Source organism: Candidatus Accumulibacter propinquus (assembly GCF_056856495.1).
This window is the reverse complement of the sequence record NZ_JBSEHC010000005.1, coordinates 57,672-114,613: the sequence shown is the minus strand read 5'-3', so window position 1 is coordinate 114,613 and position 56,942 is coordinate 57,672. Positions and strand designations below refer to the sequence as shown.

Genomic DNA, 56,942 nt, shown 5'->3' with positions numbered 1-56,942 from the left:
CGGCAACATGGTCCTCGGGCGCGCCATACGCGACCAGGTACCCCCGCTCTCTCTGGCTTTCTGGCGCTGGGCGATCGCTCTGGCACTGGTATTGCCGCTCGCGCTGCCGCACCTGCGCGCGCAGTGGCCGCTGCTGCGCGCGGGCTGGCAGGCGGTGGTCGTTCTGGGCCTGCTCGGCGTCGGCGGTTACAACACGCTGGCGTACGTTGGCCTGCAATACACCCCGGCAACCAACGCCGTACTTCTCAATTCGTTCATCCCGATCGCCACCATCACCCTGTCGTGGCTCTTCCTGAGCAAACATCTGCGCGCGCTCGAATGGCTCGGCGTGTTGCTCTCGTTCGCCGGGGTCACGGCCATTGTCTGCCGCGGCGACATCGCCACACTGGCGATGCTGAGCCCGAATATCGGCGACCTGTGGATGCTGGCAGCGGTATTCACCTGGGCCCTGTACACCATCGGCTTGCAGTGGCGACCCGTTGGACTCAACCCGATGCTGCTGCTCGCCGCCTTCACGCTGGTCGGCCTTGCCGCACTCGCCCCGGCGTACGCCTGGGAGATCGCGCAGGGCAAGCGCATCGTCGTTTCGGCCGGATCGCTCGCCGGCATTGCCTACACCGGAATCTTTCCGGGGTTTCTCGGCTATGTCTTTTATAACCGCGCGGTTGCTGAAGTCGGCGCCAGCAAGGCCAGTTTGTTCATCCACCTGATGCCGGTCTTCGGAACCATTCTGTCGGCCCTGTTCCTCGACGAGATCCCGCAGATGTACCACTACGTCGGGATGACCCTGATCTTCGCCGGCATCTACCTGACCACCGCGGCGCGGCCGCAGGCAAAAGCACCATGATCGGCAAGCTGCTCGGCTGGTTGCGGCATCGGCAGGAGCCGGCGCACGTGCCCGATGCGCTATGGCAGACCGTGGTTTCGGCGCTGCCCTTCCTGGTTTCGCTCAGTGCCGAAGAACAGCTCCGCCTGCGCCGGCTGGCCGATGATTTCCTCGCCAGCAAGGAGTTCACCGCCGCGGGCGGACTCGCACTCAGCGATGCGATCTGTGTTTCGATTGCCGCACAGGGTTGCCTGCCGATCCTCAATCTTGGCCTGGATTACTACCGTGGCTGGGTCGGGGTGATCGTGTACGCCGACGAATTCATCATCCCGCGCAGCGTCGAGGACGAGTTCGGAGTAGTCCACGAGTATCAGGAACTGGCGTCAGGCGAAGCCTGGGATGGCGGACCATTGCTGATCTCCTGGCGCGACGCCCAGATGGCCGGCAGCGGCTACAACGTCGTCATCCACGAGTTCGCGCACAAGCTGGACATGCTCAATGGCGAGGCAAACGGCATTCCACCGCTACCGCCGGAGATCGCGCGCAACGACTGGCAGCAGGTTCTGCTGGCCAGTTACGACGATTTCTGCAGCCTGGTCGACGAGGCGGATGCTGCCGGCCGGGACACCGTGTTCGACCCCTACGCATCGGAGAACCCGGGCGAGTTCTTTGCGGTGATGAGCGAGGCCTTTTTCGAGACACCGGCCCTGCTGCGCGACGAGTATCCTGCGTTCTACGCGCAACTCACCGTCTTCTACCGCCAGGACCCGGCTTCCCGACCATGCCCGCAACGACGCTGAACCAGCCCGATAAACCAGCCCCTGACGCCACCGTTATGCAGGCGTGCCGCACGCAGGGGATTGGCACCGGGCTCAGGCGCGGCGTCCAACGGCCAGCCGCGCGATAAACCGCACCATGGCCGCGATGACGGCCTGCGGTTGATCGACGTGTGGCGCATGCCGGCAATCCGCCAGCCTGAGCAATTCGACGTCGGAGGCCGCTTCGGCGATGCACTCGATCTGTCGCATCGTCGCGTATTCATCGTCTTCACCCTGCATCGCCAACAGCGGACAACGGATCGCGGGCAGGCAGTCGGTAATCTGCCAGCCAGCGAATTCGGGAGCCAGCCAGGTGTCGTGCCAGGCTCGAAAAACGACATCCGGGTCCCGGTGGTAACGTGCGAGCTTCACTCGCCAATCGCTGCGCGCATAGGCTTCGCCTGCGCGGCGGATGCCATCGAGAGCCTTCTCCTCGACAAACTCGTGCGGGGCCATGACGATCACGCCGGCGACCCGATCCGGCCAGGCCGCGGCGTGGATCAAGGCGATCGAACCTCCGTCGCTGTGGCCGATCAGCACCGGTCGTTCGATCGCCAGCGCGGCGAGCAAGGCTGGCAAGCGCTGCAGCGCCTCGTCGTGCAGGTATGCCGCCGTCCGCGGCGCCGGCAGCGGAGCCGAGTGGCCGTGCCCGAGGCGCGACCAGATCAGCGTACGACAGCCCGTCGCCTGCGCAACCCGCATCGGGAAATCACGCCACAGGGCGACACTGCCGAGGCCCTCATGGAGAAATACCAGGGTCGGCCGATTCTCGCACTGGGCCGCAATCAGACAGTACTCGAGCGACTGCCCCCCAACGTCAACGAAAGCCATCGTCAAACGACGAGCAGAAAGTCGCGCACGATGCCGATCTGCTGCAGGTCGAGGAACATCGGAGCATGCCCGACACCGGCAATTTCAGCGGTTTGCGGGCGCGGCCCGCGCATGGCCATGGCCTGCATCGTTTCGCGCGTCAGCAGGTCCGACTCTGCGCCGCGCACCACCAGCGTCGGGCAGCGGATACGGTCGTAGATCGGCCACAGATCGATGTCTCCAGCACTCAGTGCCTGCCGAAAGGCTTCGCCGATCGCGGGATCGTAACGCATCGCCAGCCGCCCATCCGGAAGACGCTGCAGGCTGAACTCGGTCAGGTGGCGCCACTGTGCGTCGCTCAGGGGCCCAAAGGGTTGACTGACCAGACGCACATACTTTTCCGCGTCTTCGTAGGTATCGAACTTTGGCGCTTGCCCAACGTACTCGCCGATGCGCAGCAAGGACGCCACACTGATCAACGGACCGACGTCATTGAGCACGAGACGCGTAATCGGCGAGTCTTCCTGGCTGGCGATCCACATCCCGATCAAACCGCCCATCGAAGTACCCAGCCAATGCACCGAGGCGACATTCAGGCGGGCCAGCAACACCATCATATCGGAAGCATACTGCGGGAAGGTGTAGCCAGACGGATCGCGCAGCCAGTCACTGCGGCCCCGTCCCACGACATCCGGACAGATGACGCGATAATCCACGGCCAGCGTTCGCGCCAGTTCGTCGAAATCTCGCCCATTGCGTGTCAAACCATGTACGCAAACCAGGACGTTGGGATTCTCCGGCTCGCCCCACTCCGTATACGCCACGCGATGCAGACCCGAAGGCGAAGCGCAGCGTACACGGCGCTCGGCGAAAGCAACCGGCCCGCCGGCCAGCCAGCGCGACAGGTCAGAAACGATGCTCATCCTGGATATCCCGGTTCATGTGGTGCTTTGCGGTGCAAGGTTCGCGGCTGCACGCATGATCTGAACGAAGGGCGTTCATCCGAGCATGCCGGCCCACCGAGATGCCATCTTTGTCGGTCCCCTACGCCTGAAGCCCCTGGCAAGCACCGAGCAGCCCAGTCACCCGCTTTGACGATCAACGTGCGACTGTAGCACAAGCACAGCTCCGAAGTGGTGTGCCAGCCCTTGCCAAACAAGGCGATCGCACCAACATGCAGTGGTGATTGTCGTCGGGCACCGTGAGTGGCCAATGGCGTCAGGGAGGTGGCCACGGTTCGCGCCGTACCTTTGTGGCAGCCCGCCGGTCCGAACGAAGCACGCCCCCGCTCAGTCCAAACCCGACCAGGCACGCGCCAAGATCGCCCAGAGCATGCAACTAAAGGGTCCATGGCGGTCAGCGCAGCAAGACGCCCCTGCGTTGCTCTGGGGACAAGCTGGTAGAGTGATGTACGGTGCCGCCCGACCCGCGAGCGCGTGGGTTTTGTATCGATCCGGGAAAGACAGAATGAAACGTATTGAATCAAAGATGCTGGCACTATGCCTGATTCTGGCCTGTCCATGGGCGGCTGCCGCTCCTGCCTCAACGCCTGGCGCCATCATCCTGGCGCTGAACTGTCCGGACGGCAACAGCGACCCCCAGTGCCCAAATAATCTGGCTGCGGGTGGAAAGCGTGCTTCGCCCTCCGCCAGGGAACAGGAGCAGCAACTGGAACAACAACGCGCCAAACAGCAGGCCCAGCAGCAGGAGCAGCAGCGCGCACAACAGCAGGCACAGCAACAGGAACAACAACGTGCCAGACAACAGGCCCAGCAGCAGGAGCAGCAACACGCGCAGCAGCAGGCACAGCAACAGGAACAACAACGTGCCAGACAACAGGCCCAGCAGCAGGAGCAGCAACGCGCGCAGCAGCAGGCACAGCAACAGGAACAACTGCGTGCCAAACAACAGGCCCAGCAGCAGGAGCAGCAACGCGCGCAACAGCAGGCACAGCAACAGGAACAACAACGTACCAGACAACAGGCCCAGCAGCAGGAGCAGCAACGCGCGCAGCAGCAGGCACAGCAACAGGAACAACTGCGTGCCAACCAACAGGCCCAGCAGCAGGAGCAGCAACGCGCGCAACAGCAGGATCAGCAACAGGAACAACTGCGTGCCAAACAACAGGCCCAGCAGCAGGAGCAGCAACGCGCGCAACAGCAGGCACAGCAACAGGAACAACTGCGTGCCAAACAACAGGCCCAGCAGCAGGAGCAGCAACGCGCGCAACAGCAGGCCCAGCAACAGGAACAACTGCGTGCCAGACAACAGGCCCAGCAGCAGGAGCAGCAACGCGCGCAACAGCAGGCACAGCAACAGGAACAACAACGTGCCAGACAACAGGCCCAGCAGCAGGAACAGCAACGTTCCGTCCAAGCTGCCGCGCAAGCTCAGGCGGGAGGGTCACCTGGTGGCGCTCGCCAGCCTGGCCGGCCAGATCAATCGCCCGCAAGCGCCCAAGTACAGCCGCCGCCTGACAGTCGCCGGCCAGCCCAGCCCAGCCCAGTGGGCCAGGCACCGATTCAACCACAGACCCCCGCCGTAACCCGGCCAGCGAGTCCGCCGACACCACCGCCCACAACGGCACAGGTTCAACCCCCTCCCGATGGCCGCCGGCCACACCAGCCCGGCCCGGTGGGTCAGGCAGCAGCGATCGCGCCGACCCAAGCGCAGACACCTGCAGTAGCCCGGCCAGCCGGCCCGCCGGCGCTGTCTCCCACAACGGCACAGGTTCAACCCCCACCCGATGGCCGCCGGCCAGCCCAGCCTGGCCCGGTCGGTCAGGCACCAGCGATCGCGCCGACCCAAGCGCAGACACCCGCAGTAGCCCGGCCAGCCGGCCCGCCGGCGCCGTCTCCCGCAACGGCACAGGTTCAACCCCCTCCCGATGGCCGCCGGCCACCCCAACCCGGCCCGGTGGGCCAGGCAGCAGCGATTGCGCCGACCCAAGCACAGACACCCGCAGTAGCCCGGCCAGCCGGCCCGCCGGTGCCCTCTCCCGCAACGGCACAGGTACAACCCCCTCCCGATGGCCGCCGGCCACCCCAGCCCGGCCCGGTGGGTCAGGCAGCAGCGATTGCGCCGACCCAAGCACAGACACCCGCAGTAGCCCGGCCAGCCGGCCCGCCGGTGCCCTCTCCCGCAACGGCACAGGTACAACCCCCTCCCGATGGCCGCCGGCCACCCCAACCCGGCCCGGTGGGTCAGGCACCAGCGATTGCGCCGACCCAAGCACAGACACCCGCAGTAGCCCGGCCAGCCGGCCCGCCGGCGCTGTCTCCCACAACGGCACAGGTTCAACCCCCTCCCGATGGCCGCCGGCCAGCCCAGCCCGGCCCGGTGGGTCAGGCGCCAGCGATTGCGCCGACCCAAGCACAGACACCCGCCGTAGCCCGGCCAGCGGGTCAGACGACACCGCCGCCCGCAACAGTGCAAATCCAACCCGACGGTCGCCGATCTGTTCCCGCCGCAGGCCAGGGGATTGCCACTGCGCCGCCGGTCCAGCCACAGACCCCGGCGGCCGGAGGCGAACCGGCACCCGTCTCCGGCCCGGCGCAGACTCGACAGGCTGCCGACGGGCGCCGACCGAGCCCGGATAGGCACCGGTCGACACCGGCGCAAGCAGTCGCAGTCGATGCGACCACCAGCGTGGTGCCACGTGGGAATCGGAACAGTTTCGACATTCGCCGCCAGAACCCGGACGGTTCCCAGATCGTTCTATCGCAGACGACGCTGGCCGACGGGACAAAGAAGGTCACCGGTTTCAAGCAGACCGTGGATGCGCGCGACGGGACAACGACACGAGTTTATGCGGATGGCCGCCGCGTCACCGAGGGGCGCGACTTTGAACATCGCTCCGTCGGCAGCGGACTGAATTTTGTCAGCCGCCACAATGGCCTCCGCGAGGCGGTACTGGCCGATGGCCGGCCGGTTTTTCAGGACCGCTTCACCGATGGGGGTGGGCGCCAGGTGATCGAGAGAACGCGCTACGCGCGCTGGTCGCACGGCCGACCGGAATACGAACCACAGCCGGTAATCCGTCGCTACGATGTGGTGCACATCCACGGTGCGCCGGTGGCCCAGTACCGCCCCTCTCGTTTTGCTCCGGATGACTACCGCGGCTATTACACGCGCTTCGCGGTGCCGCTGGTGGTTGGAGCAGCCGCCTGGGTCGCCTTTGCTGCACCGGCGACGACCTACAGCGATCCGGTGGCCCTGATGGGGGATATGCAGATCTCGTCCGGCTTTGAAGAGGGTTACGCCTATTCAGGCCCCTACGATGCCTCGCCGGTGGATGCATCGCCCGAAGCGGAGGGGCTTCGCAGGCAGATGGCAACGGTGCAGCAACAGGTCAAAGCCAGTGTCCAGAGCAACCCGGCACTCAAGAATCAATTGGCGACTGTTGATGTTCAAGCCGCTTCGTCGCAGGTGCAGCAAGCGGTGGACCGTGCCGTACCGGTACAGATTTCCGAGGATATTCGACAGCAGGTGCGCAAACAGGTCCGCCTCAGTGTGGCCATGCAGCAGAACGGTCATCCCCTGGTGCTGACCGATGTGCTGGCTTCCGGCTATGCGAAAATCTATCTGTTCCAGACTGCGCAACCCCTCAATGTTGCCGAAGTGTCTACAGGCGCCGAGTGCTTCCTCAACACCGGCGACCTCATCGGTTTCTCGACGCTGCCGCGTGGGGACAGCGCTTTCGCCGAGATGAAGGTCGTCGCCAGCGGCTCGAACAGTTGTCCGGCGGGTAGCGTGGTACAGGTGCGCCTGACCGAGTTGCAGGAGATGCTCAACGGCTTCAGCGAGCGAGTGGCGGAGAATCTGAAGCGGGTCAACGCCTGTGCTGCCTCGGGTGGCTGCTAGGGGCAGTTGACGAATCCCGACGAAGCATTCTGGACACGAGGAAAATCAAGATGTTTTGCACGAATTGCGGTAAGGCCATCGAAGCCGAAGTGAAATTCTGTCCGCACTGCGGCGCCGCTCAGGTTCCTCCAGCGCAGCCATCGGCACCCACACCGTTTCCGTCGGCACCTCCGGCAGCGACGATGAGCAGGCCCGCCGCGATGTCGTCGGGCGCGCTGCCGGCGCGCAGGCCGGTGCTGTGGGTCGGTACCGTGGCGCTGCTGGTCGCGCTGGCCAGCGCCGCAGGTTATTGGGGCTGGAGCAACAAGGGCAGCGATGACGTGGTGGTACGCAGACTCGCAGATGAAGAGCAGCGACGGGTTGCGGCCGAGAAAGCCGCCGAGACGGCGGAGATCACCGCCGCACAGGCCCTGCTGGACAAGCACATCGCCGTTGAAGAAGCGCAGGCGCAAGCGCAAGCCCTGGCTGCCGGGCAGACCAAAGGCGCGACACGCAGTCGCTGAGACGAGTGCTGCAGTGTCACCAACGGATATTCAGTGAGGATCAACAAAGGCACACACCTTCTGCGCCGTTTCCAGATCCCGCGGTCCCATAGCCCTGCAGGAGGTCGGCAGCAGCAGCCGGTCGGCGGCGCTGACCATGATCGAGAGTGACCCGTGCGGCGCCTTCTCCGGCTGCCAGCGGAAGCGCTCGCTGGCGGAAAGCCGCCGGTTGACAACCGGGATTGACGCCGCTTCTCGGGAGTTCATATACTCTCGTTATTGCCGTTGGTATTCGTCTCCTTTCCAGGGGCAACACACGTCATGCGTCTGAACTTCAAGCGGCGGAATAAAGATTGCGACTCCCTTGAACAAGGCATCAACGCGCCGCCGTTCCGGGCTGGCGCGAACCCTTTGTCTGTGCGTCGGACCGCTGCTGGCGCTCGCTTGCGCGGTGACGGCATTTGCCGAGACGAGCGATGCGCAGCCAGCCTCCGGATCTCGGCCACCCGTTGATCAGTCCATAGATCTATTGCGCTGGACGGTGTCGCTTGAAGCGGTTGCATTTTCGCGGTCCAACAGCGTAAGCCAGGTCCTGGTCAGCCGCTTGCCCGGCGCGACGACAACCTTTGGTCAGACCCAGGCCATGGCAGGCAGCGAGGCGTTCAACAGCAACCAGTTCGACCAGGGCCATTCGATCGCTCCAAGGTTAACCCTGCGTTATCAAGCGGACGCGAACCATCGATTCGAACTGTCTTATCTCGCAGTGCTGAATCTCAACGCCACGCGAACGACTGGCCCGGACAATCCGGTCGACTGGTACGTAATGCGTGCGCCGGGGTTTTGGCAGACCCAGGATTTTTACTACCAGGGAATGACCTGGGCTTCGAAGACCGATTTCCAAAGCGTTGAAGTCAACGCCAGGTCGAAGGTCTCCAATGATTTCGAGTTGCTGGCAGGTTTCCGGTGGCTGCGACTGAAGGACAGCCTGGCGGGTTCGCTGAAACCGACCGATACCAACCAGCCCTCATGGAAAGTCGGAAGCTGCGCCACCGATTCTTCGCCTGCGGCAATTCTTGCCAGTGTCGACGGCATGACCCTGCCACGAACGGCGCAGGCCTGCGCTGCGAGCGGAGCCGTCGACGGCTACCCTCCGTTCTGGACCACAAGCACCACCAATGATCTTTTCGGTCTACAGGCGGGGGCTGAAGGCACGTTCCTCACCATCGGACGCCTTTCCATCGGCGGTGTCGCCAAGCTCGGCGCCTACGACAATCGGGCGAGGCAAGACACTGCGGTGAGCATGAAAAAGCAGATGTACCACGCCAGCGCACAGCTTAACCGGTTGGCCTTTGCGGGCCAGGGCGAAATCCGGGCCAGGTACATCTTCAACAGGAACATGTCAGTCAAAGTTGGCTACGAGATGCTCTGGCTCGACCGGATCGCGCTGGCACCTGGCCAGATTGACCTGACCACTTCCGTGTCGAGCCCGGGGAGCGTAACTGCAACGGGTGTTAACAACGGGTCGAGCGTCCTCTTGCAGGGATTCACCATCGGACTCGAGTACGCGTTCTGATACGTTCAGACTGGCGCAATACTCGACGCAGTCCACTCTGGCGAGCGGGTGTTACGCCCTCGCGTGGATTCGTGCAAGAGCCGCAGGGTCTGTCCCGCCCCGCTACACGTCGGCTTTCCAGGCCCGTCAGAGCCCGCATCACTTGCGGAGGTGGCGTTGGATCTCCTATCCTCCTCCCTATCCTTGCTATCCTTTCGCCAGTCTGGCGCAAACTACTTCGCAGGAGAGACCAGGCATGGGCTCCATGAGCGAACTGATGGACCGAGCACGACACCGCATCAGTGTCGACGAATATCACAAGATGGCCGACGCGGGTGTACTCAGCCACGAAGAGAGGGTGGAACTTATCGAGGGAGAGATCGTCGACATGGCCCCCATCGGTAGCCAACACGCCTACGTCGTCAACCAATTGGCACGCCTGTTCACGCTCGCCGCCGGCGAAGACGGTCTGGTCAGCACGCAAAACCCGATCCGCCTCAACAATCGCTGCGAACCGCAGCCCGATCTTGCCCTGCTCAAGCCCGGAGACTATATGACGCGCCTCCCCGGCCCAGCGGATGTCCTGTTGATCGTCGAGGTTGCCAGTTCATCTGTCGACTACGATCGCGGCGTGAAACTTGATCTGTACGCGCGCCACGGCATCCCGGAAGTCTGGCTACTCGATCTGACGGGCAATGAATTGCTTGTTTGCCGCAATCCGGAGGGTGGAAAGTATCTATCGATCGCCGGACCGCTGGCGGGAGAGTGTGTCAGTCCGGTGCTGTTGCCCAGGATCGAATGGAGGCTGGCAGAGAGGAAAACGTGGTCTGTACCCTTTTAATCCTCGTCCAACATCTGCTTCATCTGGTAAGAACATCAACGTGACAAAAAACAATATTCAATAGCCATACGCGTTTCATTTTCTGCTCACCTTATCTGTGCAAGTCGATCTTGCGCCGCTACGTGGCCTTGAGCTGCCGCGTATTCGAGCAACTGAACAGCACGGCGTTTGTCTTGCTGTACTCCACGCCAACCATGCCAGTAAACAACAGCCATAACGTAATGCGCTTCAGCAATCCCCATATTAGATACTTCAATAATAAATTCTATAACTTTCTTGAAATCCAGTGGATTGCGTTCATTATCAACATACCCACACTCGAAACGACCATCTATGAAACCTGCACTCAGTTCTTCAGAGTTTCGAAGATCGTTTGCAATCATCAGCCCGAACCAAGCGACGGCTTTTTCTACGTTGGCACTCTGACCGTAGCATCCGGACGCAAAAATATATCCGAGGCAATATGGTTGTGAGACTCCTTCAGTGTTGGCAGATAACAGTTCAATTACCTCTCCCGTTCGCTTTGGCAACCCTTTACCTTTTGCATAGATGAAGCCAAGACCGCAAATCGCTTCAATAATTTCACAGCGTCCATGCGCATCTAGCTCGCTGGCAGGGTGACTCGCAGCTTTGAAATACCACTCGATCGCTTCACTATAGTCTTGATTACAATATGAGGTTCCGGTAGAAAAACAGCGACCTAACGCCACTTCAGCACTTAAGAAATGCTGATGGGCAGATTTTTTAAGCCATTCAAATCCAGCGGCTTCATCGTTAAGAACCTCTTCTCCATTCATGCATCGAATGCCATAATTATACTGGTCTCGGGGACTGCCAAGCTCTGCAACTGCATTAATGGCTGATACCATAGACTTATTCATACCCGTTTCCAGACTGATAGGTTCATATTTAGAGTCGCCAAATAGCCAAGAAAATATTCCCATAGTTCCACTCCGTGTCAAGAACGATTCCTAACTTCCGCATGCCGATAGCGAACGCTCCGTTTCAGTAGAGGGGTAACTTTCATGTAACCCATCCATCAAGACTGTTGCCTATAAACTCGTCCGAAGATACATCTTCTGCGAGCGAAGTAAGCACGGCATGCGATTTCAACGATTGATGCACCACGGTCGCGAAGCCATACCGACGGCCCAGGTACGTCAAGCACTCTAGATAATATAAAAGGCTGCACAGGACAAGATAGATGCTGAAGTTACCGGTTTCTCGCTCAAGCTTAGCCAAAAGACCATCACAGCCTTGAATCGAGCCAACCATGAAAAGATTTAGTATGTCTTCAGCATCACAATGAGATTGCGAGCACATGGCCATATACACTGTGCGATAATCAATGGCTTTCTTTAAGCCGGCGCACACACCGAAAAAATTCGGCCAGGAATTTTGGCATGGATATGTTGCGCCTATCTCTGAAGCGAACTGCTCGACAAAATCTTCGTAACCATTCAGCGATGTTGCCTTGTCTCTAATTCTTGCCTCATGTTTTGCTTTCCATGATTCTGGAACGGTTCTCAGTTCATTCTGCCACTTTCGATTCTGTTCTCGCTCTTCACGAATGTAAGATGTAAAATATTGAACAAGCCGTTCCCCTGAATTTTCTTTACTGATGTACAATAGCGATAAGGCACTCTCCATTATGGGACGTGAGAGGATTTCGGCTTGTTGAAGCTTGTGAAGCGAAAGCAGTGAGAGAGCTCCTGTTGCAACGTCGTGCATTCTTTTTGTCAATGTAATCAGGAGTCCGTCAATTGGGTTGGGTGAGGCCGACAGACCAGATGGATCTAGACATTCGACGAACAAATAGTACGGCGCTACGACATCTGCGATTACATGCTTAATGCGGTCTGGAATAGACGCGCTAATCAGGTTATTATCCCGACAAAATATCTCGACAATTTGCGAGCGGGCTTGTGGGTCCATGCACATAGGAATTTAATGATCCTAAGCCGGCGAAGCCGGAACCAAACAGGTTGAGATTTCTGTCATAGCCCAAACGGAAAAGCGGAGGCGACCATGACACAGATGCTGACCGATCGCTATCACGAGCGGCTTGCCGGAACACTCTCCTGCTACGACCGGATCGTGATTACGGGCACGTTGCCGGGCGCGTGCTACGCGGCGGGGATGACGAGTTTTCTCAATGCCCGGCACATTCGCATTTTTGACTACCCGCGCTTTGCCGAACCGCTGCGTGATCGCATTCGTGAAGCCGCACAGGCTCTGGCGACCGCGCAGGGAGCGCGAATCGAGCACGTGGCCAAGGCGCACATCCGCAAGGAAGACCTCGTTGCCGCGGTGCTCAAGGACCGTGGGGATCATCCAGGATTGGTGCATGTGCTCTCCGCCATGGAAGCCTGTGACGCCTACGAACCCTGGCACGACAAGCAAAGTCACCAAACCTTTCTGCGCCATACCTCGGGCAAGTGCCTGCACTACTACTTCTACTGGATGGACGAAACCCTCGGACTGATCTACCTGCGCGTGCCGACGTGGAGTCCATTCCGGCTGCAGTTCTACTGCAATGGCCACAGTCGGTTGGCACACTCGCTGACAACGGCAGGTATCGACTACGCGATGGCGGACAATGCGTTCATCCGTATCACCGATTGGGAACGGGCGCAGCAACTCGCGGACGCCTTCTCGCCAGACACCCTGCATGCGCTTCTGGACCACTACGCCGAGCAGTGCTGCCCAATTCTGGATGTCTTCGGACAGTCTTATCACTGGAGCCTGATGCAGGTCGAATACTCTACCGATCTGGTGTTCCGCTCCGACGCCATCCTGAAGTCGCTCTACGAGGAACTCTCCCGGCAGGCCATCTTCTCGGTCAAGGCCGAGCAGGTCGCCAGTTTCCTGGGCAAGAAGATCACGCCGCAACTGGCACAGGAACTCGGCAGCCGCTTCACGACGCGTATCGAGGGCACCTGCATCAAGCACCATTTTGGCAAGGTATCGGTCAAGATGTACGACAAGTTCAACCGTGTGCTGCGCCTGGAAACCACGACCAACAACGTTTCCTTCTTCAAGCACCACCGCAAGGTGGAACATCGGGATGGTCACGAGTCGCGCGAGATCGCCCCCTCCGAAAGACCATCTACAGCCTGATCGACTTGCGCGAGATCCTGCTCGGCTGTAACCGCCGCTACCTCGAATACCTCTCCGCACTCGACGACTTTTCCGCCGGCGATCGTAACCTGCATCGGCTGGTCAACCCCAAGACGGTCAACGGCCATACCCTCAAGGGCTTCAATTTCTTCGATGCCACTCAGCAGGCCCTGCTGCGGGCGCTTCAGCGTCCCGAGTTCAACATCCGTGGCATCCGCCGTGCCGACCTCGTCCCCTTCTTGCGCCAGATCTCGCCGGCCAGCATCACGCGCCAGCTTTGGCGCCTGCGCCAGTTCGGTCTCATCAAGAAAGTCGTTCATGGCTATCGCTACTACCTGACCCGTCTGGGCCGCTCGACCATCGCCGCCGCTTGTCGAATCACTGAACAAACCATCGTCCCGGCTCTCGCCCACGCTACCCCGTAACTGAATCTGCTCAGGAAATGTAAAGATCTGAGTCATAAGTGACTAAGATATCTGTGTTATTGGTGTGGGCAGTCTTGCGCTGTAAGCGCCTAGCAAAAAGTCATTCGATAATCAGAGCAGAAACCGTCCAGAATTCTGTCGACGTCAGACTCAAGCCCCGCAGAGTTCCGGGCTTTGAACGCCATCCACTAGTACTCCATTTTGTGCCAGAGCTTCTCGATGCGGTTAGTAATAGGGGACAGGCCACGGTTATCCTGTTTTTTCTGCTCTAAAAACTAGGAAACCGTGGTCTGCCCGCTATTTCTCCAGACGATGACTATAAGCCGGACTGATTAGAGACGCAGTGGAACCTGTCATGATTCGCGAGACCATGTGCCGCTTACTGCCTCTACGTTGCCGAAGGAAGCCGCCAGGCGACAACTCCATGTGGAGAACAACTGAAGCAGCATCTTGGGTGCTGGCGTTTCTGTTGATTCAGCATGCCGCCACGCTTATGCCGGAAGCGATCTGCGCAATGCGCCGCAGGCCCGGGCCCGACCCATCCCGAAGCCTCTCGTTGACTTCGCGCTGCAGGGCGACGATCGGAACTTCTTCATCGCTGCGCCCTGCGCCTGCAGCGGGTATACGCTGAAGGAAATCGGCGATTACTTCTGTCTGCACAACTCCCGTGTGAGCAAGATAGTGCACCTCGGCAAAGATGCGAGGCGAGAGGAAATAAGCAGGAACTGGCCCCGTTGTACTGACCTGTAGAGTAGATGGCAGGCAATAGCCCGCCATCTACTCTACCCGTTGTTTTCAAGAGCCCCCCGGGCCGACCAGGCTCACTTTCCTTCGGCAGCACCACCCGTCTTGCTGACCATGTATTCGACGGCAGCCTTCATTTCGGCGTCGCTCAGATTCGCCTGGCCACCACGAGCCGGCATCGAGTTATGGCCGGCAATGGCCGACTTGACCAGCGGATCGACGCCATTTTTCAGGCGCGGTTTCCAGTCGTTCATGTCGCCCAGTTTCGGCGCGCCCTGCTTGCCAGACAAGTGACACTCCTGGCAACGCTCCTTGACCACCTGCTCACCCGTGCGCGTCTTGACGGGCTTGAATGCCTTGTTCGTATCCGTTGCATTGCCCCCGCTGACCATGTAAGCCACCGCACGGGTCATCTCGAGATCGCTCAGCGCGGCCTGGCCGCCGTGCGCCGGCATGTTGCGGACGCCGGTAATGGCATTTTGTGTCAACCGGTCCAGGCCTTTGGAGGCACGTTGTGCCCAGGCGGCCTGATCGCCGATCCTGGGCGCACCATCCTTGCCCGTCGCATGGCAGGCGGCACAGACCGTGTCGACCACTTCCTTGCCGGAGCGATCGGCGGCAACGCTCGGCGTCGTGAACAGTGCCATCCCCAGGAATGGAAGCAACAATACGCCGGCGGCGGTTTTCGTATTTTTCATGACTCCCTCATTTTTTCTGAAAAATCTCCGCATCTATTGTACGCATGGGGCGTCGATCTGGCAGCTGTTTTTTCCGGAAAGCGACCATCCAGACGCCATGCTACAGCCGGAGACCCCGGTTCAAGGTCCGTTGGTTCGCGCAGGTCAGTTGTTGATGAAAAACAGATCTGCAACAGCGACCAGGCCGGTTCGGGTGGCAGCGCGGCGGATGCCGTACATACAAAGGCCAGCCACGCCAGGCGTGCGGATCACTGCCCGTGCCAGTAACGCCTGTACTCCGCTCGATACGACAGCAGCGAAAGCCCGCCGTCAGCCAATCGCACACGTACCGCACCGTCCCGATCCGTGCGCCACAGCCGCCTCCCGACGTAGCGTTCGACGACATCTGCGCGCGGATGCTGGAAGCGGTTGCGGTAGCCGACCGGGATGATCACTTCATCGGCGCCAACAGCGGCGATGAATTCCGGTGTCGACGAGGTCCCACTGCCATGATGCGGAACGAGCAGTATCTCGCTGCGCAGCAGACCTGGAGAGCGGGCGAGCAGGGTCTGCTCGTCGCGCGCCTCGATGTCGGAAGTCAGCAGCACACGCCCAAGGCCGTTGTCGATCCGCAGCACGCAACTCATGTTGTTGCTGCGCGCGGCCTTGCGCTCGTAATCGGCGGCTGCGGGATGCAGGACCGCGAAGCGTACGCCGTCCCACTCCCAGGTCTGACCGGCAATACACCGTTCTCCGGGCAGTTCCTGAACCGACGACAGCGTACGAGCGATTGGCACGGCCTCCTGAACAGCGACCACGCCGCCCGAATGGTCCTTGTCGCGGTGCGTCACGATCAGGGCATCGAGCTGGTCTATTCCACTCGCGCGCAGGTAGGGAACGATGATCCGTTGACCGGCGTCCGACTCGGCGCTGTACAGCGGCCCGGTGTCGTAAAGCAGCGTATGCCGGGCCGTGCGCACGACCACCGCCAGCCCCTGGCCGACGTCGAGGACGTCCACCCAGGCGTCACCCGCCGCCGGCCGCTCGGCCGGCCAGAACAGCGCCGGCAGCAGCAGGCACAGCCCCGCCCAGCGTCCCGGAAAACCGCGCGGCAGCAGCAGCCAGAGCACCCCAAGGACGGCGAGCAGGGTCGCCGCAAGCGGCGGCGCGGACTGCTCCCAGACCGGCCAGACCGCGAGCCCTTCGAGAAAAGCCATCAGGCCGGACAACAGCCAGTGGTCGAAGTGCAGCAGCATGGGCCAGGGCAGGACGGCAAACAGCAGCGCCAACGGGGCGATGACGAAGCTGACCAGCGGAATCGCCAGCGCATTGGCGAGTGGCGAAACCAGCGAGAACTGCTGGAACATCAGCAGCAGCAGCGGCAGCGTCCCAAGGGTCACCGCCCACTGCGTTGCCCCCCAACTGGCGACGACCCGGCGCCAGCCACGCCCGACGTCAAGCCGCGCCGTGCCGACGAAGAAGAGCAGGCCGACGGCGACGAAGGATAACCAGAAACCCGGTGCGAGCACCGCCCAGGGGTCGATCAGCAACACCAGCAACAGCGCCAGCAGCAGGCTGCGACTGGCGCCGAGGTTGCGGCCCGACCACAGCGCCAGCGCCACCACGCTCAGCATGTACAAGGTGCGCTGCGTCGGCACCGCGAAGCCGGCGAGTAACGAGTAGGCGACAGCGGCCAGCCAGCCGGCCGCGATCGCCGCCTGCGGTACCGGCAGCAGAAGCAGCAATCGTTCGCTGCGCCGCCACAACCCGCCGAATAGCCCGCCAAACAGGGCGGCCACCATCGTCACGTGCAACCCCGAGATCGAGCTTTTTTATCTATTAACACGTCTTTTTCCTTGGCCCTGGCGCTCGCATGGACACACACTGACCACACACTTGACCACCGCGATCGACGGCAAATTCGCTAACGACACCGAGAACAGCCTAAAATTCGGCCCATGACACGCGCCGAACTCATCGCTGTTCTTGCCCGGCGCTTCCTCAACCTGGTGGTGAAGGACGCCGAAATCGCCGTTTCTGTCGATATTTCATGCAATTGGTGGATGCGACAGCAGTCCACAGCGCGCGAGGCCATAATGTCAGTTCGGCAAGTGATGTGATCAAGAGGAAGGTACTCGCCTGCACTAAGGTGATTTCTACGGATATTCATACCGGGCAGGCCGGTCGGATCAGGATGTCCCACTTGGGTAGAAGCGGGTTTCTTTCGAGCCTGGACTCGACCGCTTGCATGGCATCCTTGGCCACCGTGACTCCTTTTTCATAGACGGTGCGGCTCAGTTCGACGACGGGATGAACGCCTTTCCAGGTCATGCTCTTGGCCCACTCCAGCATCGTTTGGGTATCGGTCAGCTTGGCGCCGTTCCAGTGCTTTTCGAGGATTCCCCAGCAACGCTCTACCGGATTGTATTTGCTGTGGTACGGCGGATAGTAGAGGAGGCGGATGGACTTGCCGATGTGATCGGCGAACTCGACCATGCGTTTGAGAAATTGCGTGCGCCGGCCATTGCTCTCCGGCCCGTTGTCGGCCTTGATTTGGATGTGTGTGACGCGAGCACACTCCTCGGCTGCTTGACGCTCCCACCAGGCGTAGAGACTGTCGATGATGAAATCGCTGGTCTTCGCCGAGCTTCCGAAGGACAGATGGAGGGACCCACTGTCTTCATTGACGACACCAAACGGCGTGTGTTTTTCCTCGCACCCCATGTCGTGGTCGGCCGCCCGGTTGTCACCACGCGTCTTGCCACCGCGCGAGTAGTCGCCAATATTCACCGTCGCCTTGCAGTCCATGCTCAAGCGTATGACGGCTTCGTCTTGGCAATCGCGGTCCCGTTCCCGGACATTGGCGAAAATGGCGTCCGTTTCAGGGACTTTTTTTGGGGTTTGGCCTTGAGCACCGGACGCAACCGGTACCCGTTGCGGTTCAATACTTCCGACATGCCGCTTCGGGAGGGTAGCACATCGTCCGCAAATCCCTGCGCTCGCAACTGCTTGATGGCTTCCTCGGCCGTCAGGCGGGTGAAGGACAAGGTCGTGCGAAAAGTCGGGTCTTGTTGGGCATGACTTTCCGCCAGTTCCCACAGGGCTTGCGCCACCTCGGGATGCTTCTTCTCCCACAATTTCGCACCGCAGCAGAACGTGTGGTGCCCCAGACAAACTATGCCGGTACGTTTCTCATGCAGACCAAGCTGCACGGCCTGCCGACTCCAGCCGAAAACGTCCTCGGCACGCCGAGCACTGCTACTGCAATATTTCAACGCCATCTCCGCTTGAAACGCCCTGCGGTTGGCCCCCGTCATCTTGCTCGCAGCAAGCCGGATATCTTCAAGGTGGAGGGCTTCAAGAGAAACCTTCCCTTCAGCTACCGTGGTAACCTCCATCAGCAATAAGCGCCTAGCAAAAAGTCATTCGATAATGAGAGCCGAAACCGTCCAGAATTTTGTCGACGTCAGCCTCAAGCCCGGCAGAGTTCCGTGCTTTGAAGGCCATCCACTCGTACTTCATTTTGTGCCAGAGCTTCTCGACGCGGTTCAGTTCCGGACTGTAGGGTGGCAGGAAGTAAAGCGTGAGGCCCTTCTCTTTCAGCAGGGCCAACAGGGGCTGGATTTCCTTCGCCTTGTGGATGGAAGCATTGTCCAGAATCACCGTCAGGGGTCTGCCGACGCTTTCCAGGAGGAGACCGAGGAAGCCGCCAAAAAGAGCTGCGGTCGTTGTCTCCCAGAACTTGGCCGTGAACAATTCACCCGTCGAGATCAACGCGGCCATCACATTCAGACGCTTTCCCCGCGCGGCCGTGATGCGGTGCACCTCTCCTGTCTCGGTCCAGGCGCTCCGATTGGGCTGGGTCTGCACAAAGCCGGCTTCATCCATATACGATAACGTGAGTTCGCCAAGCTTTGTTTTTTCAAGCAATTCATCTATTTCTACCTGGGCTGCTCGAAATTTCGCCTCATCCCGTTTTTTTTAGACTGTGCCGGGTCCTTTTCCAGACATAGTTCTTCTCTTTCAAGGCCGCCTGAACCACTCCCACCGAAACCTGTACGCCATGTTCCTCTGACAGGCGGTCCCTCAACTGGGGGGCCGTACAGGCATCAGCCGTCGCCCAGGCGCAGAGTACCTGCTGATACGTTTCCGATAGTTTGCGAGGGGCACCACTGCGCGGCAGGTCGCGCAGCCCGATGAACCCCCTGGCCAGCCAGGCATCCCTGTGGTTGGCTACGGTTTCCTTGTGGAGCTTCTGCTGTTTCGCCACTCCGTCAAGGGACCCTCCTTCAGCCAGGAGAAGTACGGTCCGGGCTCGCCGGCGTTCGCGCCAGTCACTGCCTCGCTCCTCTACCTGCGTCAGTTGCTGGCGCTCTTGTGCTGTGAGGGTCAACGTTTTGGCTCTGCGGGACATGGCGAGGCATTCGGGAGGTTGGAGCGGACAGTATGCAGGCATACTGGCTTAACTCGAAATATTTATCAGGAAGCGCTTACCTCCAATCTCAGAGTCGACTGGAAGTATCGCATACAACGGTATGAAGAATAGCGGATATCACCTAAAATGACAAAGGAACCTTATGGTTAAAGGAGCTTCTGGCATAAGGTATCCGAGACGGGGGCCCTCATCGACGAACCATGGCAAAAGGGGTTTATTCCGTTTCTTCTGGAACGGGGCCCCGGAGCCCACGCTGACCCCTCGCCTCCAGACCTGCTCGGCGGGCTGGCCGCGACAAGTCGAAACCAGCCTTAAGCCATTGCGTTTATTAGTGTTTAAAATGCAGGAAAGGGTTCGCTTGGCGGAGCTTCGCCTGCCTTTGGCAGCCCCCTCAGCGCGCGCAACGATGCGGTTTGTCGTTGGCCTACATCGGTGGCGGCAAGGAACGACCGGAGGCAGGTTGCCCGCCAAACGGCATAGACCCGGCTAAACAATAAGAACATTTGATTGGCAGATTTAACTCCTGTTGCGGTATTTTAGCCATCGTCTTTTCACTAGGGGTCATCTCCAAAGGGAAACTAAGGTTTGTGCAATCACAATAGGCTCATGCTCGAGCAAAGTTTTTTCGCCGCTCCTTGACTGATCGAACGGTTTGACACTCAGGGCAACCAATCAAGCTACAGAGCGACAAGGCGCCGTGAGTATCATCATGGAGAGGGGGTTGCAACATCCTCAAAGCAGCGCACACGGGGTTCCATTGAACAACGTAAGCGCTGGGGGCAATCTCGGCCAGTCGAGAAAATTGGCAGAGGGATCGACGGGTTCCGAGCGCGACGAGCATGTTTGCTGGCGGAGTTCCTTGTTTCAGCGGGGCGGCAAAACAGACGTTATGTAGTGGAAGAGCCTCACCGCTGCAGTTGCTACCTCTCAGTATTCCCAGCCCCCCGCGCAGGCTGTGCGTTTGCGACGAAGCAGACTTAGGCTTTTTGTCACAGAGCCCACCTTCACAACCCAGCGTTCACTCATGTGCTCGCCCGATGTGATGTTAGCTCTAGCTTTCACGGGGTCGAGCCAAGCGGAACCAGCTTCTGGAGGTTAAGAGTGAGGTCTTCTAACGACGGTTTAAAACGTTCTAGATGCTGGTTCAGTGCTTATTCGTGACAGGACGATGACTCGTATGACGTCCGCTCGCCACCGGTTTGCTGCCATGTTACTCGGGCCTTTCCTCTCCAGTTGTACAACGGTGATCTTGCACGGGGAAGGCCAAGTCTTTACGGAACGTTATTTTGGTGTTGTCCAAGTGGTCGTAAGCGAACAACGGACCGCAAGCATTGCCCTTTCGGGTTTCGGAATTACGCTACTTCCAGGAGCTTTGAGCCTAGGCTCGACGGAATGGAAAGCTGTCTCCATTGGCACGGATGATACCGAACAGTGTCTTCTCGTGACTTTCTAGTCATCTACTAAGCCGGCGAAGCCGGAACCAAACAGGTTGAGATTTCTGTCATAGCCCAAACGGAAAAGCGGAGGCGACCATGACACAGATGCTGACCGATCGCTATCACGAGCGGCTTGCCGGAACACTCTCCTGCTACGACCGGATCGTGATTACGGGCACGTTGCCGGGCGCGTGCTACGCGGCGGGGATGACGAGTTTTCTCAATGCCCGGCACATTCGCATTTTTGACTACCCGCGCTTTGCCGAACCGCTGCGTGATCGCATTCGTGAAGCCGCACAGGCTCTGGCGACCGCGCAGGGAGCGCGAATCGAGCACGTGGCCAAGGCGCACATCCGCAAGGAAGACCTCGTTGCCGCGGTGCTCAAGGACCGTGGGGATCATCCAGGATTGGTGCATGTGCTCTCCGCCATGGAAGCCTGTGACGCCTACGAACCCTGGCACGACAAGCAAAGTCACCAAACCTTTCTGCGCCATACCTCGGGCAAGTGCCTGCACTACTACTTCTACTGGATGGACGAAACCCTCGGACTGATCTACCTGCGCGTGCCGACGTGGAGTCCATTCCGGCTGCAGTTCTACTGCAATGGCCACAGTCGGTTGGCACACTCGCTGACAACGGCAGGTATCGACTACGCGATGGCGGACAATGCGTTCATCCGTATCACCGATTGGGAACGGGCGCAGCAACTCGCGGACGCCTTCTCGCCAGACACCCTGCATGCGCTTCTGGACCACTACGCCGAGCAGTGCTGCCCAATTCTGGATGTCTTCGGACAGTCTTATCACTGGAGCCTGATGCAGGTCGAATACTCTACCGATCTGGTGTTCCGCTCCGACGCCATCCTGAAGTCGCTCTACGAGGAACTCTCCCGGCAGGCCATCTTCTCGGTCAAGGCCGAGCAGGTCGCCAGTTTCCTGGGCAAGAAGATCACGCCGCAACTGGCACAGGAACTCGGCAGCCGCTTCACGACGCGTATCGAGGGCACCTGCATCAAGCACCATTTTGGCAAGGTATCGGTCAAGATGTACGACAAGTTCAACCGTGTGCTGCGCCTGGAAACCACGACCAACAACGTTTCCTTCTTCAAGCACCACCGCAAGGTGGAACATCGGGATGGTCACGAGTCGCGCGAGATCGCCCCCCTCCGAAAGACCATCTACAGCCTGATCGACTTGCGCGAGATCCTGCTCGGCTGTAACCGCCGCTACCTCGAATACCTCTCCGCACTCGACGACTTTTCCGCCGGCGATCGTAACCTGCATCGGCTGGTCAACCCCAAGACGGTCAACGGCCATACCCTCAAGGGCTTCAATTTCTTCGATGCCACTCAGCAGGCCCTGCTGCGGGCGCTTCAGCGTCCCGAGTTCAACATCCGTGGCATCCGCCGTGCCGACCTCGTCCCCTTCTTGCGCCAGATCTCGCCGGCCAGCATCACGCGCCAGCTTTGGCGCCTGCGCCAGTTCGGTCTCATCAAGAAAGTCGTTCATGGCTATCGCTACTACCTGACCCGTCTGGGCCGCTCGACCATCGCCGCCGCTTGTCGAATCACTGAACAAACCATCGTCCCGGCTCTCGCCCACGCTACCCCGTAACTGAATCTGCTCAGGAAATGTAAAGATCTGAGTCATAAGTGACTAAAGGGATAACACATGGCGCCCCCACCCTCTCACGGAAGAGTCTGCTACACCAGTGGCGTCTCATTGATGCTAGTAGTGATCGCCTCAGCTGGCTGCACGACGGTACCGATGGCGCCACTCGTGTACGGGTCCAAGACGATTGGAGGTATCGACCTCTCGACCGGCAACGGCGCCAACCCGAGCGTGAGCATCTCGGTGGGGTACAAGCGCGACGACTTGGCCTTCGTTCCGGCCGCTGCAGTCAACCCAAACACAAACGACTTGCAGGTTATAAAAGGGGTAGACGCTGACAAATGCACTCCGCGGAAACAGTGCGCGGGTGCTGACCTCGACGCGCTGTCAGTGTTCGGCAGTTTCGAAGGCCGTGGAATCGTCGGCGCAGGCGCGCCAGCCACATCCCTCAACGTTATGGCTGACAATTACTTCTCCACCGGTATTGCCGCTCAGAAGCTCGCACGGAGCGTTGGCAAGGCCGTGAAATTCCGCCAAATGGCGGCTTGTGTCACAGCCGTAAAGGAAGCTGCTGCGTTGATCAACGACGCGGCCCGCCAGCAAGCAGTGGTCACAACAGGCGTAAAGGCTTGCACCGACGTTGAGCAAGACTAGCTTGTGTCACAGCCGTAAAGGAAGCTGCTGCGTTGATCGACGACGCGGCCTGCCGGCAAGCAGTGGTCACAACAGGCGTAAAGGCTTGCACCGACGTTGAGCAAGACAAGCCTGACAAAGCTGAGCGCGCGCAGAGACGGTCACCATTCAGCACCCCATCGACCATGGCACCCGAAAAGAAAAGCATCAACTTTTTGTGTCGATCCGCTGTCCCAGAAAGTCGCAACGACCACATAGGAAAGAGCTTTTTCAGCCCCCAATCACTGCCTACAGCAGCGCACGGTAAGGGCTGTTACGCCACATTTTGCTAGCTGAGGAACCTGGACAACTCACAACCGACACCATCACCGCCGGAGCACTGCAAATGAAAATCGTTAGCTTCTCACTAGAGCAGGGAAATAAGTACTTTGCCAAAATAGACGACAAGCGGTTCTTCGTCGGAAGCCGAGTTTCTTTTGAAGGAAACAAAGGTCTCATGAACGTCAGCGGAACATCAGCACAGAAATACGACCGAGCAGCATTCCGACCTTTCTTCGGATTTTGGGCAGACTTCATTCACCCGACAGCGACAGCGGAAGGCGCTCTCTACCACACTCTTAATACTTATGATAGAGCACACTTCACGTTCTCTTTTCTCCAGTATGCCGCACACGTTCCCAACGGAGACTTTGTTGTTTACCTACGAACCCTTTTGAACTTGCCCCTCGCTCGAGAATACTTTCCGGACTTGACTTTGGTCAGCAATCGGGTGTGTCGTATCACGGACGAAGGAACCGTTGCCCTAGAATCTGATACATCGACAACACTCCTACTTGACTATCTAAACCCCTCTTCTAAAGAGGTCGAGGACACTGAGGTAATTCAAGCTGCAAAGTTCATTCATTGGTCGCAAAGCGATCCAACTCATAGGAAGGCGCAAGTTGAGGTTGGTATAACTCACTTCCAGAGAAAAATGAGCCAATACGCAAGTCAGTACGAACTCGACGGCGTCGATGACGACATCTGTCTAGTTATTGCTGATATCCGTCATCAAGGCCGGGCTAAGAGCTCAGCCATCCTTACAGCACTCAACAGTCCTAAGCCACTGGAAGCGCTCCTACGTATTGGAGAGCCAAAGTACCACCAACGCTTAATAGTATTGCGCCAAGAAATCAAGAGACTAACCTTAGAAGGCACGCTGGGCGCGCACGAGTACAGTACTGCAATGACAGACTTTATCGCAAAGTAACGACCCCCCGGCAGAGCCGGGGGCTTTCCGTCGCTGGCCCCTCAAAGGGGCCTACTCGCGACGGACAAAAGCGGTTCCTTCGTCTTCTGCAACCTGCCATACGGGAGCTTGACGGCACCATGACGTCACTGCCAGCACTGAGCTTTCCAAAAAAGGCCGACTCCCGGAAATGTCAAACTGCTACGGTCACCCCGGCAGAGCCCGGGTTTTCTCAGGATAAATTACACGCAATGGCCTTAGGAGAAAGATTCTAACTAACTGGCAACCACAGCCACCAAAAGGGGGGTCCGACCACAGATATAAGTATCTTGCGGCGCCAGTGGCAGTGCATAAACAAGGCAAAACAGTTCGGCATTGCTTAAATATCGTCTTCACATCGCCACATCATCGCCAGCAATGCTCTTTCTTTTGACCGACAATCATATTGTTGCAAGTGAAAAAAGCTTAGCTTAAGGAATAGGACTGGATCGCGCGAGCACAGGAGGTTACGATCCGGACCATTTATTGAACGAGCCCAGCCCCTGAAAAGAGTTGACCATTAACGCGCGAAGAAGGAGAGGAAGATGCCAATCGAAGGCCATGGTTGGGAGTTTCACATCGTTAGGAAGTCAGAGCAAAAAAGGTCTAGTGACGGCAAACGGCGAACAGTTGGCGAATATCAGATATTCCATGACGGGGTGAAGCAGACGGCTGCACGTCTTTCAGGCACCGTAGCGGAAACCCGTGGGCCTGGAGCCAACAAACCTGCTGGAAACAATCGTCGTGTCAAGGAAGGGCGATACCCTCTATTCACTCAAGGCGGCACGAAATACGTCACGATCGGCTACAAGGAATCAGCGAGCAAGTCTGCGAAGCCCAAGCCGGGCGTTGAGCTGAAGGAAACCGACGAGCGTTCGGAAATTCTTATCCACCCCGGCCAAGGTTTTCTCGCAAGCGTCGGCTGCATCAATCCTTGCACTTCGCTCCCAGACGCTGATGAAATGATCGACTTCGAACCGAGCCGTAAGCGCGTCATAGCCATCATTAACGACCTGAAGGCTTATGCCGGCGACGCTTTCCCAACAATGAACGGAAAAAGGATTCCGGACGCTTTTGTCGTGATCGATGGCGAGCCTCAGTTTCAAGGCTGAACGTTGCAGGCGCCTGGACAGTGAGACTAGCCGTCGCATTTAAGGATGCTTTTGTCATGCATCGGCCACCCCACAGTGACTGAGCGCCAGCTCAAGGAAAATTCTCTGGTTTTCCTCCAAAGGGAGCCCTTCTTGCTAGCAAAGAGGCACGTGGTTACTACGCCGATCACTCGAGTTCGATACTCTTCGCTCGCCAAGCGCACATCATAGGGGCAATAGCGTATCGTTCGCCGTTAAGCCTGTCGTAGAGATGCGTTGCGCGGTGGAGGCTCTTGACCGCAAACGATTCCAGCGGCTCAAAGCAGCGTGGCGTCGCTCCGCATCGAACGGCCAGACCGTAGAATGCCACCGATGACACGCTCCGAACTTATCACAGCGCTTGTCCAGCGCTTCCCAAACCTGGTGGTAAAGGATGCCGAAATCGCCGTGAAGGAAATCCTCGGCGCCATCGAGCGCTCGCTGTCGCAAGGTGATCGCGTCGAAATCCGTGGCTTCGGCAGCTTCGGGCTGAACCACCGTCCAGCACGCACAGGGCGAAATCCGAAAAGTGGAGAAGTCGTCCCGGTTCCAGCGAAGTATGCGCCACATTTCAAAGCCGGTAAGGAGATGCGCGAACGGGTCGACGGGTCGATGGAGTGAAGGCGGGAGGCGCGATCGGCCTTTGACCGCTTTGATGGAACCAGGCTCAATGATGACAACCGGCCAACAATGGACGGTGAGGAAGCTATCTCCATAGTGGACGTTCGATCAATAGTATTTATCAGCCTACCAGCGCATCCAGAGAGACGAACAGCAGGGCCGCAAATGCCTGCCGGCGGGTAGAAAAGCGACATCTGCCGCTCAGCATCCCCAGGGACGTGGCTATGGTGATATGCTTGCTGACGTCAAACATAGATCCCCACGATGTTTAACGTCAGGACGTTAGCTTACAGTTTATGCTCGAGAGATGAGATGAACAACCATACACTATCCATTGCTTTAGCATTTCTCGTGGTTGTGGTGCTGTCGTGGGTTGTACTTAACCTCGCGAGGCCCTGCGATGGCAATTATTCTTTTGAGCTTAGGAACGGATTGACGTTTTCATGCACTAAACCGCCCGAAAAAGGCACGGCAAGAGGACAGGAAACGCCTGTGGCAGGTAAGCCGCCACCGCCCGCTGACACCAGCCCGAACCCACCCCCTGCGACCGCATCACCATCCACACCACCGCCAACGGTAGCTGCTCCCTCAACACCCTTAACTAAACAGCCTGAAAAAGGCACGGCAAGAGAACAGGAAACGCCTGTGGCAGCGAAGCCGCCACAGCCCGCCGAGTCCAAACGGAAGCCACCCCCTGCGACCCCATTACCACCGCCAAAGGCAGCTGCTTCCTCAACACCCTTAGACTCCTTGGTTAAGTGCAAAGCGATAAGAGCAACAGACACGACGATAGGGTATCTGACCAACCCCGATCAGGCACATGACCAATGCAAAGAGACCGTAAAGGGCTTGCCGAAAGACTATCGAAAGGACCCAAAGCGATACCTTTATTACTACGATGATAACTCTGTTACTTTCGATACCGGACAAAAAATTGAAGGACGTGATTTGTGGTGCAACTGCCGCATATAAATACCGAAGGGATAAAAAGTTCCGTCGAGAGGGACGCCCAGCAAGCTGGGTTCCCTCCGCTGCGCTCCGGCGCCGCTCACGTCAAACGTTGAACGTCCGCTATCCCAATCGGGCTACTTCCGCTTTAGGTCGCTTGCCGTCATCCAGTGAAAACCGAAGCGGCCATTCACCGGTTCGAAGCTTCGACAGCGTGCTAACGACGGCTTTGCGGAACCATTCCCCCCGGAGCCGCAAGAGCCTAAACCGTGCGACAGTTCACCCGCGTTGTTTCACGACCGGCAACAGGAATTTCAAACATCCAAACGCAAAAAGCCCGCCATAAAGGCGGGCATTTTTGCTCAAATTACTTTACCAACACTACGCAGCAAGCCGTTCCCCCTCCACGACCGCAGCATTGTCCACCGAACCTTCAACATCACCGACCGCCGAAGGCATCGGCCTGGACTCCGTGTCGAACGCCTCCACCTTGAGAAGCCCCTTCGTCGAGATTTCCTTTCCCGCAGCCGACATATCCAAGCACCAGTAGTCCTTGCCGTTGGACCGCGTCTTGGCGAAGCCCAGTTGCCGGAGGCGCTTGCCAAGGGCGATGCTGTTGATCGTCTTGATGCCGAACACAGCCGACCACGTCGTGTATAACTTATAGACACCGGCAGGCGTCATCCCCTTCCCGTCGCATCGTTCCAAAGCTTCCTCGGCGAACAGCTTGATGACATCTGAGTCTTCGCGATACTGATTCGACGCCTCTACAGACGATTTCGGCACCATAAACCGACCACGCTCGCGCAGCGTCCGCAGCCCGGAAACGGCGATCGTAAAGATGCCTGCGAGTTCTGCCTTGAGCTTGGCAGGAAGGTTCATATCCATCTCCTCCGCCGTGAAGTTGCGGTTGAACTTCAGCATCACCAACCGCCGGAAGAACGCATGCGTCACATCGCGAAGTTTCGGCAAGTGGTTCGTCGCCAGCATAATTCGGGCAAACGGCGTGAAGGTGAATGGATGCTCGTACTTCCGCTCGCCCTCGACCGTGTCACCACTGACGATCTGCTTCAGGATGCCGTCATCCATCACCGTGTTCTCGTTGATTTCAGAACTGGTCAGCAGCAGCTTTCCATCGAGTTCTGCCAAAGCCCGACGATTCCCCAAGCGCTGAAGCGGCGCGCTATACACATTCTCGTGACCGAGCAGCTCAGGCATCAACTTCAACAGAACCGACTTGCCGTTGCCGCCATCGCCAACACAGACGACGAACTTCTCGAAACTCGTGTCCGGAATCAGGCACAGCCCCATCCATTCGCGGACGAACTGGCTCTTTTCCTCCCGGTCGAAGTCGTCGCGAAAGACATCATTCAGGAACTTCTCGAACGTCGGCGCTTCCGCGTTCTCATCCCACACTGCTTGACGACCCGACCGCAAATGAAACTCCGGGCTGTGCGGAACGAGCGTGAACGTCGTCAGGTCCAGCACCCCGTTCAAGAAACAGATGTGGTTCGCCTTCGGCTTAAAATCGGCTTCCTTGACAACGCAAGACAGCTTCAGCATCCCGAACAGTTCGTTCACCTTAGCAAGTAAAGCGCTTTCCCCGAAGTACCGAACGACGGACCTTTTGACATCGGAGCGGTCATCCAGCATCTGCCAGTACCCTGACGAATAAGCGAGGAACGAACTGTGAAGGTACACCAGACCGTTCGGATAGTACGCCTGAAGGAACGTCTTAACTTCAGCCGGTGTCAGCTCGTCAACTTTCCAGGTCGATGCCGAAGGAACAGCATCGGCAGTGGTCAGGACTTCGTTGTTTTGCGGGTTGATATTTTCATTCATTGCGTGACTCCTTTTAGTGGGTAGAAAAAAACTTGGTGATTTCGATACAGGGAAAGCCTTCGCGCAGGACTGACGCCAGCGCCAGCACTCGGCTTGTCGGGGGAACAGCGTGTTCAACGAACTTGGCTCGTTTGGCGTTCTTCACTTCATCGACCGTCGTCGGATAGCCGTGCTCGGTCAGCCAGCCAGCCAACCCGGCATAGGTCATCAACCGGGTCAGCCCGCAAAGCTGCTGGGTGTAAGCACGTAGGAACAACCGGCGAAAGACATCGGCGACGCCCTTGTTCGTGGCGCGTATGCCAAAGCCTGGCACGCCACTTTCCTGAAGCCGGTCACGGACCAATAAGAACTGGTAGTGGTCTTCCCAGTCTTCAAAGTCGCTCAAGGTCTTCAGGCAGCGCTGCTGTCGCCACCCATCGAAGATCGCTCGGGCACGCTCGTACTCTTCCAGGTGCTTCCACGGCACGCTATCGAGGGCGATGTGCTCACCGCCAGCGACGGCAACCACCCGCGGATTGACCAAGCGGCGCTTGGAATCGAACTCGAGATTCAGCAACGACTCACGTGTCAAGCGAACGACATCGACATCCTTGACCCACTGCTCGCGGAACGGGGTGAAGGGCCGTGTCATCGTCTTGTCGCCGACTTGCCGATTGATGAACAAATCGAGCATGTAGTCGTTGTGCTTTTCCGTCTCAACACCGGGGGAAACGCCGGCTTTCGCCAAGATGATTGGCGCATCGCCGAACGGCATCGCCGTCACCTGCCCGCGGGTCTTGATCGCAATCAACTGGCGAACCTTATGCTTACGCTCCAGCACCTTGCCGCCTGGAGCCACCCGCTCGCACAGCGCCTGAAAGCGTGTCGCCATCGGTCCGTCGAGATTCAACTCCGACTCGTCCGCATCCGTGATGAAACCATCGGTCGTTGCGCTGATGACCTGCCGGTGGCACGGGATTGCGGCAATCTGCTCGCTCAACACCGCGCGAATGAAGCCGGTCGTGTGCGCCGCTATGACCGCGTTCGTCAACATCGAATGCGGCAACTCGACGCTTTTCAAAGCCTGCGCTTCGAAGACGGACTTCTTCTTCAATCCCTGCGCCGTCTTGCCGTACAGACTGTTGCCCAACAACTTGACATACAGTTCGTCGAGACCGCCCTTCGCAAGACGTTGCCGAAGTTCGCGAACCCGCATCACGAACGGCTCGAACAAGCGGTCATCGCCATCCAGCCAGGGAATGACGATCCCGAACTTGATCTCGATTTCACAGCCGAGATTCAACGCCACCTCGATTTCGGGAGCAGTACAGTGCGTCAAGCCCGTCAGTGGATAGATCAGGCCGTTGTCCCTGTTCCGCACCGGCAACGACGGGAACCGCGTGCCTTCCGGGAACGCAAAGCGAACGTAGGCGAAGCCGAGAATGTGGCCCACGAAATCAGCCGCGTCGTACGTGACGCGGAAGTTCTCGTAATCGATATGGCGGAGATCAACCATACCGGTCGTATAGGCACCAGCCAGATCAAAGTCGTTATAAACACCGAAAATGGTGGGACCGAACGCATAGCACTCATTCCGGCCGCCGCTATAGCAGCTGGCGACGAACGACTCGAAGATCGCTCGCATCGGCGTCGGGGATTTCTCCGTCTTCGTTACCACCCCGCCCTTCTTGCCGTTCCAGTAGGTGCTCGACGCCTCCGTGACACCGAACGCCGCATTGAAATCGACGCCACCGTCTTTAAGCAGTTTCGTGAACATCGTGACCGCCAGGCTGCTCGCCGTCGCGGGCAGCGACCGCCTGCCTGTCTCCTGGTCGGCGAAGTTCAGCAGACGCAGGTAAAAGCGCACCGCTATTTCGGCATCCCGCAGACCGTACTCCTCGAACGCTCGCTTATCGCCTTCGAGCAGCAGGTCCATCCGGTCCTTCATGTAACCGGCAGGCAGTTCAAGCTTGGGCAACTCCAGCAGATCACCGACCTGCGCCAGCGAAGTTCCCATCGCGACGTGCCCACCAACATCGATAAAGCGGACCTTCAGTGCGCGAAACATCCCGCCACCATCAGTAGCCAGTAGTGTCTGATTGCGCAGCAGTCTCGCTGCGTCTTCCGCATCAGGTTCAACTTCAACGCACGTCTTGACCGACGCTACTCTGCCGCCAACATTCTCGACGTGGTCCTTGAACGTTGCCAGGTCGCCGAACGCCTGTAGGTCAATCCGCAAGAAGAATCCGCACAGCACAATGCGGTTCGGCCATTCGAGGATTGCTCCCTCCTCCATCGCATCGATGATCAGCCGCACGATCACTTTCTTGAACGATGGGCGCTCGGCCTTCGAACTGCCACGCGGATAAACGACGCGTTGAAACGTTCCACATTCGCCCACCAGGTAGAACTGGAGGCTCAGCACGGTGTTGTCGTGGTCAGCATCGCCTGGCACGAACTCGGAATCGAAGCCGATGTAGACGGTTGGCCCCTTCCCGGCGTGTGGCTTGCTGGGATCACTTTCCAGGTCCGCGATTTGGTGCTTGAGAATGACGTCCTGCCGCCGAAGATGGTGTTCAAACTCGGCTTCCGGGTCGTAGTCGTCGCCGTAGAAGGCGTCATTGCCGGCGCAATGCCCGGTGGTGTAACTGTCCTGTATGTATACCCTTTCCGACGACCTACACCCGCCATCGATCGGTATCACATTTCCTGCGAAATTCTTGTTCATGAGATTTACTCCTTAAAGAGTGGTGAAACGCAGGGCAGGGCTGTCGATAGACCGCACAGCCCTGCCTGCGAGCGCTGGATCAACTACGCAACAGCGGGGACCTCGTCATTGAGGAATGACCAGTCGGGCTGACGGATGCCTCTCGGGTCCTTAACGAAGAGGATCAAGATGTCCCGAACACGATGGCCCTTGGCAACGTCAGCGACCGGTATCCAGGCGACCATGCGCTGCTGGGCATCACTACAAGCGACTCCGCGCTCGTTTACGTAGCGAACCGACTTAATGACGGAATTGGCGATAGCGTCGCCGTTGGGCAATAAGATGAAGCTAGTCATGACAAAACTCCTTTACAAAGTAGGTTGAAGGTGGGGCGAAGAAAGCCACACCCTTTGAAGAAACAAATATTTTTGCGACCGATTTCCACGGCGATCAGCTGGAAGTCCTTGGCAGGGCCAACTGATACATAACTCGTTGCGTTGCTATCTGGGGGCTTGACTTTGACTTGACCCAGCACTAAATCCAACACCAACTTGACGTGATGAACGCGCGCAAACGATGGAATGCGGGTGGGGGTGGGGGTGGGAGTGGGGGTGGGCGTATTCATCACGGACCGGATGATGAATTAGCGGGAGATGCTCGACTTGACACTGCTAATGGGGGAGATTTGCTCGAAGACATTTCAAGCGGCAGCGGTATCGTCCCCTCGAGCAGAACGGAAGGAAGCGCCCGGCTGAAGACGAGGAACAGGACCGTAGCGCCTGGACTGTCCAGCCCACCCTCGCCAACCGCCAGCAGCCAGCGAGTAGCCGGTCGCGATAGAATCACGCCGCTATGGGGACGACCGAGAGAGGGTCAGATGGACGGCTGGGAAGAGACTGGGTGGAGGGAATTCACCGAGCAGGAGATTGAGTGGTGCCGACTGTGGTTTGATTTCTTGGACCTGAGCAAGCGCTCGAGCTGGTCGGACAGCGTCGCGAACGATTTCGGGGATCTCTCTTGCGGCTTCGACCGGTGGTGGCCGGAGCATCAACACCTGTTCCAGAAGATCAAGCTGTTGGTCATTGAGGAAATTAAGAACGACGCCCACTTCCATTCCTACTTGGAAGCCTATCCATCACCGGGCGACGCGGGGATGCTGGTGTTGGGCGTTTCCCTGTACGCAACAAAGAAGGAACTGCGCGCAGCGTTCGACGAGATTCTTGCCAAGTACCACCCTGGAGCAGCCGGGCGGCCAGAGTTCGACGGATGTGGCGATTGCTACTCCTTTTACGCACGACCCGATGAAGTGATGCTTCGCAAGATTCTCGAAGTCTATCGGGTTTATTCAGCAGACCAGCAGAAGCCGAAGAAAGATCAGATGCCTCTCTGGAAAATCGAGGAAACCATCGGCCTGATCGTCAAGGAAGGTCAGTCAGCAGAATACATCTGGAAAACAGAGGATGTTGACGCCCACATCATCGAGAGTCGGCGACGATCGCAACACACAACGATTCGCAAGTACCTCAACTACGCAGAGGAAATCTTGGCAAATGTTGCTGTCGGAAAATTCCCCGTCTATACAGTAGGCAAGGCCAAAGTCAGTACTCGTCAGGAAGCAGCAGGCACGTAGAAGAACGATCGGCTTCCGTAATTACCCACAGTTTGTCGCCCCGCTCATTCAGTTTATAGCTGGACATCACTCGATATCCGTTTCGGAGACTCAACTGATTTTCCCGCTTGTCTTCCTCGGGAACGCAGCCCCAGTCGCCTTTCGCATGGCGAAGCAAGAAACTCAACGGATTTCTTTTGTTCTCCTCGATTGCCCGAAGCGCTCCGGGCGTTGCGACTATCTCGCCTAACTCAAACAGCATCTTGACTCTCCGAAATTGATGGCCAACAAGGCTCATCATCCGGTGGATATCTGCCGTTTGAGCAACTGATATTTTTTTCCCAAAGCCTGTTGCCTGAATCGAAGTTCGGTTGGATGGTGCCCGTGTGGTTAAGAACGGAGTCCGACATGAAATTGCTAACAACCGAGCAGAAGCAAGAACTGGTGATCATCGTCATCGAGGATTTCGGTCCTGGAATGGACATTGACGACTTCACCGACGCCCTGCTCGGCTTGCTGGAAGATGTGTCCGGATTCGAAACCGCAGACCCGCGCACGATCAAGAAACTCACTCAACAACTCTGGAGCCAATACCATGACTAAGAACGCAGCCGCACCGGCAACCACCGCACCCGCAACGACCAAGAAATCAACGGCGAAAGTGGAGGCATCCTCGGTGGCAACACCCGAAGTGCCTGCCGAAACCAACGCAGCCACGGTGATGACACCGGTGGAAGCATCAGCCGAAGTGTCAGAAGCGCCTGTGGCAATGACTGCGACAGAAGCGACTCCGGCTGAAAAGTCGGCAGAGCAAGCGACGGCGGCGGTAGACACGACACCGGCAGCGACTGACGAAGCGCCTGCTGCGACACCACCCGTCGAAGCGTCCGCACCGGCAGCGGCACCAGCCGCCAGGGAGCCGAAGAAGATTGACCTCACGAAGCAGCCGATCAAGGAAGCGATTGCCAAGGGCAAGGCGCTGATCAAGGAAGGCAAGTCCAAAGCCGACGCGGCGATGGTGATCTTCGAAGCGCTGAAGGTCGAAGAGAAGGATGTCGTCATCGCTGCCTTCGTTCAAGGTGCGACGCTCACCGAGAAGGGTGCCGTCACCTACTGGTACAACTGTCGCCGGAAGGCCAAGAAGGTGGCCAAGCTGGCCTGATTGCCAGATCCCAGCAGTATTCAGCGCAGCCGGAAGGTCAGGAACCAGCTCGGCTGCGGTCTGAAAACCTGGTGGTTCAACACTCCCATTTAATTGTGTGGTGATTCCAAGGAGTCGGCCCTGCAAAATTCGCCTACCAGCCCAGGAACGCGAGGCCCGGCGGGTGACGCACCGCCCGAGGAGGTTCGTTCCCTGAAATCACCGCCCACAGCGCCAGCCACAGCGAGCGCAAAAAAACCGCCTTCAGTCCCAGGCGAACCATCGCCCGCAACAACCAGCGCAGGTTATAGCCGGTGGCACACAGCACCGTGTGCAGAGCATCCCCGAGTTGGCCTGGCAACCAACAGCGATCCATTCGGTGGTCCGACTTCAGATGGCCAATGGTCGGCTCGACGGCTGATCGGCGCCTGAGACAGCGGCGCTGCTGCCGGGTCAGCGATCGGTACTTGCCGCGGTGAATGATTTCAACGCTCGGATTGTCGCGATCCACCCCGCGGTATCCCAGATCGACGAAGACCTGCCTGGGTGATTTGCCGGTGTCTTCGAGCAGGATGTGGGTCTGCTCCAGTTGCGCCGCGAGAATGTGCCCGTCGTAAGGATTGCCGGGGAAGCTGCGGGCGCCGACCACCAGACCGCTCTTGTGGGTGACGACGATACTGGCCTTGACGCCGAACTCGTAGCGCTTGCGGGCTTTGCCTTTGCTGATGCACTCGACTTCGGGGGCATACAGGGCGTAGAGCTTGTTCTTGTCGTGGGTTTGTTGCGTGCAGAGGCGTTCGGCGCGTTCGAGCCGTGTGTTCAGACGGGCGATGGCCGTGGCGCAGTCGCTACTGACGGTCGTTAGCTTGCGCCGGACTTCGCGCAGGACGATGCCGAGGATGGTGCGCTGCCGTTAGACGGTACGCCGCAGGCGAAGGAACTGTCTGGCGTGCGCATAGCCGCTGGCCTTGCGGCGCAGTTCCTGGCCTTCCTTGACGAAGGTCTGTTTCAGGGTGAGGCCGACCTGTTTGGCGGCTTGCACGACCTTGCCCCGGGCGATCTCCAGCAAGCGGCTGTCGACCGGATGGGCGATGGCCTTTTCCTGCACGGTGGTATCGACGATGACCCGCTCGAACTCGGCTGGGCGCACGGCCTTGGTCTGGGCGGCGGTGTCGATGGTCGCCTTGAGCAGTTCTTCGACACCAGCTTCGCCGATGGCGGTACGAAAGCGACCGATCTGGGTGGCATCGCACGGCAGCTTCGGGGTGTAGTAGTCCAGTCCACTGAAGTATTGCCAGACGACATTCTCGGACCAGCGGGCGACGGGTTCTTCGTCACTGAGGTTGAAGGCGTGCTTGAGGTAGAGCAGTGCGGCCATGAGCCGAATCGGCAGGCGTGGACGGCCGGCTGAATTGGTACCACCGCCGGCCACTTGCCGTGCCGACCCAAACAGGTCGTCGTCTTCGATCACCTTTCCTTCGCGGCTCCGGCGGGCGAAGGTGGGGGCCAGGGTCGCTTCAAGTTGTGACCACGGGATTCGCTCTGCCAGTGCCGCCAAGGGGTGCCGAAGGTCGATCATCTGATCCAGCCGGGAGCGGAAAAAGTCATCGGTAGCCATCTGCAATTCGCTCGATTTCTCTCAGGTTTCACTGGCCTGTATTCTAAATTCTCGGGGATCCCAGGGGTGAAATTCGCGTCAAAACCTAGTGCCTATGCGGGTTGGGGGCATTTCGCAAGGCCGACCAAGGAGGATGGCCATGAATGAGTCAAAGGGCAAGCGCCGCACACAACTACTCGGCGAGCTTCTTTCTCGCTTGACGCGAGACTATCCCGATGACTTATGGGACGCTACGACGCGCGAACTGCTCGAAGAAGCAAACAACCACCTCGGTTGGGAGAAGATTGTGTGGAACATCGACGAAGATGAATCACCAGGCGGGTGATAGCCCATTTAACGATGGACATTCGCGGGCCGCCGCCAGAACGGCTTGTTGGTGGCGTAGGGGTCGGGTGAAGCGCAAAGCGGTCAAAGAAACAGGAAGTAGGGCATCGTCCAGCGACCGAAGAATGCGACGCTGACCACAGGTTTCGGATATAGGAAGCCAACGGTGGCCTAGCCTGACGAGGCCACGCGTTCTTCCAGCCCTATTTTTCGATTGAGATATTCAATGATGTCAGGTGGACAGCCTTCTACCAGAGCCGGAACATCAGCTGCTGTTTTGATCTCTAGGAATTCGCGCGAGGGAGAGCGGTAGACCGGCGCGGACTTGCCCTGCTGAACGAGATTCAAGACGTTGTTCAATGTCCCTTTGCCTTCTCCATCCCAGATCATGAAGCCATAGTCAGCATCGCGGCTCATCTGGGCATCCTTCATTGCGTAGTAGGAAAAATCCTTCTTCTTGCCGCTTGAGTTGACGCATTTCAGCTGCAATCCGCCAACGTTATGTCTACACTCCGCATCCATACAGTGCACGAGTACATTCTCATAGCCGTTCTCGGCGAAGAACGTCTGTACGGCTTTATCAATCCCGTTCGCGTCGCCGATAAGCACGGTATGTTTGTCGGCAATAACGTTTCGTAGGCGAGTCCTAATCTCGGAATTCAAACGCCGCAATTTTCTGGACCCGCCGAAAAACACGGTTATCTTGTTGCCCCATTCTGTAACGTTGGACCATGAATTAAGCGCCTGTGTGGTCTAAGGAATATCCCTAGCGCCGATAGCGACTCCCAATACCTGTGTTTGCCGCTATCGCGACCCGAATTGACGAATAGTTTGATCCTTAGATACTGCTTTGTCCATCGACTCTTGGGCCGCCGAAGATAGATGCCACCCTAGTGGAACCAGCTGATCTCTACTCACATGATCAATATTCAACACTGGTTTGATGAAGCTTCGCTCGCCTTCGTCAACACGACCAGCCACAGCGCCCAAGCTAGCACGCACTGCCAACGTTAGGCCGTACAGCCTCGCTTCAGCGAGGTAGCTGTTTGAACTGATTACGCCCATTGCGGTCACAACCGGTCCAAGAAGATTCGAAAATAACATGAGCTGCCCTTGGCAACTGGGAAGCTCAGGCTGATATGGTAAGTCGTCGGCACGCAATTTGCCGAGGTATTGCGCGTCCGGCTGCTTCGTGGGCATACATTGGTTCTTGCCATATTGGCCCTGGTCCGGCAACGGAATCTCGACGCCGTTACGAATCATCAGCACTTGGGGGACCAAGTGTTTTGCCAGCCACACGCGTTTTGAGGAGTCTTCTATCCAGCAAACCGAAGATTTGTCGATAAAGCAACGATTAAATGTAATGAGAATATCGGCGGTGGTGTGGCCGCCGCTATTGTCGAAATAACCACCATCTGCCAAATGACCAATAAGACCTTTGTTCTCAGAAGGCGAATTAGCAGGGACATCTTCTTGGCCCGCCTTTTTAGGTGCGCTGAAAGAGTGTTCTCTCGCTAATGGTTTAACCGCACCGATTGCATTGATGAAAGGAAATCGGGATGCGTTGTGTACCGCAGTTACTAGACTAATATCACGTCCCAGTAGCCGAATCTGGTCATTAGCGTTGGGAAAGTTCTTTGAATCAATGACGACATCGCTGGCAATGGCACGTTCACCAGTTTCGACCCAAGTGCTGTTGAGAAAGAGGTAGGGGTTATGCGGAGAGTCAAGGTGACTCCTGGATGCCACGAGCCCTTGCTTAAGTTGTGGGACCGCTTCAAGCATTGCGTTCTCAAACCAAGCACCGCGCGAAAGGAAACCGCATCCTGGGGCATCGCAGCACGAGGTAGGGATGACCGTCGCCATGAGGTCTTCATAGAGCCAGGCTCCAACAAGAGGGGATAGAAGATCTTGCCGTCCAAAGCTCGCAACACAGTTCAGCGCACCTTGCTCGTGACGCCGACAGGCGCGATAAACGGCAATGCCCATGGCACCACCCGAGACACCGGACATGGAGAACGTACGCTCCGGAAACGACGCATCACGTTCTTCGATTTTCGTGAGGACACTTGCTGTCCAATACGCGGCCCGGATGCCGCCCCCTGCGGAAGCTATGAAATACACGGGAACGGGCACCTTATTCGGCTCCCGGGAATGATTCTCATAAAGGGTATCGAGCCATTGCTTCAAAGCCACAGCGAGGGTCTGCCGGTTTGGCTCCTTGATCGAGACAGTCGCGGAACGTGGATCGGCGGGGAGATTAGCGGCCGAATTGTCGGCAAACCCTATTGCGAATCCACCGCATCCAACGATTAGAAGGACAAATGCGACTAGCCCTCGCCAAGGTGAAAGGCTTTGACCTTTGCGCACCGATGTAAGTATGTACGCGTAGGCTGCAAACACGGCCAGCGAAATACCAATGGTAAACGCATACATTCGCATTTCAGCCTCTTCAGGCAAAATTGGAAGTGCCAGTTCTAAGAATCCTCCAACTACGTGATTATCGGTGAGTCCAATGAAACCAAGTGCTCCAACAATGATAATTAACACGCCCACCCAAGCGGTGGACGTCCGTTGTTCGAAGAGTGAAAGCCACCCGAATAGCCCCAACCAAACCACAGTGGCAAGCAGCATCGTGGGCAAAGCCATCGGCGGCGCCAAGTTGTATGAGCGGTCAAGAAAAGAGAGCGGGAAGCGGCAGGCGAACATCAGGATAGCTGCCACGATAGGAAGCCAGAAGGGTGATATGCGCCCGAACAGAGAGTATCTGGCTTGCTCCGGCCTAGTGCTCCACAAAGGCCAGCATCGCATGGGTTTCACCCAACAGTTATAATATCCTTCTCCTTTGCCGCTTGATTCTCCCACTGCAATGCGCTTGTTGACGAAGCGATAGCCGAAATACACTGCGGCAATGCAAAAAGAAGCTAGTACAATCGCGGTTCTGTTTGCATTAACACGCGTAGCATCTCCAATCGTAGCGGCACAGAGGAGTACGATGATGATCAGTGGCACCAAGCCGAGAAAACGCGCCCATTCACGCGCGAATTGGTCCGCAAGTGGAACGTGTGCTCGAATCGGATTTGGCGAATGCTCGTGGGAGGCTTGGCCTGCCGAACGACTCCATAGCCAACAGCTAAAACTGAGCATCCAGACCAACGGTGTCCGGTTGCTTCATAGGTATGCCAACAACAATGGCCTCAACTGGGCCTCATAGAGCGCCTGGGAGGCTGGTTTGTGAAAACAGTGCTTGAAGAAGCGCAGGACTTGGCGGCTCACCTTCGAGGTGTAGCGGAATACCGGGGTGCTCCAGTCGGGGCGATCGGTCCCGTCGGTCGCGGAGGTCTGGCGCCGGTCCTGCTTGCGCAACGCTTTCTCGTCCGCGATTCCGTGCTGGCCCATTCTGCGGTGCAACAGCAGGGCCACCAAGAGGCTGGTGACAATGGCCAGGCGGACCTGATTCTCGATGGCCGCCAGGCTGGCGCCCCAGGCCTTGGCCAGGCTGAAGTCGTTCTTCCAGGTGTCAAAACACTTCTCCTCCTCCCAGCGACGCGAGTAGAGGAAGGCGATGACGCCGGGTTCGAGCTTGAACTCGTTGGTCAGAAACTCCACGAGATGGCCACGCGGGCTGCGGAAGGTGATCAGGCGCCAGTTTTGGCGGGAACTGCGCAAGGTGATGCGCAGATCCTTGAGCACCCCTTCGTTAGTCGGCACGTCCGCCACCGGCAAGGGCTCGGTGGACTCGATGCACAGGCTGCTTTTCATGCGCGTGATCAGGGTCATGCCCAAGCGCTTTTTCCGGCTATCCCAAAACGCCGCGTCGATGAACGCGCGGTCGACCAGCCACAGCGCACCCTTGTGACGGGTCATGGGCTGCGCGGATTGATCGTAGTCGCGCAACAGCGCCGTCTCGTGGCGACTGCGGGTATCGACGTGCACGTCGGTGGGACAACCCAGGCGCACGTCGTAGAAGCTCAACAGCGCGTGTCCCTTGGGATTGTCCTCGCCGCCCTGCCGGGGCGTACACCGCCCGTAGTGTGCGCTTTCGCTCTGATACGTCCCATCCATCGCATACACCGGGCGCCCTTGCAGGGCAGGGAATTGCGCCAGACGATCCGGCAGCACCGCCCGTGCCTCGCCGAGCAACGGCGCCATCGCTGCCTGCAAGACTGCGCGGCGGTGGCGCGAGGACAGCGCGTCCGACCAGGTGGAACGTGCCAGCGGGGCGCGCAGCGCCGTTCCCGGCTCCCAATGCAGCAGCGACTGCACCTGCTCGCGCAGCGTGCGCATGCCTTGCAGGTGACGCAGTACTCCAAGGCCGATAAAATCCGCCATGCTCAACACCCGCGATACCGTGTCGGTACCGCGTATCTGCGCCAAGGCACGAGCCACCGGCGCCAACAATTCTCCCAAGACGGTTTGATTCATGAGGCTGTCCATGACTGCAGTTAATCGTTCGGTATCCACACGAGGCTCCAATAAGCTGTTGTTTATACAGCATAAATTGCGAGTATTTTGCTAAACCTGTGTCAAGTGTTTTTTGCGATATTTTTGAAAATATTTTTCCGTCCCATGATCTGTTCCATAGGGAGCGTAGATTGCGCACCGGCCTTTTCCTATTAAACGATCCCATTATCTGCGTATAGCGGGGCTGACGCTGTCTCATGGGCAAGCTTGCCTGCTTCAGCTAGAATCACAGCCGGACACCGTTGCATCCAGACACTAATTGCCGAAACGATGAGGCCAATGAGGCCAGAAAAACCGGCCAAAACATTGGTGAAGTCAGTTCTGGCTACTGCAACGTGGCCAATCAAGCCTGAAACCTGGCTGGCCGTGGCACCCAACAGATCGCGACCTTGGTTCATGACAACAGCTGCGCCGGAGAAAACGACTAAGGCAGCCAATACGTATCGGCTGCGCCCGAGAATGTCGGCGATGGCCATACGCAATTTAGCTCTTTCAGCGCGAGCTACCGAAATGCTTCTCGGGATACGCAGCCCGGAAAGCCACCACAACGCGAGGCCTAAGCGCTTCCAGATAAATTTTTCGAGTTAAGCCAGTATGCCTGCATACTGTCCGCTCCAACCTCCGGAATGCCTCGCCATGTCCCGCAGAGCCAAAAAGTTCACCCTCACAGCACAAGAGCGCCAGCAACTGACGCAGGTAGAGGAGCGAGGCAGTGACTGGCGCGAACGCCGGCGAGCCCGGACCGTACTTCTCCTGGCTGAAGGAGGGTCCCTTGACGGAGTGGCGAAACAGCAGAAGCTCCACAAGGAAACCGTAGCCAACCACAGGGATGCCTGGCTGGCCAGGGGGTTCATCGGGCTGCGCGACCTGCCGCGCAGTGGTGCCCCTCGCAAACTATCGGAAACGTATCAGCAGGTACTCTGCGCCTGGGCGACGGCTGAGGCCTGTACGGCCCCCCAGTTGAGGGACCGCCTGTCAGAGGAACATGGCGTACAGGTTTCGGTGGGAGTGGTTCAGGCGGCCTTGAAAGAGAAGAACTATGTCTGGAAAAGGACCCGGCACAGTCTAAAAAAAACGGGATGAGGCGAAATTTCGAGCAGCCCAGGTAGAAATAGATGAATTGCTTGAAAAAACAAAGCTTGGCGAACTCACTTTATCGTATATGGATGAAGCCGGCTTTGTGCAGACCCAGCCCAATCGGAGCGCCTGGACCGAGACAGGAGAGGTGCACCTCATCACGGCCGCGCGGGGAAAGCGTCTGAATGTGATGGCCGCGTTGATCTCGACGGGTGAATTGTTCACGGCCAAGTTCTGGGAGACAACGACCGCAGCTCTTTTTGGCGGCTTCCTCGGTCTCCTCCTGGAAAGCGTCGGCAGACCCCTGACGGTGATTCTGGACAATGCTTCCATCCACAAAGCGAAGGAAATCCAGCCCCTGTTGGCCCTGCTGAAAGAGAAGGGCCTCACGCTTTACTTCCTGCCACCCTACAGTCCGGAACTGAACCGCATCGAGAAGCTCTGGCACAAAATGAAGTACGAGTGGATGGCCTTCAAAGCACGGAACTCTGCCGGGCTTGAGGCTGACGTCGACAAAATTCTGGACGGTTTCGGCTCTCATTATCGAATGACTTTTTGCTAGGCGCTTAATACAAACAAAGCGAGAAACCCGACTAATCCAACTCCAAGAACACCAACCTTCGCTTGGTGTGCGAGGCAGCCGACTCGGTCGTGAAGTTCTGACACTCCGAGGAAACACTTGCCATTGTCCCATATTCCCTGGACAGCAATTAAGCCACACCCGACGACCAAGGCCACAATCAGCGGGGGCCAGCGAAGTTGCAGACAATAGAGCTTTAGTTCTTGACTCGCCGATGGCGAGATGTCTTGGAACCATTTCACAAGACAAAACCAAATAACAAAAGAAAGCAGAACGCAGAGGAGGGGTTCCGCAAACCCTGCGCTGACTTTGGCTAAGCCAGCGACGTTCTCGACGAGATCAACGATCAACAGGGTTGCCAGCAGCCCGGTGTAAAAGTTGGCCCAGAGCCGGCTGAATTGCCCACTGGAATCAGAGGCCAGTGCCGCGAATAGCTGTCTCCCCAACTCCAGGAGAAACATACCGTAAATCGGCATGAATAGGGCCGTGTCAACCCATAGATACAGCGACGCAAGCGAGCGGATGTTGTGCCCAACCCAAGCGTCGTTCATGTATTTGATGGCGTCCGCTTTGATCCAGCCTAGGTAGTCCTCAATTCCGTAGTAGGGCATCACGCCTAAAGCTTGCTGGATAACGAATAGCAGTAGCCCAACGGCTAACAAGCATAAAGAAAGCCTTGAAAGCATGGTCCTAGTTCCTTTGAGTGGTGTCCGCCGTGTGCGAACAAGCTAGCTAGGTTATCTTTGAAGCGATAACGCTCATGATGGCTGCTATAGCAACCCATGCCTTGCTAGCTACGTCCTGCCCATATTTGAAAGCTTCGAACCTTCCCTTAACCTTGTATTTCTTGAACAAGTAGAAGTACTCTACCGAAAACCACACAGGGGGCGCCGCAACCCACCATGCCCAAGCGATGTGCACATAAAAAATATAATCCTTGTTGGTATCGTCGCGTAGATGCCAAGCAACAATGCAGATTGTCAACAGCACCGAGACAGTGGCGACTCCTTGCGCAGCCCTAAGCCAACAAATAGGGATCAGCCCCGGTCCATATAGTTCTTCACATCCTGATTGGTCGCTCATATACCTCCCTAAACGGACGACTAAAAAAATAGACGCGTTGCGATGCACCGGTGTTTGCGATCGATCGCTTTTTGTCTGGTCCCCTTACGCTAAAAATAGCAGCGTCCTCGCAAATAGTCGGAGAGGAACTCGGCGGTTCTTGATCACAGTACATTAGAGGCAGCGGCCGGCCTTACACCGACCACGGCAGGGCTGCTCCTACTTGACGTTGAGCGCTCTACGGCACGTACTGGCTTCCACAGTAATTCCTGAGAAGCAATTTGTCTAGTGGGTGTGAAAGCACCACAGATTGAATGTGTTTATCGGGTGCTCGCTCCTGATATAGTTTTTCCACCGCCTCCTTTAGGCCGAGACCTCCCCGTTAGACCAACGCTCCAGCACTAAAGCAACTGGAAGGATCGATTGTGCCTTTCCCGAAAGCGGATGGGGCGGCAGGGCTATCGATTACAGCTTCAGCTTGTTCCGGCGTGCGCTTGTCCGCTGCGAAGTGGTCACGACAGCAGCAGTCGCTAATGCCGCCAGCGTGATCTTCGCTCACAACCATCCGAGCGGCGCCAGCGAACCGAGCCGTTCCGACGAACTCCTGACTACCGAACTGAAGGCAGCGCTGGCGCTGATCGATGTCAGGGTACTGGATCATTTCGTAATCGCCGGGTCCGAGTCGCTCTCGTTCGCGGAGCGCGGCCTCTTGTAAGTGGGAAAGCCGTCTATTTGGCTACGCAGTGCGAGCGATGAAGTCTTTGCCCTACTTTGCCAGACTGATTTATTGGAATTTTATTGGTGACTTTCCTTCGCTCTCGCATAAATACCTTCATCTCGCGTCGAGACCAGCAAGAACACAAGCCAACATGACGACTCAACCAGCCATACCCTGACTGACTGGTGGTGAAGGGAACAGATTGCGTGGAGCCGCAAGAACGAGCCCGCCGGGTGAGCCGGTTAAAGTTTCAGTGATGCTGCGTGGATAGCATCGTTGATCAGCCAGCTTGGGAATAAAGCTTCTTTTCTTTCATCCACGAACAGCACTATCCCGTCAGCAATGACAGCGCAGCGAACCCGAATTGAGTTGCGTGAGTTGGGTCAAAACTCAAACGGGGGAGGTACTTGCCTTTTCTGAAATGGAACCGCAAGAAAGCAACTGCTTGTGGGATTGCGAGGAAGCGCAGCTGACGAAGCAATCACGCAAAGCACGTGCGCAGCACGCAGGCGGCAACAACTGCCATATGTAGATGAAATGCTGTAATCACCTGCTTGGAATTGCGTCTTCAAATCGCGATTGCCTCCCTCCACTGTGGGCAGTCGCGAACGACGCAATCACCTGCGGTGATTGATCGCAATGTGCTATCACGAGCTGCTCCGCTCTACCTGATAGCACATTCGATTGCTTCTTCCTTTGACCTGCCACCAGCAACAAGGAAGCAAGTCGCCAATGCCATTTCCTTGCTTGGCCACAAGAACAGAATGTCAACAAGCACGACCGGGCAACCGGGCTTCCTCGTTCGACTTGCCTTCCAGCAGCGAGGAAGCAAGTCACCGATGCCATTCCATCCATTCACATTACCAGCCTCCAACTGATACGGTTCGACATCTGGACGCTCGCAATCACCTGCGGTGATTGATCTCATGCGCAATCAAGCGGCGCTTCGCACCGCTCGATTGCCCATTCGATGTTTTCTTTCCTCGATTTGCCAGCAGCACCGAGAAATCACGCCGCCAACGCGATGGCACCAAAGCGGGCAAGCACGACATGGATTCCCCCGTTCTCCTTTCCAGCAACGCCGACAAGCGAAGCCGCGGATTTCATCTCAGTAACCATCCCCCGGCAGAGCCGGGGGCTTTCATTGTGTGAGCCGCTCAAAGCGGCTAAACAGGGTCGCTAACGCGACCCTGACTTTCTTGCGCCACCTAAGCCGGCGAAGCCGGAACCAAACAGGTTGAGATTTCTGTCATAGCCCAAACGGAAAAGCGGAGGCGACCATGACACAGATGCTGACCGATCGCTATCACGAGCGGCTTGCCGGAACACTCTCCTGCTACGACCGGATCGTGATTACAGGCACGTTGCCCGGCGCGTGCTACGCGGCGGGAATGACGAGTTTTCTCAACGCCCGGCACATTCGCATTTTTGACTACCCGCGCTTTGCCGAACCGCTGCGTGATCGCATTCGTGAAGCCGCACAGGCACTGGCGACTGCGCAAGGAGCGCGGATCGAGCACGTGGCCAAGGCCCACCTCCGCAAGGAAGACCTCGTGGCGGCAGTGCTCAAGGCGCGTGGTGATCATCCGGGACTGGTGCATGTGCTTTCCGCCATGGAAGCCTGCGACGCCTACGAACCGTGGCATGACAAGCCAAGTCATCAGACCTTTCTGCGCCACACCTCGGGCAAATGCCTGCACTACTATTTCTACTGGATGGACGAGGCTCTCGGACTCATCTACCTGCGCGTGCCAACGTGGAGCCCCTTCCGGCTGCAGTTCTATTGCAATGGCCACAGTCGGCTGGCGCGTTCTCTGAACGTGGCCGGCATCGATTACGCGATGGCGGACAATGCGTTTATCCGCATCGACGACTGGGAACGGGCGCAACAACTCGCGGACGCCTTCTCGCCCGACACCCTGCATGCGCTTCTGGACCGCTACGCCGAGCAATGCTGCCCGATCCTGGATGTCTTCGGACAGTCCTATCACTGGAGCCTGATGCAGGTCGAATACTCGACCGATCTGGTGTTCCGCTCCGACGCCATCCTGAAGTCGCTCTACGAGGAACTCTCCCGGCAGGCCATCTTCTCGGTCAAGGCCGAGCAGGTCGCCAGTTTCCTGGGCAAGAAGATCACGCCGCAACTGGCGCAGGAACTCGGTAGCCGCTTCACGACGCGCATCGAGGGCACCTGCATCAAGCACCATTTTGGCAAGGTATCGGTCAAGATGTACGACAAGTTCAACCGTGTGCTGCGCCTGGAAACCACGACCAACAACGTTTCCTTCTTCAAGCACCACCGCAAGGTGGAACATCGGGATGGTCACGAGTCGCGCGAGATCGCCCCCCTCCGAAAGACCATCTACAGCCTGATCGACTTGCGCGAGATCCTGCTCGGCTGTAACCGCCGCTACCTCGAATACCTCTCCGCACTCGACGACTTTTCCGCCGGCGATCGTAACCTGCATCGGCTGGTCAACCCCAAGACGGTCAACGGCCATACCCTCAAGGGCTTCAATTTCTTCGATGCCACTCAGCAGGCCCTGCTGCGGGCGCTTCAGCGTCCCGAGTTCAACATCCGTGGCATCCGCCGTGCCGACCTCGTCCCCTTCTTGCGCCAGATCTCGCCGGCCAGCATCACGCGCCAGCTTTGGCGCCTGCGCCAGTTCGGTCTCATCAAGAAAGTCGTTCATGGCTATCGCTACTACCTGACCCGTCTGGGCCGCTCGACCATCGCCGCCGCTTGTCGAATCACTGAACAAACCATCGTCCCGGCTCTCGCCCACGCTACCCCGTAACTGAATCTGCTCAGGAAATGTAAAGATCTGAGTCATAAGTGACTAAAGGTGGCAAATCAACGCCATAGGCTCAGCTGATCCAGGCGCTTATCCTCGTGCTCTTGGTCCTGTATGTACCGCTGGATCACTGCTTCGTCTCGCCCTACGGTTGAGACGAAGTACCCGCGCGCCCAGAAGCTTTGGCCAACAAAGTTCCTTTTGTGCTCACCATACACACGGGCCAAGTGAATCGCACTCTTGCCCTTGATGTACCCAACCACCTGCGATACCGCGTACTTCGGAGGGATCGAGATCAGCATGTGAACGTGATCGGGCATCAGATGCCCTTCTTCGATCCGGCTCTCTTTCTGCTCAGCCAGCTTGCGGAACAACTCCCCAAGGTATCTTCGCAACTGCTCATAGAGTGTCTTGCGTCGACACTTCGGGATAAACACCACGTGATATTTGCACTCCCACTTCGAGTGACTTAGGCTATCAAACTCGTCCATCGGGATTCTCCACAGTCATGTGCTTGGCGGCTCACGACCTCAAGTTTCCCTGATGGACTCCCTGAAATGTCAAACTTCTACGGCCACCCCGGCAGAGCCGGGGGATTTCCAACGGTGTCCGGCTGTGATTCTAGCCGAAGCAGGCAAGCTTGCCCATGAGACAGCGTCAGCCCCGCTATACGCAGATAATGGGATCGTTTAATAGGAAAAGGCAGGTGCGCAATCTACGCTCCCTATGGAACAGATCATGGGACGGAAAAATATTTTCAAAAATATCGCAAAAAACACTTGACACAGTTTTAGCAAAATGCTCGCAATTTATGCTGTATAAACAACAGCTTATTGGAGCCTCGTGTGGATACCGAACGATTAACTGCAGTCATGGACAGCCTCATGAATCAAACCGTCTTGGGAGAATTGTTGGCGCCGGTGGCTCGTGCCTTGGCGCAGATACGCGGTACCGACACGGTATCGCGGGTGTTGAGCATGGCGGATTTTATCGGCCTTGGAGTACTGCGCCACCTGCAAGGCATGCGCACGCTGCGCGAGCAGGTGCAGTCGCTGCTGCATTGGGAGCCGGGAACGGCGCTGCGCGCCCCACTGGCACGTTCCACCTGGTCGGACGCGCTGTCCTCGCGCCACCGCCGCGCAGTCTTGCAGGCAGCGATGGCGCCGTTGCTCGGCGAGGCACGGGCGGTGCTGCCGGATCGTCTGGCGCAATTCCCTGCCCTGCAAGGGCGCCCGGTGTATGCGATGGATGGGACGTATCAGAGCGAAAGCGCACACTACGGGCGGTGTACGCCCCGGCAGGGCGGCGAGGACAATCCCAAGGGACACGCGCTGTTGAGCTTCTACGACGTGCGCCTGGGTTGTCCCACCGACGTGCACGTCGATACCCGCAGTCGCCACGAGACGGCGCTGTTGCGCGACTACGATCAATCCGCGCAGCCCATGACCCGTCACAAGGGTGCGCTGTGGCTGGTCGACCGCGCGTTCATCGACGCGGCGTTTTGGGATAGCCGGAAAAAGCGCTTGGGCATGACCCTGATCACGCGCATGAAAAGCAGCCTGTGCATCGAGTCCACCGAGCCCTTGCCGGTGGCGGACGTGCCGACTAACGAAGGGGTGCTCAAGGATCTGCGCATCACCTTGCGCAGTTCCCGCCAAAACTGGCGCCTGATCACCTTCCGCAGCCCGCGTGGCCATCTCGTGGAGTTTCTGACCAACGAGTTCAAGCTCGAACCCGGCGTCATCGCCTTCCTCTACTCGCGTCGCTGGGAGGAGGAGAAGTGTTTTGACACCTGGAAGAACGACTTCAGCCTGGCCAAGGCCTGGGGCGCCAGCCTGGCGGCCATCGAGAATCAGGTCCGCCTGGCCATTGTCACCAGCCTCTTGGTGGCCCTGCTGTTGCACCGCAGAATGGGCCAGCACGGAATCGCGGACGAGAAAGCGTTGCGCAAGCAGGACCGGCGCCAGACCTCCGCGACCGACGGGACCGATCGCCCCGACTGGAGCACCCCGGTATTCCGCTACACCTCGAAGGTGAGCCGCCAAGTCCTGCGCTTCTTCAAGCACTGTTTTCACAAACCAGCCTCCCAGGCGCTCTATGAGGCCCAGTTGAGGCCATTGTTGTTGGCATACCTATGAAGCAACCGGACACCGTTGCGTTCGGTATCCACACGAGGCTCCAATAAGCTGTTGTTTATACAGCATAAATTGCGAGCATTTTGCTAAAACTGTGTCAAGTGTTTTTTGCGATATTTTTGAAAATATTTTTCCGTCCCATGATCTGTTCCATAGGGAGCGTAGATTGCGCACCTGCCTTTTCCTATTAAACGATCCCATTATCTGCGTATAGCGGGGCTGACGCTGTCTCATGGGCAAGCTTGCCTGCTTCGGCTAGAATCACAGCCGGACACCGTTGATAGCGGCCTTCCTTCTCTCGACCGGTTCCCCATGATTGAAACGCTGTTCACCCAGGCTCTGGGTCTTGTCGCTCCTTGGCAAGTGGATCAAGTGATCTTTACACCCGAAGCGGGGCGGATTGACTTCCAGGTGACGTTCAGCGCAGCAGTTCATGCCTGTCCGGCCTGTCGAACGGCGGCGCAGCCACTGCACGACCGCTTGGCGCGCTCGTGGCGCCATCTGGATTTTTTCCAGTATGAAGCTCATCTGCATGCCGCCGTGCCGCGCGTGGCCTGTGCCGTCTGCGACAAGGTGACACAGATTCCCGTGCCTTGGGCACGGGAAGGGAGTCGCTTCACCCTGCTGTTCGAAGCCTTGACGCTGATGCTGGCACCGACCATGTCGGCATTGGCGGCCGGCCGGCTGCTGCGTGTCCGCAGTCGCAGACTGTGGCGCGTGATCGAGCATCATGTGAACAAAGCGCGCGCCAAGGAAAGCCATGCCGAGGTTCGCGCCATTGGTGTTGATGAAACCGCCAGTAAGCGCGGCCAGACGTACATCACTGTTTTCCATGATCTAGACAAGCCGCGCCTGCTGTTTGCCACGCCTGGCCGGGATAAGGCCACGCTGGGGATGTTCGCCACCGACCTCACCGAGCATGGCGGCCAACCGAGCGCGATTACGCATGTCAGTATGGACATGAGTGGATCCTTTCAGGCCGGCGCCGCCGAACACTTTCCCGAAGCCGAGGCCTGCTTCGACAGATTTCACGTGGTCGCCCTGGGCAGCACGGCCCTGGACGAGGTGCGCCGTGCGGAGGTCAAAAGCGAACCTGAACTCAAAGGCACCCGCTGGAGCCTGCACAAGAAACCCGCCGACTGGACCATCAAGCAAACCCAGACCATGCACTGGTTGCAGCGCTCCAACCTCAAAACCGCACGTGCCTGGCGCATCAAGGAAGCGTTGCGCGCGATCTATGCCACGGCCAAGACACCTGACGAGGCCAAGCCCCTGTTGAAGCGCTGGCTCAGTTGGGCCTGTCGTTGCCGACTGGAACCCTTCAAGCGCCTCGGCAGGACCATTACCAAGCACCTTCCTGGCGTACTCAACGGCTTCGAATCCGGCAAACACAACGGCCGTGTCGAAGCAATGAATAGAGCTCTTCAGGAGGCACGTGCCCGCGCCCGCGGCTATCGCCGCGTCGACAACTTCATCGCCATGGCCTACCTCATCGCCGGGAAACTCATCCATTTGCCCGTATCTCCCTTCGTCCCTTTCAGGCCCGTTCCACACGAAACGACCTAAACCCCAACTTTACGCGTTTTCACCGCCAGAAATATCAGTGAACTCCCGAAAACAACGCTTCTCCTTGAGCCACGTTTGGCATATTTTATACGCTCAATTTCTATGAACTGCCCCACCTCCCCCCGCTGGGCTCGTCCAACAGACGGTTGAGATCATAGCTTGCTTCGCTGCACGCTCTCACTATATCGTATGGCAGGTGAGGCCATGCCTAAAGAAGCCGAAACGCGTTTAGGCGAGAGTCATAGCTGAACCCAGCAACCTCCTCCCCACGCTTACCGTTGAGGACGGCGTCAAAATAGGTCTTGACGTTGGAATTTTTTACCTCACCCCATAATTGATGTTTATTGCCTACATTGTTTCCGTTAGTAAAATCAAAGTATGTTGCATTCGGTGATGTGAGGTTCGCAAGAGTCCTTCCAAGTCTAGGAGGGTTAAGCGTTTCCGAGAAGCCCAAGATCTTGTCATTCTCGTTGATCGTCACATATAAGCGCTGGCCCGCCACCACCTTGTCGACCCACTTCCTATGATCAACGCTGTTTACATCCGCTTGACTCAATATGACGTTCGTAAAGATTCTGGTCTCAGCCTGATAAGCTGCGCTAAGAACGTAGTGCTCAAAAAGGTAATTGCCGAGACTGTGTGTCATCAAGTTTACCGAAACTCCACACTTCTCTAAAGAGGCTTCATCCATTGGTGTTTGCCATTCGCGCAAATACATGCTGAACTTCTCAAGTAGGGAATCGAATGCGCCAAACGAAGCTTGTGCGATGCGACGGGCCTTTCGGTACTCAACTAGCGGAAAACCACCCATATTTGATGGCCAAGAAAAAACGACTACTTCAAGTCCATAGCGCTCTTGTAACAACCAACCTTGCTCAAGAGTCTCTGGAAATGGCTTGTTGTAGCCATGGACGTAAAAGAGACAATTCTTCTTCCCCGCCACACATTGCTTCGCGAGGTTCTGAAATTCGACTCGTGAGGGAACAGTCTCTCGGGTCATGTTCTTCGGTTCAGCTACTAGATGCAGAGCCCATCCACTCTCTTTTTTTTCAGCCTTCGCAAACCGCAACTCATTGGGGCCTTTAGCGTTTGTCTTTTCGCCAAAACCGTTTTCATCGCCATCGCCATTCTTAAAGTTGCTTGCAACAATATTTCGATTGGTTACGACCAGCATGACATTCTCCTCTTTAGTGGCAGTTAACAACAAGCGATGGGGTCAGGTCTTTCTTTTTGCCAAATTGCAGTCTAGAATCCGTCACATGGCAAGACCACTTCGCATCGAGTTTGCTGGCGCCCTGTACCACGTTACAGCGCGAGGTGACGGCAGGGAGGACATCTACCTCTCCGACGCGGACCGTCGCCTGTTTCTGGCGGTGCTGAGTGGCGTTGTTGATCGCTTCAACTGGACGATTCATGCGTACTGCTTGATGAGCAATCATTATCACCTGCTCGTGGGAACGCCGGATGCGGGTCTCTCCAAGGGCATGAGGCAACTCAACGGTGTCTACACGCAGGATTTCAACAAGACCCATCATCGCGTCGGGCACGTCTTTCAAGGTCGATACAAGGCGATAGTAGTCGAAAAGGAAGCTTACCTGCTGGAACTCGCCCGCTACGTGGTCCTCAACCCGGTTCGCGCAGGAATGGTACGGACTCCTGGAGACTGGCCCTGGAGCAGCTATCGCGCAACGATTGGCGATGAGTGTAAGCCGAACTGGTTGGAGACGCAGTGGATCCTGTCAGGATTCGGCGAGACCATGCCGGAGGCCGTTACCGCGTACAGTCGCTTTGTTGCCGAAGGAAGCCACCAGGCGACGACCCCATGGGAGCAACTCAAGCAGCAAGTATTCTTGGGTTCTGACGTCTTTGTCGATTCAGTACGTCGCCACATTCCTGCCGGGAGCGATCTGCGCGAGGTGCCGCAGGCTCGGGCTCGGCCCGGCCCGAAGCCTCTCGCTGACTTCGCGCGACAATGTGACGATCGGAACGTCGCCATCACTGCGGCCTACGCCAGCGGCGGGTATACACTGAAGGAAATTGGTGATTACTTCGGTCTGCACTACTCCCGGGTGAGCAAGATAGTACGCCTCGGCGAATATGCACGGCGAGAGGAAAAAAGAAAGACCTGACCCCGTTTTTTCTCCTGCATCGCCCCCGCTGACCATGTAAGCCACCGCACGAGTCATCTCGAGATCGCTCAGCGCGGCCTGGCCGCCGTGCGCCGGCATGTTGCGGACGCCGGTAATGGCATTTTTTGTTTCAACCGGTCCAGGCCTTTGGAGGCACGTTGTGCCCAGGCGGCCTGATCGCCGATCCTGGGCACGCCATCCTTGCCAGTCGCATGGCAGTCAGGTTTTATGAAAAACAGATCTGCAACAGCGACCAGGCCGGTTCGGGTGGCAGCGCGGCGGATGCCGTACATACAAAGGCCAGCCACGCCAGGCGTGCGGATCACTGCCCGTGCCAGTAACGCCTGTACTCCGCTCGATAAGACAGCAGCGAAAGCCCGCCGTCAGCCAATCGCACACGTACCGCACCGTCCCGATCCGTGCGCCACAGCCGCCTCCCGACGTAGCGTTCGACGACATCTGCGCGCGGATGCTGGAAGCGGTTGCGGTAGCCGACCGGGATGATCACTTCATCGGCGCCGACAGCGGCGATGAATGCCGGTGTCGACGAGGTCCCACTGCCATGATGCGGCACGAGCAGTACCTCGCTGCGCAGCAGGCCCGGCGACCGGGCGAGCAGGGCCTGCTCGTCGCGCGCCTCGATGTCGGAAGTCAGCAGCACACGCCCAAGGCCGTTGTCGATCCGCAGAACGCAACTCATGTTGTTGCTGCGCGCGGCCTTGCGCTCGTAATCGGCGGCTGCGGGATGCAGGACCGCGAAGCGTACGCCGTCCCACTCCCAGGTCTGACCGGCAATACACCGTTCTCCGGGCAGTTCCTGAACCGACGACAGCGTACGAGCGATTGGCACGGCTTCCTGAACAGCGACCACGCCGCCCGAATGGTCCTTGTCGCGATGCGTCACGACCAGGGCGTCGAGCTGGTCTATTCCACTCGCGCGCAGGTAGGGAACGATGATCCGTTGACCGGCGTCCGACTCGGCGCTGTACAGCGGCCCGGTGTCGTAAAGCAGCGTATGCCGGGCCGTGCGGACGACCACCGCCAGCCCCTGCCCGACATCGAGGACGTCCACCCACGCGTCACCCGCCGCCGGCCGCGCGGCCGGCCAGAACAGCGCCGGCAGGATCAGGCACAGCCCCGCCCAGCGTCCCGGAAAACCGCGCGGCAGCAACAACCAGAGCACCCCGAGCACGGCGAGCAAGGTCGCCGCCAGCGGTGGCGCCGGCTGCTCCCAGACCGGCCAGACCGCGAGCCAATCGAGAACAGCCATCAGGCCGGACAACAGCCAGTGGTCGAAGTGCAGCAGCACTGGCCAGGGCAGGACGGCAAACAGCAGCGCCAACGGGGCGATGACGAAGCTGACCAGCGGAATCGCCAGCGCATTGGCGAGTGGCGAAACCAGCGAGAACTGCTGGAACATCAGCAGCAGCAGCGGCAGCGTCCCGAGGGTCACCGCCCACTGCGTCGCCCCCCAACTGGCGACGACCCGGCGCCAGCCACGCCCGACGTCAAGCCGCGCCGTGCCGACGAAGAAGAGCAGGCCGACGGCGACGAAGGATAACCAGAAACCCGGTGCGAGCACCGCCCAGGGGTCGATCAGCAACACCAGCAACAGCGCCAGCAGCAGGCTGCGACTGGCGCCGAGGTTGCGGCCCGACCACAGCGCCAGCGCCACCACGCTCAGCATGTACAAGGTGCGCTGCGTCGGCACCGCGAAGCCGGCGAGTAACGAGTAGGCGACAGCGGCCAGCCAGCCGGCCGCGATCGCCGCCTGCGCTACCGGCAACAGAAGCAGCAATCGTTCGCTGCGCCGCCACAGCCCGCCAAAAAGCCCGCCAAACAGGGCGGCCACCATCGTCACGTGCAACCCCGAGATCGACATCAGGTGCGTGACGCCGGTCTGCCTGAACAAGCGCCACTGCTCGGCCGGGATGGCCTGCTGATCGCCGACCGCCAGAGCAACCAGGATGCCCACATACGGCGCTTCGCCCAACGCCGCGGCAAAGGATCGCCGTATGCGGTCGCGCAGGCGCTCGAGGGCATAGGACGGCTGTCGTACGAAGTCGTCCAGACGCTGCGCCACCGCGCGCGGGCGCACGTAACCCGTTGCCCGCAGGTCGCGTTCGAAGAGCCAGGCCTCGTAGTCGAAACCATGTGGATTGGCGTTGCCGTGCGGACGCTTCAGACGCACCGTGAACCGCCAGCGCTCGGCCGGACGAATGGCCAGTCCCTCGCGCCATTCGTCTTCCAGCCAGCCGTGATACCACGACAGCATGATTCGCCGCGGTACGCGGGCGCCCGCGGTTTCCACCGACTCGACGACGAATTCGAAACGCTCGCCCCGTTCGAAGGCATGCGGCAGGGCGGCGACGACACCGACAACCTGCACATCGCGCCCCTCCCACTCCGCCGGCAACTGCTCCAGCAGGCGCTGTTCGGCGAGCAACGCCGCCCAGGAGCAACCGAGCAGCGCGCAGATCAGAGCGGTCAGCGTTCGGGCGACCAGCGGCTGACGCCGAGCGAGCAGGAACAAGGCGCCCAGGCCGAGCAGCATGCCGGCAAGCAGCGGCAGCGCCGGCAAACGCTCCTGGATCTGAAGCAGACCCACACCCAGGGCGAAGGCAAGGATGTTGATGCGCATCGCCCATTAAAGCAGATTAGCCGGTACCCCGGTCAACCGCCGGCCACCGGCCGCCAGGACCGCGGCGAGGTGCCGCTGAAGTTTCCGCCCGCTTCCCGATACGCCGGGACTCAGAGCAGCCGAAAACGACGGACCTCGGCCTCCAGACCTTCCGCGAGCCTTTCGAGGTGCGCTGCCGTAGCCGCATTGCCGGCCACCGCAGCACGGTTTTCCTCCGCCATGCGGGCCACCTGCTCGACGTTGCGGCCGATCTCGCTGCTGGCGACGTTCTGCTCGCCCAATGCCTTCGAGATGTCGGCCACGCGGCTCACCACTTGTTGCGCATTGCCGCCGATCTCCTGAATCGACGCGCCGGCCTGCGTGGCCAGGGCGACCCCCTCCGCCACGCGGCTGACACCGAGATTCATGCTCGCCACGGCAGCGTGCGCACCACTCTGGATGGCGGCTATCATGCCCGCGATTTCCTGCGTCGAACGGGCCGTACGCTCGGCCAGCTTGCGGACTTCGTCGGCGACCACCGCGAAACCGCGGCCCGACTCGCCGGCCCGCGCCGCCTCGATTGCCGCGTTGAGCGCCAGCAAGTTGGTTTGATCGGCAATTTCCTTGATCACGCCGACGATCACCGAGATCCGTTCCGATCGTCCGCCCAGTTCGGCGACGAGGGTCGCCGACTGGTTCACCACCTCGGCAATCCGCTCGATCTCGCTGACGACGTTGCCGACCACGCGGTTGCCGTCTGCCGACAATTCGCCGGCAAGGCTGGAGATCCGGTTGGCATCCTGGGCACTGGTCGACAACTCCTCGATGCGGTCAGTCATCTCTTCGACCGCTGCGGCCATGGTAGACGCGGCCGCACTCTGTTGCTCGCTGGCGCGATTGATGTCTGCGGCCGAGCCGGCAAGCTGCTTGGTGGCCTGGAGCACCTCGCTCGTGCCGTGCTGGACGCTCCGGATGAGGCCGCCGAAAGCGCTCGCCATCTCGTTCAGGCTGTCGCCGACGAGGCTCAGTTCGTCGCGTGTGCCCAGCTCGACGCGCACCCCCAGATCGCCGGTGGCGATCATCCTGGCCTTCTCCGCCAGTCGATCGATGCTGCCGATCGTCGCGTAGTACAGCCCCATGGCCACATAGGCGTAGAGCAGCACGATCAGCACCGAAACCGCAATGCTGAGGTTCAAATCACGCTGTACGCGGTCGATCCGGCGCTGCAGGAGATCTTCGAGAGTGGGAAAAAGGGTCTGGAACATTTCCTGGTAGCCCTTTTCGACCGACGCGGTGGTCAGAGCGAAGTATTCGGCAGGAGGCGTCGCGTAGGTCCC

49 protein-coding genes and 4 pseudogenes (2 of these 53 cut by a window edge) are annotated in these 56,942 nt (G+C 58.4%); 26 read left to right on the top strand and 27 right to left on the bottom strand.

All coding sequences use genetic code 11. The features are described from left to right. Together AC15MQ_RS18180 and AC15MQ_RS18175 are read left to right on the top strand one after the other, a co-directional pair. Nucleotides 1-847: the 3' portion of a DMT family transporter gene (locus AC15MQ_RS18180; RefSeq protein ID WP_483080897.1), read on the top strand. Its footprint begins 59 nt before the window's first position; 847 of the gene's 906 nt are visible here — the last part of the coding sequence; its start codon lies beyond the left edge, outside the window; its stop codon occupies nt 845-847. Continuing rightward, the gene (locus AC15MQ_RS18175) at nt 844-1,626 is read left to right on the top strand and encodes a M90 family metallopeptidase (RefSeq protein ID WP_332335622.1); all 783 of its coding nucleotides are present in this window, start codon (nt 844-846) and stop codon (nt 1,624-1,626) included. The genes AC15MQ_RS18180 and AC15MQ_RS18175 overlap by 4 nt, the downstream gene beginning before the upstream one ends. Before the next feature lie 72 nt (nt 1,627-1,698). Here AC15MQ_RS18175 and AC15MQ_RS18170 read toward each other — a convergent pair whose 3' ends face one another. The 3 genes from AC15MQ_RS18170 to AC15MQ_RS18160 form a co-directional block, all read right to left on the bottom strand. Next, the gene (locus AC15MQ_RS18170; protein WP_483080896.1) at nt 1,699-2,475 is read right to left on the bottom strand and encodes an alpha/beta fold hydrolase; all 777 of its coding nucleotides are present in this window, start codon (nt 2,473-2,475) and stop codon (nt 1,699-1,701) included. A 2-nt stretch (nt 2,476-2,477) separates the two neighbouring features. After that, a complete protein-coding gene (locus AC15MQ_RS18165) occupies nt 2,478-3,377 on the bottom strand; it encodes an alpha/beta fold hydrolase (protein WP_287654814.1) in 900 nt (299 codons plus the stop codon). Nucleotides 3,378-3,996: 619 nt separating this feature from the next. Continuing rightward, nucleotides 3,997-4,818 (bottom strand): hypothetical protein, encoded by an 822-nt coding sequence (locus tag AC15MQ_RS18160; protein WP_483080895.1) that lies wholly within the window; start codon nt 4,816-4,818, stop codon nt 3,997-3,999. Between the two features lie 1,284 nt (nt 4,819-6,102). Between AC15MQ_RS18160 and AC15MQ_RS18155 the strand changes: the two genes are divergently transcribed. The 3 genes and pseudogenes from AC15MQ_RS18155 (at nt 6,103) to AC15MQ_RS18145 (ending at nt 7,820) form a co-directional block, all read left to right on the top strand. Next, nucleotides 6,103-7,317, top strand: coding sequence for a hypothetical protein (locus AC15MQ_RS18155; protein ID WP_483080894.1), 1,215 nt, complete (start codon nt 6,103-6,105; stop codon nt 7,315-7,317). Between the two features lie 50 nt (nt 7,318-7,367). Next, nucleotides 7,368-7,430 (top strand): annotated as a pseudogene (locus tag AC15MQ_RS18150) (zinc-ribbon domain-containing protein); the annotation flags it as partial. A gap of 69 nt (nt 7,431-7,499) precedes the next feature. Continuing rightward, the gene (locus AC15MQ_RS18145; RefSeq protein WP_483080933.1) at nt 7,500-7,820 is read left to right on the top strand and encodes a hypothetical protein; all 321 of its coding nucleotides are present in this window, start codon (nt 7,500-7,502) and stop codon (nt 7,818-7,820) included. A 30-nt stretch (nt 7,821-7,850) separates the two neighbouring features. On the opposite strand, the gene AC15MQ_RS18140 is transcribed toward AC15MQ_RS18145, so the two are convergent. Next, nucleotides 7,851-8,066: a hypothetical protein gene (locus AC15MQ_RS18140; protein ID WP_483080893.1), complete on the bottom strand. Its 216-nt coding sequence runs from the start codon at nt 8,064-8,066 to the stop codon at nt 7,851-7,853. 184 nt (nt 8,067-8,250) lie between these two features. On the opposite strand from AC15MQ_RS18140, the gene AC15MQ_RS18135 reads away from it, so the two are divergent. Both AC15MQ_RS18135 and AC15MQ_RS18130 read left to right on the top strand, forming a co-directional pair. Next, nucleotides 8,251-9,372 carry a hypothetical protein gene (locus AC15MQ_RS18135; protein ID WP_483080892.1) on the top strand — a complete coding sequence of 374 codons (1,122 nt, stop codon included), beginning with the start codon at nt 8,251-8,253 and terminating at the stop codon, nt 9,370-9,372. Nucleotides 9,373-9,607: 235 nt separating this feature from the next. Continuing rightward, nucleotides 9,608-10,192: a Uma2 family endonuclease gene (locus AC15MQ_RS18130; protein WP_483080891.1), complete on the top strand. Its 585-nt coding sequence runs from the start codon at nt 9,608-9,610 to the stop codon at nt 10,190-10,192. A gap of 86 nt (nt 10,193-10,278) precedes the next feature. Here AC15MQ_RS18130 and AC15MQ_RS18125 read toward each other — a convergent pair whose 3' ends face one another. Both AC15MQ_RS18125 and AC15MQ_RS18120 read right to left on the bottom strand, forming a co-directional pair. Next, nucleotides 10,279-11,136 carry a tetratricopeptide repeat protein gene (locus tag AC15MQ_RS18125; protein WP_483080890.1) on the bottom strand — a complete coding sequence of 286 codons (858 nt, stop codon included), beginning with the start codon at nt 11,134-11,136 and terminating at the stop codon, nt 10,279-10,281. 79 nt (nt 11,137-11,215) lie between these two features. Then, complete coding sequence (locus AC15MQ_RS18120; protein WP_483080889.1) at nt 11,216-12,127, bottom strand: DUF5677 domain-containing protein; 912 nt, start codon at nt 12,125-12,127, stop codon at nt 11,216-11,218. Between the two features lie 93 nt (nt 12,128-12,220). Between AC15MQ_RS18120 and AC15MQ_RS18115 the strand changes: the two genes are divergently transcribed. Together AC15MQ_RS18115 and AC15MQ_RS18110 are read left to right on the top strand one after the other, a co-directional pair. Further along, nucleotides 12,221-13,312, top strand: coding sequence for a hypothetical protein (locus tag AC15MQ_RS18115; RefSeq protein ID WP_483080888.1), 1,092 nt, complete (start codon nt 12,221-12,223; stop codon nt 13,310-13,312). A gap of 5 nt (nt 13,313-13,317) precedes the next feature. Continuing rightward, nucleotides 13,318-13,737 carry a hypothetical protein gene (locus tag AC15MQ_RS18110; protein WP_483080887.1) on the top strand — a complete coding sequence of 140 codons (420 nt, stop codon included), beginning with the start codon at nt 13,318-13,320 and terminating at the stop codon, nt 13,735-13,737. 821 nt (nt 13,738-14,558) lie between these two features. Here AC15MQ_RS18110 and AC15MQ_RS18105 read toward each other — a convergent pair. Continuing rightward, nucleotides 14,559-15,179 carry a c-type cytochrome gene (locus AC15MQ_RS18105; protein WP_483080886.1) on the bottom strand — a complete coding sequence of 207 codons (621 nt, stop codon included), beginning with the start codon at nt 15,177-15,179 and terminating at the stop codon, nt 14,559-14,561. A 248-nt stretch (nt 15,180-15,427) separates the two neighbouring features. Continuing rightward, entirely contained in the window at nt 15,428-16,972 is a 1,545-nt protein-coding gene (locus AC15MQ_RS18100; protein ID WP_483080885.1) for a DNA internalization-related competence protein ComEC/Rec2, read from the bottom strand. Nucleotides 16,973-17,116: 144 nt separating this feature from the next. Between AC15MQ_RS18100 and AC15MQ_RS18095 the strand changes: the two genes are divergently transcribed. Beyond that, a complete protein-coding gene (locus tag AC15MQ_RS18095; RefSeq protein ID WP_483080884.1) occupies nt 17,117-17,278 on the top strand; it encodes a hypothetical protein in 162 nt (53 codons plus the stop codon). 46 nt (nt 17,279-17,324) lie between these two features. Here the strand turns inward: AC15MQ_RS18095 and AC15MQ_RS18090 are convergent. The 3 genes and pseudogenes from AC15MQ_RS18090 to AC15MQ_RS18080 form a co-directional block, all read right to left on the bottom strand. Continuing rightward, a pseudogene (locus AC15MQ_RS18090) lies at nt 17,325-18,439 on the bottom strand (ISAzo13 family transposase). A gap of 130 nt (nt 18,440-18,569) precedes the next feature. Continuing rightward, nucleotides 18,570-19,088 (bottom strand): IS630 family transposase, encoded by a 519-nt coding sequence (locus AC15MQ_RS18085; protein ID WP_483079185.1) that lies wholly within the window; start codon nt 19,086-19,088, stop codon nt 18,570-18,572. Nucleotides 19,089-19,125: 37 nt separating this feature from the next. After that, nucleotides 19,126-19,572, bottom strand: a complete 447-nt coding sequence (locus tag AC15MQ_RS18080) for a helix-turn-helix domain-containing protein (RefSeq protein ID WP_483079186.1) — start codon at nt 19,570-19,572, stop codon at nt 19,126-19,128. Between the two features lie 1,553 nt (nt 19,573-21,125). Here AC15MQ_RS18080 and AC15MQ_RS18075 point away from each other — a divergent pair. The 5 genes from AC15MQ_RS18075 (at nt 21,126) to AC15MQ_RS18055 (ending at nt 26,291) form a co-directional block, all read left to right on the top strand. After that, a complete protein-coding gene (locus AC15MQ_RS18075) occupies nt 21,126-22,643 on the top strand; it encodes a MarR family transcriptional regulator (protein WP_332335740.1) in 1,518 nt (505 codons plus the stop codon). Nucleotides 22,644-22,754: 111 nt separating this feature from the next. Then, a complete protein-coding gene (locus tag AC15MQ_RS18070; protein WP_483080883.1) occupies nt 22,755-23,294 on the top strand; it encodes a hypothetical protein in 540 nt (179 codons plus the stop codon). Nucleotides 23,295-23,658: 364 nt separating this feature from the next. Further along, complete coding sequence (locus tag AC15MQ_RS18065; RefSeq protein ID WP_483080882.1) at nt 23,659-24,522, top strand: hypothetical protein; 864 nt, start codon at nt 23,659-23,661, stop codon at nt 24,520-24,522. A 563-nt stretch (nt 24,523-25,085) separates the two neighbouring features. Then, entirely contained in the window at nt 25,086-25,652 is a 567-nt protein-coding gene (locus AC15MQ_RS18060; protein WP_483080881.1) for a hypothetical protein, read from the top strand. A gap of 351 nt (nt 25,653-26,003) precedes the next feature. Then, the gene (locus AC15MQ_RS18055; RefSeq protein WP_483080880.1) at nt 26,004-26,291 is read left to right on the top strand and encodes an integration host factor subunit beta; all 288 of its coding nucleotides are present in this window, start codon (nt 26,004-26,006) and stop codon (nt 26,289-26,291) included. Nucleotides 26,292-27,620: 1,329 nt separating this feature from the next. Here AC15MQ_RS18055 and AC15MQ_RS18050 read toward each other — a convergent pair. The 4 genes from AC15MQ_RS18050 to AC15MQ_RS18035 all read right to left on the bottom strand — a co-directional run bounded on the left by AC15MQ_RS18050 (nt 27,621) and on the right by AC15MQ_RS18035 (nt 32,392). Next, entirely contained in the window at nt 27,621-29,081 is a 1,461-nt protein-coding gene (locus AC15MQ_RS18050; protein WP_483080879.1) for a DNA primase family protein, read from the bottom strand. A 13-nt stretch (nt 29,082-29,094) separates the two neighbouring features. After that, nucleotides 29,095-31,788: a DNA polymerase gene (locus AC15MQ_RS18045; RefSeq protein WP_483080878.1), complete on the bottom strand. Its 2,694-nt coding sequence runs from the start codon at nt 31,786-31,788 to the stop codon at nt 29,095-29,097. A gap of 83 nt (nt 31,789-31,871) precedes the next feature. After that, on the bottom strand, nt 31,872-32,123 hold the full coding sequence (locus AC15MQ_RS18040; protein ID WP_483080877.1) for a hypothetical protein: 252 nt from the start codon (nt 32,121-32,123) through the stop codon (nt 31,872-31,874). Continuing rightward, entirely contained in the window at nt 32,120-32,392 is a 273-nt protein-coding gene (locus AC15MQ_RS18035) for a hypothetical protein (protein ID WP_483080876.1), read from the bottom strand. The genes AC15MQ_RS18040 and AC15MQ_RS18035 overlap by 4 nt, the downstream gene beginning before the upstream one ends. A 252-nt stretch (nt 32,393-32,644) precedes the next feature. Here AC15MQ_RS18035 and AC15MQ_RS18030 point away from each other — a divergent pair, with 252 nt between their 5' ends. Further along, a complete protein-coding gene (locus AC15MQ_RS18030) occupies nt 32,645-33,397 on the top strand; it encodes a hypothetical protein (RefSeq protein ID WP_483080875.1) in 753 nt (250 codons plus the stop codon). On the opposite strand, the gene AC15MQ_RS18025 is transcribed toward AC15MQ_RS18030, so the two are convergent. Then, nucleotides 33,366-33,638 carry a hypothetical protein gene (locus AC15MQ_RS18025; protein ID WP_483080874.1) on the bottom strand — a complete coding sequence of 91 codons (273 nt, stop codon included), beginning with the start codon at nt 33,636-33,638 and terminating at the stop codon, nt 33,366-33,368. The two genes, AC15MQ_RS18030 and AC15MQ_RS18025, sit on opposite strands and share 32 nt — an antisense overlap. Nucleotides 33,639-33,784: 146 nt before the next feature. Here AC15MQ_RS18025 and AC15MQ_RS18020 point away from each other — a divergent pair, with 146 nt between their 5' ends. Both AC15MQ_RS18020 and AC15MQ_RS18015 read left to right on the top strand, forming a co-directional pair. Beyond that, on the top strand, nt 33,785-33,979 hold the full coding sequence (locus AC15MQ_RS18020) for a hypothetical protein (RefSeq protein ID WP_483080873.1): 195 nt from the start codon (nt 33,785-33,787) through the stop codon (nt 33,977-33,979). Further along, nucleotides 33,972-34,538, top strand: a complete 567-nt coding sequence (locus AC15MQ_RS18015) for a hypothetical protein (RefSeq protein ID WP_483080872.1) — start codon at nt 33,972-33,974, stop codon at nt 34,536-34,538. Before AC15MQ_RS18020 ends, AC15MQ_RS18015 begins: the two co-directional genes overlap by 8 nt. Before the next feature lie 133 nt (nt 34,539-34,671). Here AC15MQ_RS18015 and AC15MQ_RS18010 read toward each other — a convergent pair. Further along, a pseudogene (locus AC15MQ_RS18010) lies at nt 34,672-36,135 on the bottom strand (IS5 family transposase). Nucleotides 36,136-36,274: 139 nt separating this feature from the next. Between AC15MQ_RS18010 and AC15MQ_RS18005 the strand changes: the two are divergent. Beyond that, on the top strand, nt 36,275-36,460 hold the full coding sequence (locus AC15MQ_RS18005) for a hypothetical protein (RefSeq protein WP_483080871.1): 186 nt from the start codon (nt 36,275-36,277) through the stop codon (nt 36,458-36,460). A 170-nt stretch (nt 36,461-36,630) separates the two neighbouring features. On the opposite strand, the gene AC15MQ_RS18000 is transcribed toward AC15MQ_RS18005, so the two are convergent. The 4 genes from AC15MQ_RS18000 to AC15MQ_RS17985 all read right to left on the bottom strand — a co-directional run bounded on the left by AC15MQ_RS18000 (nt 36,631) and on the right by AC15MQ_RS17985 (nt 41,399). After that, a complete protein-coding gene (locus AC15MQ_RS18000) occupies nt 36,631-37,068 on the bottom strand; it encodes a hypothetical protein (RefSeq protein WP_483080870.1) in 438 nt (145 codons plus the stop codon). Between the two features lie 195 nt (nt 37,069-37,263). Then, nucleotides 37,264-39,471, bottom strand: a complete 2,208-nt coding sequence (locus AC15MQ_RS17995; protein ID WP_483080869.1) for a hypothetical protein — start codon at nt 39,469-39,471, stop codon at nt 37,264-37,266. Between the two features lie 159 nt (nt 39,472-39,630). Beyond that, on the bottom strand, nt 39,631-40,884 hold the full coding sequence (locus tag AC15MQ_RS17990) for an IS4 family transposase (RefSeq protein WP_326529172.1): 1,254 nt from the start codon (nt 40,882-40,884) through the stop codon (nt 39,631-39,633). A gap of 191 nt (nt 40,885-41,075) precedes the next feature. Then, entirely contained in the window at nt 41,076-41,399 is a 324-nt protein-coding gene (locus AC15MQ_RS17985; RefSeq protein ID WP_483080868.1) for a hypothetical protein, read from the bottom strand. Nucleotides 41,400-41,559: 160 nt separating this feature from the next. Between AC15MQ_RS17985 and AC15MQ_RS17980 the strand changes: the two genes are divergently transcribed. Further along, entirely contained in the window at nt 41,560-42,006 is a 447-nt protein-coding gene (locus AC15MQ_RS17980; protein ID WP_287652175.1) for a helix-turn-helix domain-containing protein, read from the top strand. A 37-nt stretch (nt 42,007-42,043) separates the two neighbouring features. After that, nucleotides 42,044-42,562: an IS630 family transposase gene (locus AC15MQ_RS17975; protein WP_287652176.1), complete on the top strand. Its 519-nt coding sequence runs from the start codon at nt 42,044-42,046 to the stop codon at nt 42,560-42,562. Here AC15MQ_RS17975 and AC15MQ_RS17970 read toward each other — a convergent pair. Then, entirely contained in the window at nt 42,559-43,266 is a 708-nt protein-coding gene (locus tag AC15MQ_RS17970) for a hypothetical protein (protein ID WP_483080867.1), read from the bottom strand. The genes AC15MQ_RS17975 and AC15MQ_RS17970 overlap by 4 nt on opposite strands. 46 nt (nt 43,267-43,312) lie before the next feature. Next, on the bottom strand, nt 43,313-43,663 hold the full coding sequence (locus AC15MQ_RS17965; protein ID WP_483080866.1) for a hypothetical protein: 351 nt from the start codon (nt 43,661-43,663) through the stop codon (nt 43,313-43,315). Nucleotides 43,664-44,147: 484 nt separating this feature from the next. On the opposite strand from AC15MQ_RS17965, the pseudogene AC15MQ_RS17960 reads away from it, so the two are divergent. Both AC15MQ_RS17960 and AC15MQ_RS17955 read left to right on the top strand, forming a co-directional pair. Continuing rightward, nucleotides 44,148-44,357 (top strand): annotated as a pseudogene (locus AC15MQ_RS17960) (JAB domain-containing protein); the annotation flags it as partial. 1,283 nt (nt 44,358-45,640) lie between these two features. Continuing rightward, the gene (locus AC15MQ_RS17955) at nt 45,641-47,158 is read left to right on the top strand and encodes a MarR family transcriptional regulator (protein WP_483079323.1); all 1,518 of its coding nucleotides are present in this window, start codon (nt 45,641-45,643) and stop codon (nt 47,156-47,158) included. A 56-nt stretch (nt 47,159-47,214) separates the two neighbouring features. Here the strand turns inward: AC15MQ_RS17955 and tnpA are convergent, their stop codons facing one another. Beyond that, nucleotides 47,215-47,646 (bottom strand): IS200/IS605 family transposase, encoded by a 432-nt coding sequence (gene tnpA / locus AC15MQ_RS17950; RefSeq protein WP_483080084.1) that lies wholly within the window; start codon nt 47,644-47,646, stop codon nt 47,215-47,217. Between the two features lie 393 nt (nt 47,647-48,039). On the opposite strand from tnpA, the gene AC15MQ_RS17945 reads away from it, so the two are divergent. Beyond that, on the top strand, nt 48,040-49,293 hold the full coding sequence (locus AC15MQ_RS17945; protein WP_326529172.1) for an IS4 family transposase: 1,254 nt from the start codon (nt 48,040-48,042) through the stop codon (nt 49,291-49,293). 309 nt (nt 49,294-49,602) lie between these two features. Next, nucleotides 49,603-50,856 (top strand): ISL3 family transposase, encoded by a 1,254-nt coding sequence (locus tag AC15MQ_RS17940; protein WP_483080865.1) that lies wholly within the window; start codon nt 49,603-49,605, stop codon nt 50,854-50,856. Nucleotides 50,857-51,064: 208 nt separating this feature from the next. On the opposite strand, the gene AC15MQ_RS17935 is transcribed toward AC15MQ_RS17940, so the two are convergent. Continuing rightward, nucleotides 51,065-52,030 carry an alpha/beta hydrolase gene (locus AC15MQ_RS17935; RefSeq protein WP_483080864.1) on the bottom strand — a complete coding sequence of 322 codons (966 nt, stop codon included), beginning with the start codon at nt 52,028-52,030 and terminating at the stop codon, nt 51,065-51,067. A gap of 85 nt (nt 52,031-52,115) precedes the next feature. On the opposite strand from AC15MQ_RS17935, the gene AC15MQ_RS17930 reads away from it, so the two are divergent. After that, nucleotides 52,116-52,985, top strand: coding sequence for an REP-associated tyrosine transposase (locus AC15MQ_RS17930; RefSeq protein ID WP_483080863.1), 870 nt, complete (start codon nt 52,116-52,118; stop codon nt 52,983-52,985). Nucleotides 52,986-53,307: 322 nt separating this feature from the next. On the opposite strand, the gene AC15MQ_RS17925 is transcribed toward AC15MQ_RS17930, so the two are convergent. Then, entirely contained in the window at nt 53,308-55,626 is a 2,319-nt protein-coding gene (locus AC15MQ_RS17925; protein WP_287668174.1) for a DNA internalization-related competence protein ComEC/Rec2, read from the bottom strand. Between the two features lie 110 nt (nt 55,627-55,736). After that, nucleotides 55,737-56,942 carry the 3' portion of a methyl-accepting chemotaxis protein gene (locus AC15MQ_RS17920; protein WP_483080862.1) on the bottom strand. Its footprint extends 816 nt past the window's final position, so the window shows 1,206 of its 2,022 coding nt (coding positions 817-2,022); the start codon falls outside the window, past its right edge; it ends in the stop codon at nt 55,737-55,739.

What these genes read in the sequence shown, in the direction of transcription:
- AC15MQ_RS18175 (WP_332335622.1), top strand. Translation starts at nt 844, where the DNA reads ATGATCGGCAAGCTGCTCGGCTGGTTGCGGCATCGGCAGGAGCCGGCG.
- AC15MQ_RS18170 (WP_483080896.1), bottom strand. Translation starts at nt 2,475, where the DNA reads ATGGCTTTCGTTGACGTTGGGGGGCAGTCGCTCGAGTACTGTCTGATT.
- AC15MQ_RS18165 (WP_287654814.1), bottom strand. Translation starts at nt 3,377, where the DNA reads ATGAGCATCGTTTCTGACCTGTCGCGCTGGCTGGCCGGCGGGCCGGTT.
- AC15MQ_RS18145 (WP_483080933.1), top strand. Translation starts at nt 7,500, where the DNA reads ATGAGCAGGCCCGCCGCGATGTCGTCGGGCGCGCTGCCGGCGCGCAGG.
- AC15MQ_RS18140 (WP_483080893.1), bottom strand. Translation starts at nt 8,066, where the DNA reads ATGAACTCCCGAGAAGCGGCGTCAATCCCGGTTGTCAACCGGCGGCTT.
- AC15MQ_RS18130 (WP_483080891.1), top strand. Translation starts at nt 9,608, where the DNA reads ATGGGCTCCATGAGCGAACTGATGGACCGAGCACGACACCGCATCAGT.
- AC15MQ_RS18125 (WP_483080890.1), bottom strand. Translation starts at nt 11,136, where the DNA reads ATGGGAATATTTTCTTGGCTATTTGGCGACTCTAAATATGAACCTATC.
- AC15MQ_RS18120 (WP_483080889.1), bottom strand. Translation starts at nt 12,127, where the DNA reads ATGGACCCACAAGCCCGCTCGCAAATTGTCGAGATATTTTGTCGGGAT.
- AC15MQ_RS18115 (WP_483080888.1), top strand. Translation starts at nt 12,221, where the DNA reads ATGACACAGATGCTGACCGATCGCTATCACGAGCGGCTTGCCGGAACA.
- AC15MQ_RS18105 (WP_483080886.1), bottom strand. Translation starts at nt 15,179, where the DNA reads ATGAAAAATACGAAAACCGCCGCCGGCGTATTGTTGCTTCCATTCCTG.
- AC15MQ_RS18095 (WP_483080884.1), top strand. Translation starts at nt 17,117, where the DNA reads ATGACACGCGCCGAACTCATCGCTGTTCTTGCCCGGCGCTTCCTCAAC.
- AC15MQ_RS18080 (WP_483079186.1), bottom strand. Translation starts at nt 19,572, where the DNA reads ATGTCCCGCAGAGCCAAAACGTTGACCCTCACAGCACAAGAGCGCCAG.
- AC15MQ_RS18075 (WP_332335740.1), top strand. Translation starts at nt 21,126, where the DNA reads ATGACACAGATGCTGACCGATCGCTATCACGAGCGGCTTGCCGGAACA.
- AC15MQ_RS18070 (WP_483080883.1), top strand. Translation starts at nt 22,755, where the DNA reads ATGCTAGTAGTGATCGCCTCAGCTGGCTGCACGACGGTACCGATGGCG.
- AC15MQ_RS18065 (WP_483080882.1), top strand. Translation starts at nt 23,659, where the DNA reads ATGAAAATCGTTAGCTTCTCACTAGAGCAGGGAAATAAGTACTTTGCC.
- AC15MQ_RS18060 (WP_483080881.1), top strand. Translation starts at nt 25,086, where the DNA reads ATGCCAATCGAAGGCCATGGTTGGGAGTTTCACATCGTTAGGAAGTCA.
- AC15MQ_RS18055 (WP_483080880.1), top strand. Translation starts at nt 26,004, where the DNA reads ATGACACGCTCCGAACTTATCACAGCGCTTGTCCAGCGCTTCCCAAAC.
- AC15MQ_RS18050 (WP_483080879.1), bottom strand. Translation starts at nt 29,081, where the DNA reads ATGAATGAAAATATCAACCCGCAAAACAACGAAGTCCTGACCACTGCC.
- AC15MQ_RS18045 (WP_483080878.1), bottom strand. Translation starts at nt 31,788, where the DNA reads ATGAACAAGAATTTCGCAGGAAATGTGATACCGATCGATGGCGGGTGT.
- AC15MQ_RS18040 (WP_483080877.1), bottom strand. Translation starts at nt 32,123, where the DNA reads ATGACTAGCTTCATCTTATTGCCCAACGGCGACGCTATCGCCAATTCC.
- AC15MQ_RS18035 (WP_483080876.1), bottom strand. Translation starts at nt 32,392, where the DNA reads ATGAATACGCCCACCCCCACTCCCACCCCCACCCCCACCCGCATTCCA.
- AC15MQ_RS18030 (WP_483080875.1), top strand. Translation starts at nt 32,645, where the DNA reads ATGGACGGCTGGGAAGAGACTGGGTGGAGGGAATTCACCGAGCAGGAG.
- AC15MQ_RS18025 (WP_483080874.1), bottom strand. Translation starts at nt 33,638, where the DNA reads ATGCTGTTTGAGTTAGGCGAGATAGTCGCAACGCCCGGAGCGCTTCGG.
- AC15MQ_RS18020 (WP_483080873.1), top strand. Translation starts at nt 33,785, where the DNA reads ATGAAATTGCTAACAACCGAGCAGAAGCAAGAACTGGTGATCATCGTC.
- AC15MQ_RS18015 (WP_483080872.1), top strand. Translation starts at nt 33,972, where the DNA reads ATGACTAAGAACGCAGCCGCACCGGCAACCACCGCACCCGCAACGACC.
- AC15MQ_RS18005 (WP_483080871.1), top strand. Translation starts at nt 36,275, where the DNA reads ATGAATGAGTCAAAGGGCAAGCGCCGCACACAACTACTCGGCGAGCTT.
- AC15MQ_RS17990 (WP_326529172.1), bottom strand. Translation starts at nt 40,884, where the DNA reads ATGAATCAAACCGTCTTGGGAGAATTGTTGGCGCCGGTGGCTCGTGCC.
- AC15MQ_RS17985 (WP_483080868.1), bottom strand. Translation starts at nt 41,399, where the DNA reads ATGGCCATCGCCGACATTCTCGGGCGCAGCCGATACGTATTGGCTGCC.
- AC15MQ_RS17980 (WP_287652175.1), top strand. Translation starts at nt 41,560, where the DNA reads ATGTCCCGCAGAGCCAAAAAGTTCACCCTCACAGCACAAGAGCGCCAG.
- AC15MQ_RS17970 (WP_483080867.1), bottom strand. Translation starts at nt 43,266, where the DNA reads ATGCTTTCAAGGCTTTCTTTATGCTTGTTAGCCGTTGGGCTACTGCTA.
- AC15MQ_RS17965 (WP_483080866.1), bottom strand. Translation starts at nt 43,663, where the DNA reads ATGAGCGACCAATCAGGATGTGAAGAACTATATGGACCGGGGCTGATC.
- AC15MQ_RS17955 (WP_483079323.1), top strand. Translation starts at nt 45,641, where the DNA reads ATGACACAGATGCTGACCGATCGCTATCACGAGCGGCTTGCCGGAACA.
- tnpA (WP_483080084.1), bottom strand. Translation starts at nt 47,646, where the DNA reads ATGGACGAGTTTGATAGCCTAAGTCACTCGAAGTGGGAGTGCAAATAT.
- AC15MQ_RS17945 (WP_326529172.1), top strand. Translation starts at nt 48,040, where the DNA reads ATGAATCAAACCGTCTTGGGAGAATTGTTGGCGCCGGTGGCTCGTGCC.
- AC15MQ_RS17940 (WP_483080865.1), top strand. Translation starts at nt 49,603, where the DNA reads ATGATTGAAACGCTGTTCACCCAGGCTCTGGGTCTTGTCGCTCCTTGG.
- AC15MQ_RS17935 (WP_483080864.1), bottom strand. Translation starts at nt 52,030, where the DNA reads ATGCTGGTCGTAACCAATCGAAATATTGTTGCAAGCAACTTTAAGAAT.
- AC15MQ_RS17930 (WP_483080863.1), top strand. Translation starts at nt 52,116, where the DNA reads ATGGCAAGACCACTTCGCATCGAGTTTGCTGGCGCCCTGTACCACGTT.
- AC15MQ_RS17925 (WP_287668174.1), bottom strand. Translation starts at nt 55,626, where the DNA reads ATGCGCATCAACATCCTTGCCTTCGCCCTGGGTGTGGGTCTGCTTCAG.